Here is a 55,271-nt window from a genome sequence, read left to right on the forward strand (position 1 = left end):
GCGACGCCCGGCACGCACGCTCGCGGCGTTGCCGGAAGGTCCTGGTAGCTCCGCTACAAGGACCTTCCGGCGCCTTGCGATCGCACGCACCGGACGCCGCGAGCTGACCGGACTCCCCTTTTGTTCGCAGCTCTAACCCCCGGTGGGCGCACGGCGCAAGGATGCGCGGCCCGGTCGCACTGCGGCGTACGGACGCGCCGCCGGTCGGGCCGGGGACCGGGTCAGGGGCGCAGGAAGGGGCGGTTGAGGTGGGCGGGGGCCAGGAGGTCGCCGCGGGCGCGGGCGTCGTCGAGGAGCCTTCGGCGGGTGCGGCGGGCGGTGGCCTGGTCGCTCTCCAGCCCGTACGCGACGCTCGGCGCGACCAGTTGGACGGCGTGCACGAGGACGTCGCCGGTGATCACGACGCGTTCCCGGCCGCCCTCGACCAGCACGGACTGGTGTCCGGCGGTGTGTCCCGGTGTCGGTACGGCGGTCAGTGACGGGCCGCCCGGCCCGCCCTGCACTCTGACACGCCCGTCGATCCCGTGCAGCAGACCGGCCCGGCGCAGCGGCTCGATGACGTAGGCCAGGGCGCTGTCGCCGGCGGCCAGGGCCGTGATCTCCGTCCGCTGGACGACATGGCGGGCGTTCGGGAACACCGGGGCGCCGGTGGCGTCGACCGTCCAGCCGTAGTGGTCCTCGTGGAGGTGGGTCAGCACGACGGTGTCGACGTCGTCCCGCTCGATGCCGGCGTGCCCGAGGACCGCGGGCAGGTGGCCCGGCACCGGCGCCCAGGGCGACGCGGGGCTGCCGACCGGGCCGATGCCGGTGTCGACGAGGGTGACACGGCCACCGGGCCTGCGGACGGCGTAGCAGCGGAAGTCGAGTTCCCACGTGTCGTCCGGGCCGAAGGCGGCGGGGTCGAGCCGTTCCGCGCGGGCCCAGTCCGCCTCGGCCGCGTCGGGGAACCAGTGCTGCCGCCGGCCGGGGAAGGTCCCGTGGGCGTCCAGCAGCGCGAGCACCTCGTAGGGGCCCGTGCGGCGGGCGACGATGTGCGCGGTGCGCGTGGCAGGGCGGGGCCCGGCCGCGTGGGCGGAGCCGCCCGGGCCGGCCCATGCGGTGAGTGCGCCGACGCCCGCGGCGGCGCCGCCCCGCAGGAGCCGGCGGCGGCTCGTGGAGGGGTGCGTCGTCGGGGCGCCGTCCGGAACGCGGCGGTCGGTCATGGTCTCTCCCTCGTGGCGTCGGTGGGGGTCCTGTCCGCCATCGTGCGGGGGGCCGGGGCACGGGGGCTTGTACGTTCGTGTCCGGTTCGCAGGGGGGCGGGCAAGGGGCGGGGCCAGGGTCTGTCCGGCGGATCGAGCGGCAGTCGACTCACCGCGCCCGGTCGGTCCAGGCCGACGGGCGCCGGTGCGTGCAGTCGCCGGACGCAAGCGGGAGCCGACGCGGAGCGCCGGCGAGTGATGGTGACGACAACGCCACGGGCGGGCGGGCCGGCCCCCGCGCCCGGGGCGTGATCCGCCGGGCAGGGGCCTGGGGCGTGTTTCGGAAGTGCCACCTGCCCCGCGGCGTCCGGCACGCACGCTCGCCGCGTGGCCGGGATCATCCCCGTACGCCCGGTACGAGGACGCCCCCCCCGCCTTGCGATCGCACGCACCGGACGCCGCGGGGCCCGCCCTCCGGGCGGACGGCGCGGCCTTCGAAACACGCCTAGGATGCCCGCATGTCCGGGGACCGGCGGGTGTACCTGTGCGAGGACGACGTTCACCTCGCCGACGTGCGCTGCGGCAGTACGACGCGCGGCTGGTCGCCCCTGCGGCCCGCCCCCGTGTTCGGTCTGGTGCTGGTCCGGGACGGGGTGCTGCGCGGGCGGTCCGACGGTGTCGAGCACGTGCTGGACGCGGCCGGCGTGTTCGTCGAACGCCTCGGTTCGGAGCAGCAGTTCGCGCATCCCCTGGGCCCCGACACGTTCACCGAGATCGTCCTGTCCGAGCCCCGGGTCGCGGATCTGCTGGGCGGCGATCCCACGGTCCCGGAAGGCCTGGTCATGGTGACGCCGGAACTCGCCCTCGCGCACCGGCTGCTGCTCTCCCGCGCCCGCCGGGACGCCGACGGCTTCGAACTCGCCGAGCGCACGGCCGTGTTCGCGGCCGCGGTGTTCGCGCGGCTCGCGCCGGACCGCGTCGCCTCCGGCCGGCCCGCCTCCGCCGCCGCGCGCCGGCGTCTCGCCCACGACGCTCGTGCCGTGCTGGCAGCCCGGCCGACGGTCGGCCTGGAGGCGTTGAGCCGGATCGTGGGCGCGTCACCGCACCACCTGAGCCGGGTCTTCACGGCCGTCACCGGCAGCACGCTGTCGGCCCACCGCGACCGGTTGCGCCTGGCCCGCATCCTGGACCGGCTCGAGGAGGGCGAACGCGACCTGGCGGGACTGGCCCGGGAGCTGGGTTACACCGACCAGTCCCACATGACCCGCGCCGTCCGCCGCGCGGTGGGGATGCCTCCCGGCCGGCTGCGCACCCTGCTGACGTCCGGCGGAGCGTGACGCGGGGCCCGCCCTGCGTCGCGGACAGAGCCCGCGGTCGTGTGCACCGGGCGGCGGGACGTCCTGGCCGCCCCTGCGCTCGCCCGCACTGGTGCCCCGCCCTCCTCACCGGGGCGGAGAACCAGCACAACCATGCCCCCTCCGGCTTCCTCGGCCGGGCCGTCCGGGGCCCCCGCGAAGCCCCCGCCCGCCCGGCGGTCCCCGGCGGGCTGAGGAATCCTGGCAGGGAACAGTTCCACCGGGCGGCTCCACGGGCGCGCGGGGGGAGCGGCCGGAGAGATCGCGAAGGAGACCAGCGGATGACCGCCTGGACGAACCACGAACCGACCCGCGTCGGGCATGCCGGCGCACTGGCACGCTCATGAGCCGGATCCTGGTGACCGGTTCCACCGACGGACTGGGACGCGCCGCGGCCGAGGCGCTGCTGTCCGAGGGCCACGACGTGGTCGTGCACGCACGCAGCCGCGAGCGCGGGGCGGTGCTGGACACACTGGTGGACCGCGGGGCGCACCTGACGGTGGCCGACTTCACGCAGCGGGACGCGGTGCGGCGCGTCGCCGCCGAGCTGAACGACGCCGAGCCGCTGGACGCGGTCATCCACAACGCCGGCGTGTGGAGCGGACCGGCGGTCATGCCGGTCAACGTCGTCGCTCCCTACCTGCTCACGGCCCTGCTGCGCGCTCCGCGCCGGCTGGTGTACCTCAGCAGCAGTTCGCACTTCAGCGGGCGTCCGTCACTGGAACGGGTCGACTGGACCGGCGCGAGCGCGGGCTCGTACGCCGACAGCAAGCTGTTCGTCACGGTGCTCGCCGCGGCGGTGGCACGTCTGCGGCCCGCCGTGCCGAGCAATGCCGTGGATCCGGGCTGGGTGCCCACCAAGATGGGCGGACCGGGCGCGCCGGACGATCTGGAGCTGGGGCACCGGACCCAGCAGTGGCTGGCCGCCGGGAAGGATCCCGAGGCGCTGCGCACCAGCGGTGGGTACTGGTACCACCGCCGGCTGGTGCGGCCCCACCCCGCCGTCCACGACGAGGCGTTCCAGGACCGTCTCCTGCGGGCACTGGCCGACGAGACGGGCACCGTGTTCACCTGATCCTCTCGCGCCGTGCGGCGCCCGCGCCCGTACGCTGCACCCGCGCCGGCGACACCCTGCCCCCGTCGGTTCCGGCGGCCGCCCCCGCCCCCTCCGTGTGGGTGACCGCGCGGAGGCGGGCCGCGCGGGGCGGCCGGGCCCGGTGTCAGAGGCGGAACGCCGCGGACACCCGCTCGGTGAGATCGTCCTCCGTCATGGTGGTGTCCACGTCGATGGCGCGCAGCCGGAGCCGTGCCGTCTCCTCTTTGAGGCGTCCGGTGAACAGACGGTCGCGTTCGGCGAGGTTGCGGCCGGCTTTCGCGGGGTCGCTGGTCCTCCACACGAACCCCTCCCCCGGCACCGACCGGCTCCGGAGGGCCGATGCGCGGAAGCCGGGCGTGGGAAGCAGCCAGACGGCGTGCTCGGGGGCGGCCAGCAGGGGTGCGACGAGGTGCGGCAGCAGGCGGAATCCCTCGACGACGACGCACGGCTCCCCGGGCAGGCGCAGGAGGTCTTCGACGATCAGACCGAAGCCCTCGCCCCGGAACCAGTGGAACGTCTCGAGCATGACGCGCGGGGTCCGGTTCACCCATCGCTCGTCCATGTCCATGGCGATGAACCGGTGCAACCAGGGCGCCTCTTCGGGAGTGGTCCGCCCGGCGTGGTCCCGCATCACGTCGTCGGTCGCGTACAGACGCCAGCCGTGGCGGTCGGCGAGCCGCCGGGCGATCGTCGACTTGCCCGCACCGCTCCCGCCGCCGATCCAGAAGACGTTCCGCAGCCGGGCGGCGAGCCCGGCGGCGTCGGCGCCGACTTCGTACGGTCCTGACTGCATCGTCCTCCGATCCAGGGGGCGGCCGGGGCCCGGCCGCGGCCGTTTCAGACGGCGGCCTCGTCCGGGCGTCCGGGGCTGTTCTCGGCGAGCAGGCCGACGAGGGCGTCGGCGTGCGCGGCGCCGCTCTCCTCGACCACCTGGCGCACGCTCTGCGCCTCGCGTACGAGGGCGAAGCGGATCCGTCCTTCCGCGTCCGTACGGTAGCCGTGGACGGCCGGACGCGGCAGTGAGTTGTAGGCGAAGTGGGTCGAGAAGTAGTAGGCGCCGGTGTCGTACAGCGCCACGATGTCGCCGGGGTCGACGGCCGGGAGTTCGCGTCCCACGGCGGTGAGGTCACCGGCGAAGCAGCAGGGGCCGGCGATGTCGACGGTCTCCGTCGCCCCTTGCTTGGGGCGGCCGACGGCGTCGAACACACCGGCCCGCAGGGGCCAGGAGCCGGGCATGAACACGGTACGGGTGGCGACCTGGGCGCCCGCGTGGGTGACGGCGATGCGCCGCCCCCCGGCGGACTTGGTGTACTCGACGAGGGAGGCGATGGTGCCGTTCTTGGCGAGCAGCGAGCGGCCGAACTCGGTGACCAGGCTGTAGCGGCCGTCGAACAACTCCGGGACGGCGGCGCGCAGTTCGGTGACGTAGTCGGCGTAGGCGGGCCGGTCCTCGTCGCTGTCGAAGTCCACCGGCAGTCCGCCGCCGATGTCCAGTCCGGTGACCTGGCGGCGGCCGAGCGTGGCGTTGATGTGCTCGGCCAGGTCGTGGGCCGCGCGGACGCCCTGCGCGATGAGCGGCAGCGGGCAGCCCTGGGAGCCGACGTGGGCGTGGAGACGGGTCAGCCAGGGGCGTGCCGCGAAGGCTTCGACCACGGCCTGGACGGCTCCCTCGTCGCGCAGGGCGATGCCGAACTTGGACGTGGTGGTCGCGGTGCTCATCGCTCCGATGGCGCCTGCCCCCACCTGCGGGTTCACCCGCAGACCGATCGGTCCGGCGGGCGGGCGGCCGGCCAGCAGGGCGTCGACGCGGGCGAGTTCCTGGAAGTTGTCGAGGTTGACCGCGATGCCGTGGTCGAGCGCGAACCGCAGTTCGGCGACCGTCTTGGCCGGGCTGTCGAACACCAGCCGGTCGGTGGGGAAGCCGGCCTCCAGCGCCAGCTCCAGCTCGCCGGGGGACGCCACCTCACAGCCCATCCGGGCCCGGGCGAGCAGGCGCAGCACCGGCACCAGCGAACACGCCTTGGCGGCGAAGGTGTGCTGAACGGGGGCCGGGCCCCGGAAGGCGTCGAGCAGGCTGTCGACGGCGGCGAGGACACCGTCCACGTCCAGGAGGCCGATCAGGGGCGAGCGGGCGTCCAGCAGTCCCTGCCCGACAGCCGCGGCCAGGGCCGCCTCCCGGGTGGTGCGCCGCCGTCGGGCCGAAGCGGAAGTCACGTGGAGTCACACCTCACAGATCCGTGGTACGACGGGCCGCGGCCGCCCGCCGCACGTCCCGCCGGTTCACCGGGCGCGCTGCGGCCGCAAGGGACAGCTTGCGGTGCGGCGACCGGACGCGTCATCGTCCGCCGCGACCAGGAACGGCCTCGGTGTCGTCGTGTCTCACAAAGGAACGATCACCGAGTGCCGGGCGGGAGGCCGTGCGTCTCCGGCGCCGTCACCGTCCCTCCGCGACCGCTGCGGGAATCCGTCGGCCATCGCCGCGGGGGAACCCGGCCGCCCCGCAGGGGCCGGGGCGCCGGGGTCAGCCGCCGCGGCGGGCGAGGCGGAGTCCGAGGTCCGCCAGCAGCCGGCCCACCGGGTCGCTCACGTCGACGCCGAACAGGTCACGGGCGCGGCGCAGCCGGTAGCGCAGGGTGTTGGGGTGCACGTTCAGGCTGAGCGCGGCGGCACGGGCGTCGCCGAACTCGGCGAGGTACGCGGCGACCGAGGCGCCGTAGGCGGAACCGTGCGCCCGGTCGTGCGTGACCATTGCGTGCACCGGGCTCGGCATGTCCTGCCACAGGGGCTCGATCCTGTCGAGCACCTCGAGCAGGGCGGCCTCGGCGGCCACCTCCTGGTAGGCCGCGCAGGCCGGCGTCGGGGAACCGCCGGGCGCCCTGGCCGCCCGTTCGCGCAGGACCCGTACCACCAGCTCGGCGGAGGCGCGGGACGCGGCCACCCCCGACAGGTCCGCCGCCTGCCGTCCGGCCCCCGCGAAGACCATGCTGTGCGGCAGGGGGCGCACGCCGGCGGCCAGACGGCGCGCCGGGTTCACCTCGGTGCCGCCGGCGCTGGACACGAGGACGAACAGTCTGCCGTCCGAGCGGGTGGTCACACAGCCCGGCAGGTGCGCGGCCGCCTGGAGGGCGAGGGTGTCGAGCACCCGGTGGCCTGCGGCGTCCGCCTGCGGTGCGCCGGACGGCGCGGTCCGGGGGGACCGCCCGGTGCCCGCGGGGCCGGCCGGCGCCGGGCCGGCGGGGTCCCGGGTGTCGTGGACCTCGACGACGACGACCGTGTACGGCCCCTCGGGCGGCACGCCGAGTCCGCGCGCCGTCCGCTGCGCGCCGGGGCGGCCCTCCAGCAGGTCCCGCAGGGCCCGTTCACGGCGTCGGGCCTCCTCCCTCCCCGATGCCGCGTGGTGCACGAGGTGCGGCACGGCGGCGCGCGCGGCCGTTCTCAGCGCCGCGGCGGCGTCCTCGGCGAGCGGTCGGCCGTCGGCGGCGGCCCACAGGGACCCGAGCACCTCACCACCGTGCCGGACCGCGATGGCCAGCCGCTCGGCGCAGCGGTCGTCGGCGGGCAGGCGCACCACGTCGCCGCTGCTCCACAGCGCCTGGAAGAAACCCCGCTCACGGAGTTCCGCGACCCTCCAGCGGGGCACCTCCTGGCCGAGGATGGTCTGTGTGCGCAGCGGGTCCGCCCCGTGCTCCAGCCGCGAGTAGGCCAGCACCCGCGAGTGCGGATCCTCGATGGTGATGGCACCGCCGACCAGGTCGGCCACCGTGTTGGCGAGCCCCGCCAGGTCGCCCAGGCGCAGGCCCTCCCCCGGGGGCGGGGCGGTGGCGGCCCCGGCCACCAGGGCCGTGCGCAGCCGGCCGAGCAGCTCGGTCCAGCCGGTGTCCGGGGAGCGGAGCAGCAGGGCGGTACGGCCCTGGGCGACCGCCTCGGCCAGGGCCGTGCGGGGCCTGCGGGCGCCGGGGCGCAGCACCAGGGCGGCGGCCCCGGCCCGCTCGGCGGCGCGCAGGACGTCCACCGCTTCCGGGGAGTCGGCAGGTGTTCCCGGGGTGAGCAGGACGTGGCCGGGCGCCGTCCAGTCGTCGTCGCGCTCCTCGCCGACGTCGTGCACCGTCACCTCGGCGACCGGGACGTCGGTACCGAGCGGTGCGGCCACCACGTCGAGCAGCCCGGGTCCGGCCAGCGTGAGGAGGTGGGCCAGCGTCGGACCACCGGCGTGCGGGGTCGGCTCGCGATCCATCCCCCCATTATGTTGCGGCCGGGGGGACGGAGCGGCGGGCCGCCTGGCCGCGCGCGGCCGCCGGACTCGGCCGCCGCGTGCCGTCACCGCACTCGGCCGCCGCACCCCGCCGCCAGGCCCGGCCGCCGCGCACGGTCACCGGATCCGGCCCCGCGCCCCGCGCCCCGCGCCCCGCCGCCAGGCTCAGCCGTCGCGCACGGTCACCGCGCGCCGTCGCCCCGGCCGGGGGCTGGGGCGCCCGGCGGCCGGACGCGTCAGCGCAGGGCGCCGGCGTCCGTGTCGGGCGGGCCGCCCGGCGGGGGCACGTTCGGCTCGAACGGGGCACGGGAGCCCCTGTCCGCGGAGTCCGGAAGGCCGCTGGCCCAGGCCATCAGGGCGGGGTCCTCCAGGTCACGGACCCACAACGTGGACAGGTCGAGGGCGTCCGGGCTGGGGCGGGAACCGACCCCCACCACGCGCAGTCCGGCGCGTTTGGCCGCTCGGAGCCCGTTGACCGAGTCCTCCACCGCCAGCGCGTTCGCGCCGTTCGAACCCAGGCGCCGTACGGCCTCCGCATAGGTGTCCGGGTACGGCTTGGGCCGGATGGGTCCCTCGGGGACGACCACGTGCTGGAAGTGGTGGCGCAGGCCGACCGACTCCAGGCTGAACTCCACCAGGTCGGCCGGGCAGTTGCTGGCCACGGCGAGGGGAGCCCTGCGGCTCAGGACGGTGACGAGTTCCCGTGCGCCCGACATGGGCGCCGGGTCGCGTGCGACGAGGGAGCGGTAGGCGGCCAGGAGCTGTTCGGCCAGTTCCTGCGCGCAGTCCGGTCTGCCGATGAACTCGGCCATCAGGGCCCCGCACTCGATGTAGTGCAGGCCCTTGGTCCGCTCGGCGAACTCCGGTCCCGGCGCGTGGCCGAAGCCGCGCAGGACGACGCCGCGGGCGCGTTCCCAGTGCCGTTCGGAGTCGACGAGTGTGCCGTCGCAGTCGAAGACGACGGCCTCGGGTGCCCAGTCGGGGTCGAGCGTGTGGTGTTTCGTCATGTGCTTCGCCGTTCTTGGCGGGGGTGCCATCGGGATGGGTGGGGGGTGAGGCGCCCGTGCGGCCCGGGCCCGGCTGCCGCGGGGCTTCGCCGGACGAGGACGCGAAGCCGGGCTGGTCGCAGCCGGCCGGCGGCCGCGACGGGCGGGAGGACGGCGCGGTGGGAGAGCGCCGCCCTGTCTCCGCATCCGGAAACATAATGAACGTTACGCTCGACCGGCTCGCCGGCAGGAGTGTGCCGGTGCAATACGCACATGTGGGTGACGTCTCACGGGTAGCGGAGCACGCCCCTGGCCGTCACCGCCCCGTTCTGACGAAAGCGGAAGACGGCGACCCTGCCCCGGACGGTGCCCTGCACGGCGGCCGGCGGGGTGTGTTCGGTGAACTGCGAGGCGGTCATCCGCCCGCCGACCGGCCGGGTCAGGCGCCCGCCGCTGCGCAGGGCGACGGCCTGCCGAGCCGCCTCCAGCAGGGCCATCCCGGGGACGTGGTCCGTCTCGTGGTCGAACAGGAACGGGTGGTGGGTGTCGGCGGGGTCCACCACGAGGGCGCCGTCGTGCAGCGCGAGGAGGGCGTCCGCCTCCGACGCGGTGCCGAGCAGGGCCGGCTGGGGCCGCGGGCGGCCGGTGGCGGACCGTGGCGGGCCGGGGGGCGGAGACCGGCGGACGGCGGCGTACCGTTCGGCCGTCAGGAACCGCGCCCCGCCGTCCGCACGCGCGAACACCTGCCGCCCGGTGAGGAAGTCGGCGCGCAGGCGCATCCCGGACACCCGCCCGGAACCGGGGGTCTCGACCAGGTCGGTGACGGTGACCCGGCAGGTGATCTCCGTGGCGCCGTGGGGCGCGCGCGGTTCACGGGCCGGGTCGATCCGGTACGACACGTCGTCGATCAGGGATCTGTCGGTGGCGGCGACGCCGAAGTGGCGCCGGGGGACGTAGAGGCCGAGCTGGCGCAGGGTCTCGACGACCATCCACGGGCTGTGCCTGGCGTCGGGCCGGCGGGGGAAGGTCGGGTGCGAACGCGGCCACACCGCCGCGGCGCAGAAGGCACGGCGGCCGCAGGGCCGTACATCGGTCAGCAGCACCTCGGCCACCGAGACGCGGTGGACGAGTTCGCGGGGGACGGTACGGGACCAGCTGGACGGCGTCAGACACGTCTCACCGGCGCCGCAGTCCTGTGGCCCGTCCGAGACACGCGGCGCGCGCGAACTGCGCCCGGAGCCCATGACAGAATGCTAATAAGACGATTGCGCGGTGTGCACGTCGAGCCTTCCCGGCATTCCCGCGAATGGGCTATATTCCCCCTCGCGATCTCCCCCAAGGGCAAGGAACACGCGTGCACGAACGGGCGGAAGACACCCGCAGGGCGGTATTGCAGGCAGCCGCGCACCTGTTCTTCGAACGGGGATACGCGGCGACCAGTATCGCCGACATCAGCGAACGGTCCGCACGGACCAGCGGCGCCATCTATTTCCATTACGCCGGCAAGGAGAAACTGGCGCGTGCGGTGGTCGAGGCGCACTTCGCCACCTGGCCCGTCCTCATCGCCCGCAACGAGACCGCGGGCGCGCCCGCGCTGGAGAACCTCGTGCGCCTCAGCTTCGCGGTCGCACGGGCCTTCCGCGACGACGTCCTCGTGCGGGCCGGCGCGCGCCTGTGGGCCGAACGCCGGTCCATCGACGTGGAGATGCCCCCTCCCTTCGTCGGCTGGATCGCCACGGTGGAGCGCCTGCTCACCGACGCCCGTGCGGAAGGAACGCTCGCCCCCGGGGCCGACCCGGCCCGGGACGCCGCGACCCTGGTCTCCGCCTTCTTCGGCGTGCACACGGTGTCCGACGCGCTCGACGAGCGGCGCCTGATCGAGGACCGTCTGACCGCCCTGTGGCACCTGGTCCTTCCGGGCCTGCAGACCGACCCGGCCCCCGGCGCCCTGCTGGCCCGGGTCAGGGACGACTCCGCGTCCCTGCCGCGGTGAGGGACGGCCGAGCCTGGCGAGAATCCGGGGGTTCTCGGCATTTTCGCCGCTGTCGGCTGTCCGACGCCCTCCCTAGGCTTTTCCCATCAGCTGCCCGACCGCCGATGAGAAGGCCTTTCACATGTCTGACAAGAACAACACGGAAAAGCGCGACGGAGACAACGGCAGGGAATACGACGGGAACGGCGTCTCCCGGCGCACCGCGTTGGGGCGTGGCGTGGGGGCCGGGATCGGGTTCGCCACGATCGGTCTGACGTCCGCGTTCGCCACCGCGGTGTCCGCTGCGCCGGCCGCGGCGGCCTCGCGGCCGGCGTCGGCCGGCCGTGGCGCCCCGCAGGACGCCGGATCACTCCCCCGGACGGTGGCGGGCATCCGCATCCCGCGGAGCGAAGTCGCCCAGAAGGCGGCGGCGTTCGCGCAGAGCGCCTCCTCCCCGACCCTCTTCAACCACGTCATGCGGACGTATCTCTACGGCTGTGTCCTGTTCGACCAGCGCGGAGTCTCCTACGACCGTGAACTCGTCTTCGTCGCCGCGGTCCTCCACGACCTGGGACTGGTCGAGGCGTACCAGACCCCGTCCGAGCGCTTCGAGGTCGACGGCGCCGACGCCGCCCGGCGCTTTTTGCGGGAGCAGCGCATGCCGGCTGCGCGCGTGGAGGTCGTCTGGGACGCGATAGCCCTGCACACCAATGCGGGCATCGCGAAGCGCAAGAGGCCGGAGATCGCCATGGTCTCCGTCGGGTCCGGGCTCGACTTCGCCGGAAACGACCTGCAGAGGATCCCCTCCGGCACACTGGAGGAGATCCTCGACGCGTTCCCCAGGGAGGGCTTCAAGCAGAACGCGGTCGACACCATGCTGTCGCTGTGCCGCACCAAGCCCATGTCGGTCATGATGCACCCCTTCGCCGAGGTCGGCCGCCGCCACATCCCCGGCTTCCCGGTGCCCACGGTGGAGGACCTGGTGCTGGCCGCGCCCTTCGCGGAGTAGGGCCGCGCCCGGTCATCGAAGACGGCCGGGCCGAACCCCCTTGGCGGGTACGGCCGTTCGGCGGGCCGGGCGTCCTCGAAGCGGTCCGGGCGCGCCGAGGCACTCGGCTCGCGGGACGTTCAGGAGGGCCAGTGCGCCCGGCGCCCGTCCGGGTTCTTCGGTGCGCGAAGCCGAACTTCCCGTGCCCGCAGGGCATCTCACCACGCGTACGGGCCGTGCGCCGGGGGGAGGGGATGTTCCTATGGTACGTCGAATCCGGGTCTTGCTGTCGACGGTCCTGGTGCTGGTGGCGGGGTCGGGGGCGGTGTCCGCGCCGGCCGGTGCCGTCATCGGCGGGTCGAGGAGCGGCTACGGTCCGTGGGCGGTGCGCATGCTCGTCGACGGCGCGCCGGTGTGCACCGGGACGGCGATCGCACGGCAGTGGATCGTCAGCGCCTCGCACTGCTTCTTCGAGCAGGGGCAGCCGGTCGCCGACAGGCGGATCTCGTTCAGGGTGGGCAGCCTCGGCATGCGCAAGGGGACCACGGTCCGTCCGCTGCCCGGCAGGCGCGTGGGCAGTGCGCGCGCCGACATGATGCTGATCGAGGTTCCGCCGATGAAGGTCCGCACGGCACGCCTGGCCACGGCGGGGGTCCGCCGGGGGCAGGTGGTGCGGCAGTACGGGTGGGGAGCCACCTGCACCGGGGACGAGAACACCTGCCAGTCCCCCGTGCTCAAGCAGTCGGTCCTTCGGGTCGTACGGCCGGACGACCCGCGCTGCGACGGCTTCACCGCCCCGGGCGGTTCGGACTTCTGCGTGGAGAAGGTGTCCGGCATTCCCGCCGGGGGCGACTTTGGCGGCCCGGTGATGAGCGCCGGCCCCCGCGGCAGCGAAACCCTCCTCGGCGTCTTCGACGGCTCCGGCCGGCAGGAGATCGCCGAGGCCGGAGAGGTCTCGCGGCAACTGGCCTGGATCCGCTCGGTCACCAGGCGTCAGCGGCCGCCTTGTCGTCGGGCGCCGGGCGTCCTGAGCCGGGTGCGGTCCGGGCCGGTCTCCTCCACGGCCCGGCGGGCGTCACGGCCGGGTCTTGTGCGCGAACACCCACCGGTTGCCCTCCAGCGCGTCGTTCTGCTCGGGCAGCGGGCCGCGTCCGTGCCGGTGGGTGAACTCGAAGGGGGTGTGGACGGACGTGGACCAGCCCCTGCCCGCCAGATCACCCGCGGAGTCGGGCCGGGGGCCCTTGTCGAAGAGGCGGAGCAGGTCGATGCCGATCTGCTGCCGCGTCGCCGTGTAGAGCGGGCTGTCACGGTACTCCAGCAGGTCCTTCTCGAGTTTGACCTCGTACGCCAGGGCGCTGCCCGGGGTGCTCAGCCGGTCCACCATGTCGATGAGGTACGTCTCGGCGGCGCTCGGCAGGTAGAAGAGCAGTCCCTCGGCCAGCCAGACACTGGGTGCGGCCGTGTCGAAGCCCGCGTCGGTCAGCGCCGCGACCCAGCCGGCCCGCAGGTCGACCGGGACCGTCACGCGCGCCGCCTTCGGGGCGGCCGACACCTCCGCGAGCACCTTGTGCTTGAACTCCAGCACGCCTTCCCGGTCGATCTCGTAGATCACGCAGTCGGGCGGCCAGTCCAGCCGGAAGGCGCGCGTGTCCAGCCCCGCCCCGAACAGGACGACCTGGCGGGCACCGGCGCGGACGGAGTCGAGGAGGAAGTCGTCGAGGACTCTCGTGCGCAGACCGAAGTAGCGGGCGAAGCGCCCCCACAGCGGGTTCCCGTCCCCGTCCGGTACCTGGTGCATGCGCACCGGCCAGGCCGCGCACGCCGGTGCGGCGCGTACGAAGTGCTCGGCGTAGACGTCCCGTGCCAGGCTGTCGGGGCGGTGGGTCTCGATCGCCCGTGCCGCGGCGACCAGGAGGGCGGTCAGGCCCACCCCTGCGTCCACGCCGTCCTCGCCGGTGTTCTGCGGCGCCGTACCGACCATGTTTCCTCCGTTGACGAGAGTGGAGAGCCCGTCCGCTGCACTGGAGCCGTTCACCGGCTTCTTCGGTGCGGGATCAGGACGGGTTTGACCACGCGACCCGCCTCGCAGTCGCGTTCGGCCTCGTTGATGCCGGCGAGTGGGTAGGTGCGGATCAACTGGTCGAAGGGGAACCGCCCGGCCTGCCACAGCCCGGTCAGGCGGGGGATCAGCAGCCCCGGCACCGCGTCCCCCTCGCAGATGTGGAAGATGCCGCGTCCCCGGTCCAGTGTCCCCGGTTCCAGCGGCAGCGCGGTGTGCAGCCGCGCCACCAGGCCGAGGCGGCCGGTGGGGCGCAGCGCCCGGAGGGCGTCGTTGATCAGGGCGGCACAGGCCGTGGTGTCCAGTGCGTACTGCGCGCCGCCGTCGGTCAGCCGCCGGATGCGATCGGGCAGCCCGGCCGAATCGGAGGACAGCGGGATCGCGCCGAACCGCTCGGCCAGGGCGAGCCGTTCGGGGTGCCGGTCGACGGCCACGGTGAACGCGCCGGCGGCGGTGGCGGCCATCACCGAGGCCAGGCCCACCGCTCCCGCGCCGTAGACGGCGAGGGTGTCACCGGGGCCGATGCCGAAGACGTTCAGCACCGCTCCCGCGCCGGTGAGGAAGCCGCAGCCGAGCGGTCCGAGCAGTTCGACGGGCAGGGCGGGGTCGACCCGGACGGCGTTGCGGGCCGGGACCAGGGCGTACTCGGCGAACGAGGACTGGCCGAACCAGCGGGGGGCCAGTGCTCCCCCGGCCCCGTCGGTGAATCGGGGCGGGTCCTGCTCGCGTCCGCCGAAGAGGTTGAGGGAGGCGAAGGAGTCGCAGTAGGCGGGGGCGGCGGCCCGGCAGTTGCGGCAGTGTCCGCAGGAGTCGAAACTCAGCACGACGTGGTCGCCGACGCTCAGTGCGCTGTCGGGTCCGCCCGTCCGCACCACGATCCCGGCGCCCTCGTGGCCGAGGACCGCCGGCAGCGGGCTGCGGCCGGCCGAGTGCCGGACGGCGAGATCGGTGCGGCACATTCCGCAGCCCGCGATCTCGACCAGGACCTCGTCGTCCGCCGGGCCTTCCCGCAGGACCACTTCCTCGACCTCGAACGGGCTCTCGTACGACCGCAGTACGGCCGCGTCGAATCTCATGGTCACGCCTCCCGCGGGCGGTGCACGACGAACGGCCGGAGGTTCCCGTAGAGCCCCCACGGTCCGCCCGCGATGCCGACGCCGCTGTCCTTGGCGCCCGCGAAGGGCTGGGCGAGGGAGAGTTCGGCGTGGTGGTTGATCCATGCCGTCCCGCACTCCAGACGGCCGGCCACGGCCTCGGCCCGGTCGAGGTCGGTGCCCCACACCGAGCCGCCCAGCCCGAAACCGGTGCCGTTGGCCGCCTCGACGGCCTCGTCGAGGCTCCGGTAGGGCAGCACCGGCAGCACCGGACCGAACTGCTCCTCCGTCACCACGGGGCTGGTGGGCGGCACGTCGGCGAGGATCGTCGGAGCGAAGAAGTAGCCCGGCCGCTCGGGCCGGTGGCCGCCCGCCACGGCGCGGGCGCCGTCCGCCAGCGCCTTGCCCGTGTAGGCCTCCACCCGGGCCAGCTGGGGGGCGTTGTTGACCGGACCCAGCTGTGTGTCCGGGTCGAGGCCCGGGCCGACGGTGACCGACCTCGCGCGCTGGGCGAGGGCCTCCACCACCTCGGAGTAGAGCCGGGCGGGGGCGTAGACGCGCTTGACGGCCATGCAGACCTGTCCGCAGTTGCGGAACGCGGCCCAGAACAGCTTGTCGGCGATCCGCTCCACGTCGACGTCCTCCAGGAGGAGCGCGGCGTCGTTGCCGCCCAGTTCCAGGGTGACCCGGGCGAGCGAGGCCGCGGCGCCCCCGGCGACGGCCCGGCCGGTGGGGACCGAGCCGGTGAAGGTGACGTGGCGGATTCCCGGGTGGGACGCGAGCCGGGCGCCGAGGGGTTCGCGGCCGGTGACGATGGTCAGTACGTCCTTCGGCAGGGCCTCGGCGAGGACGGAGCCCAGCAGCCGGGTGGCGAGGGGCGTGAACGGAGAGGGCTTGAGCACCATGGTGTTCCCCGCGGCGAGCGCGGGCGCGAACTTGGCCGCCGCGAGCTGGAGGGGGAAGTTCCACGGCACGATGGCGGCGACGGGCCCGAGCGGCCGCCAGCGGATCTCGCTGCGCACCGGCCGGCCGTCGTCGATGAGCTGGGGTTCCGGTGCCGTCTCGGCGAAGTAGCGCAGGCGGGCCGCGGTGCGGGCGATCTCCGCGGACGACTCGGCCAGGGGCTTGCCCTGTTCCCGGGTGAGCAGCCGGGCCAGTCCGGCACCGGCCGCCTCCACGGCGTCGGCCGCCGCGCGCAACGCGGTGGCGCGGGCGGCGGGCTCGTCCCGCCAGCCGAGCCAGGCCCGGTGCGCCCGTTCGACGACGGCGTCCAGCTCCTGCGGCCGCTGGTCGGGAGCCTCGTCGAAGGCCTCGCCCGTGGCCGGGTCGACGACGGCGAAGCACCCGTGCGGGACACCGGGCGCGGGACGGCGCTCAGAGGTCGGCATACCGGGTCAGTTCGCCGGGGTGACGGCGGCCTCGTGCTCCCGGGCCTGCCGGTCCATCTCCGCCCGGAAGGCGGCCACCAGGTGGGGCTGGATCCTCCCGGCGGTGCGGTCGCCGCCTTCGCAGACCGCCCCGCGCACCCCGACGATGTCGGTGCCGATCCGGGTCAGCGGGCCGAGGTCCGCCTGCTTGACGCTGCCCGCGAGGGCGGCGAGCAGACCGGACGCGTGGGCCAGCCGGACGAACTCGGCGCAGACGTCCGGCGGGACGTGGTCGAACAGCCGCGTGCCGTCCTTGATCGCGGTGTCGAGCATCGCCGCGTCGGCGCCGGAGCGGCGGGCGATGTCGGGCAGGGCGAGCGGGTTGACGCAGCCGATCCGGTGGGCGTCCGCGTAGCCCGAGGCGACGACGAGCGCCTCCGGCCGGTGGTCCTTCACCGCCCGGACGACCCCGCGCATGACCTCGACTGCCTGGTCGGGCGTCGTGCAGCCGTAGAGCCCGACCTTGATGTACGTGGCTCCCGAGACGACGGCGCCGAGCGCGGCCTGGGCCACCGTGCCGGGCTTGTACGGGACGTCTCCCACGGTCGCGGACACCGGCTTGTCCGCGGGGACGGCGTCGCGGATCTCCCTGATGACCCACGGGAAGTTGGCGCCCAGCGAGCCCTCGTCGGGCTTTTTGACGTCGACGATGTCGAGGTGCTCCGCCGCCTTCGCGCAGTCGAGGGCCTCCTCGACACTGTCCGGGGAGATGAGAAGCAACAACGTGGACTCCTTCCACCGCGGGTCCGCCCGGCCGGGGCTCAGATGTGCGGCTCGTCCGGTCCCGTGCGGTGTGCTCATCATTTCCCGCGTCCGTGGGCACCGGTAGGGCGCGCGGAGTCCTCTCGGGGCGCCCCCCGGCGCTCCCCGTGCGCCGTGCGCACCGGCGGGAACCGGCCACGGGCCGGTACTGCCACCTGCCGCGGCCCGCGCCGGAGCGGTCCCGGCGCTCCTGCCCGCCGGGCCGGTCCGGGCGCTCCTGCCCGCCGGCCCGCAAGGAGTCACCGGCCGCCGGCCCGCAAGGAGTCACCGGCCGCCGGCCCGCGAAGGGTCACCGGCCGGGAAGAAGTCACCGGCCTCGAACGGCGCGCCGCCCCGCTGCGGCCGGGTCACCGTCCGGACCGTCGAGGCCGCGGCGGGCGGAGAAGTCCAGCGGGGGCACCGGCAGGGGCGGCACCGCCCGCGGGTCGTCGCGGTGGGAGGGGTGTGGTCAGAGGGGCTTGAGCCGGGTGTGCAGGAGGCAGAACTCGTTGCCTTCCGGGTCGGCCAGGACGTGCCAGTTCTCGGTGCCGCTCTGGCCGACGTCGGCGGGCCTGGCGCCCAGGGCGAGCAACCGCTCCAGCTCGGCGTCCTGGTCGCGGTCGGTGGCGTTGACGTCGATGTGCAGCGGGAGCTTCCCGGGCCGCGGGGCGCCACCGGGGCTGAGGACGAGGGTGGGCTGCGGGCCGCCGAAGCCGGCGCCGGGCGGCCCGATCTCGATGCTCCCGTCCTCCTCACGGCCGAGTTCGACGTAACCGAGGACCTCGCTCCAGAACGCGGCGAGCCGCTCGGGGTCGGCGCAGTCGAGAACCAGTTCACTGATGCGGCATGCCATGCCCGCCAGCGTACTCGGCCGCCGGAGGCGAACACGGCCTTGTTCCCAGGGCGTTGGACGCCGCCCGACCCTCCGCGGGGTGGGGGCTGCGACGAGCGACGCCGGCAGCCCCCCATCGTGCCGGTCAGCGGTCGAGGACGGCCAGGGCGACAGCGCCCGGGGTACTTGGCGGGTCCCGCCCGGCATCAAGCACTGGACCTCAACTCACCCTGGCTCGCGCCTGGTTGACCGACCCCGTCCCCTCATCACCTCCGAGCACCCGACGTTCCCCGCGCCCCGGCGGTCGGCCGACCCCTTCGTGACATCGATCACAACGCATTCCGCTACTAGGCCCCAGCGATAGTAGTGGACGCTCTGGTGACATGGGGGACTTGTCCGGCTTGGGGCGGGTGTTCGGTGCAGTCACCAGGCGCGCTGACCACCGCTCAGCCTTCCTCCTTCTCCTTCCGTCGGTGAGGGGCTCCTGACGCCGGGCCAGGCGCGCGCACCGGGCCGGACGACGTGATCAGCATGTTCCCCTTCGGCTCCGCAAGGACCGTGTCGATCTACGAGCCGGGGTAGTAGCCGAGACCTTTGCGTCGCCGCTCACCGTCACCCCAAGATGACGACCCGAAGACATCGCCGCAGTTCAGGGGCGGACTCCCGAAGAGCCGCCCGGTCGAAGGCGCTCGGCGACCACCGAGTGAGGTCACGCATGGGCAAGCATCGCAAGCATCAGCAGTACCGGCGAATAGCCATCGCCGCCGTCGCCGCCGGAGCCGTCGGCGTCCCGTCCGCCGCACTGGCCTGCGGCTGGCCGGGCAGCGGAACACACCCGTCGCGGCACGTCGCGAACAGGACGGCCGAGGTCCAGTGGAACCCCAGCGCGTGGGACGACTCCGGGAGCGGTACGCGGGGCGGCGGGACGACTCCTGCGGCGACGCCGACCGCGACCGCCCCCAAGGACGGTGACTCCGGGCACACCGCGACCCCGTCCGGCCCCAGGAGCGCCAGGGACACCGCTTCACCGCATCCGCGGAAGACAGCGGTACGGTCCGGCAAGCCCCTCTCCCTCGGCACTCCGCACAGGAACACCGCGTCGGCGGTCCCGACCGCGGCCTCGCCGGCCCCCACCGCGGCCTCCGCCGCCCCCACGGCCTCCTCGGCCGCCCCGTCGCCCGCCACCACGTCCGCGACCACGCCCACCGCTGCTCCCCCGGCCGCCTCGGCCGCCCCGCAGACCGGTACGTCGGCGCCCACCGCTGTCGCCGCCCAGGTCCTGGAACTCGTCAACGCCGAGCGGGCGAAGGCCGGTTGCTCGGCGCTGACCGCGGACCCGACGCTGGCCGCGGCCGCCCAGGCGCACAGCGAGGACATGGCGGCGCACCAGAACATGTCGCACACCGGCTCCGACGGCTCCGCCCCCGGCGACCGCCTCACCGCCGCGGGCTACGCCTGGAGCACGTACGGCGAGAACGTCGCCTACGGGTACTCCACCCCGGAACAGGTGATGGCGGCCTGGATGGCGAGCCCCGGCCACAAGGCCAACATCCTCAACTGTTCGTTCAAGGAGATCGGTGTCGGCCTGGCCCAGCCCGGCGCGTACTGGACGCAGGACTTCGCGACCAGCCGCTGAACGACGCCCGTTCGCCGGCCTCGCGGGCCGGGGAGGGCCGGGCCGGGCGACCGCCGCGGCCCGGCCGGCCGGGCGCCCCGCCCCCGGCGGTCAGGCGCTGCACTCGGCGCGCACGGCGTCGACCGCGTGATGCGCGTCCGTCGCGCCCGAGGAGTTCCAGTCCTTGCCCCGGTCGTGCAGCTTCCCCGCGAAGACACCGTCGGTGATTTGCACCGCCGGTGACGCCACCCACTGCCCCCGGTGGCCGACCTGGTCGACGCTGAACCCGGTCAGTGTCGGCACACGCTTCCCGCCCCCGCCTCCCACCGGGGCCGCGGCACCGCCGTGGTCGTGGCGGTCACCGCCGTGGCCGCGAACCTCCTGACCGCCCTCGCCGGGTTCACGTTCGCCCGGGGCCGCCGCAGGGGCCGGCGCCCGGGAACGCGCTGAGGCTCCGGCCGCGTCGGGCGCGCACCACCCGGCCACCACCCGCCGGGTCGGGAGGGCGGCGGGGCGATGGGCCCCCCCGGGGCGGCAGGCCGGTGGGGCGATGGACCCCGGGGGCGGCAGGCCGGTGGGGCGGGCGCCTACCGTGGATGCGACGTCCGTCAGAAGCCGGCCCCCGCGCGCCACCGGTCGGGGCGGGTGATGCCGTCCATGAGCAGGTCGAGCAGCCGCTCGGCCTGTACGCGCTGGTGGACGTCCCCGGCCGCGAGGGTGACACCGGCCAGGGCCATGAGGATGTCGGAGGCGGCCACGTCCTCGCGGACCGCTCCCCGGCCGACTGCGGCGAGGCGGAACTCCTCGACGGCGTCCGTCAGTTGCGCGCGCGTCTGCGAACCCAGCTGTTCGTCGTCCCGCAGGAGTGTCTTGAGCGTGTCCGCCATGCCGTGCTTGGCGGCCAGGTAGTCCAACACCTCCGACATCCATGCCCGCAGGGCCCGGTCGGCCGGCAGGTCGCGCAGGAGCGGCGAGGTCCGGGCGCACAGCCGGGCCGTCTCGTAGCGGTAGGTGGCGTCGACGAGCCGCTCACGGGTCGGGAAGCGCCGGTAGAGGGTGCCGATCCCCACACCCGCGTCCTTGGCGATCTGCTTCAGGGTCGCGGCGGCGCCGTCCCGCGCGAACGCCAGGGCCGCGGCGGCGAGCAACTTGTCCTCGTTGGCCCGCGCGTCGGCCCGGACGGGACGGCCGGACGGATCAGGCATGCGGTTCTTCCTCTCGGGTTGCTTTCCGGAGCCGACTCCGCTTACGGTGACGACCAAGCGGAGTCGGCTCCGCTTGTGTCGACGGTAGCAGACCGCCGCCGTCGGCCCGTCGCACCCCCGCGACCACGGAAAGGGGCACCCACGTCATGCGGTACCGCACGCTGGGCAGTACAGGAGTCCAGGTCAGCTCGCTCTGCCTGGGCGCGATGATGTTCGGGAAGTGGGGGAACCCCGATCACGACGACTCGGTCGGCATCATCCGCACGGCGCTCGACGCGGGCGTCAACATCATCGACACCGCCGACGTGTACGGGGACGGCGAGTCCGAGGTCATCGTCGGGAAGGCGATCGCCGGACGGCGCGACGAGGTCGTCCTGGCGACCAAGGTGTCCAGTCCGATGGGCCCCGGTCCGGGCAGGCGCGGCGCCTCGCGGCGCTGGATCACGCAGGCCTGCGAGGAGAGTCTGCGCCGGCTGGGCACCGATCACATCGACCTGTACCAGGTGCACCGGCCCGATCCGGCGACCGACGTCGACGAGACCCTGGGCGCGCTCTCCGATCTCGTCCGCGCGGGCAAGATCCGCTACGCGGGGTCCTCGACGTTCGCGCCCTCGGCGATCGTCCAGGCGCAGTGGACCGCCGAGCGGCGCGGACGCGAACGCTTCGTGTGCGAACAGCCGCCGTACTCCCTCCTGGCCCGGGGTGTGGAGGCGGAGGTGCTGCCCACCTGCGAGACGTACCGGATGGGCGTGCTGGCCTGGAGTCCGCTGGCCGGGGGGTGGCTGTCCGGCCGCTGGCGCCGCGACGCGGCCGGCCCGTCCAGCCACCGCACCCGGACCATGCCCTTCCGCACCACGCTCTCCCACTACGACCTGGACGTGCCGGGCAACCAGGCCAAGCTGGACGCCGCCACCGAACTCGCCCGTACGGCCGAGGAGGCGGGCCTGACGCTGATCCAGCTGGCGCTGGCGTTCGTCACCACGCACCCGGCGGTCACCGCGGCGGTCATCGGGCCCCGTACCGCCGCGCACCTGCGGGACCATCTCAGCGCGGCGGACATCGTCCTGGACCCCGCCGTACTCGACCGCGTCGACCGCATCGTGGCTCCTGGCACCGACCTCAACCCCGAGGACACGGGCTACCACGCGGCCGTCCTGGCCGACCCGGCACGCCGCCGCCGCGCCGCCGCCCGGTGAGCCACGCGGGTCCGCCCGCTTCGTCCCGCCTCCCGCCGGGTCCGGCACGGCCCCGCACGGACGGCAGGTCAGGCGCCGTAGCCGTAGCCCGTCCAGTTCTCCAGCACGTGCTCTTGCAGTCCGCGGGGGTACGACGTGCGGAAAGAGGCGGTGGCGCCGCGGAGGTTCTCCGGCAGCGGGCGGTCCGTGACCGACTTGCCGCCCTGGGCGGCGCGGACCTCCTCGGGGGGTGAGGTGGCGGACCACCGGGATGCCGGGGGCCCGCGGAAAGGCGGGTGGCCCGTGTCCGGATGGCCGACGACGGCGAGCGTCCAAGACGACCTGGCCGGTCTCGGTGACGTCGATGCCGTCGTCGACGACGGTCACCTCGGCACCGGGCCTCCGGTGTGCGAGGCGAACAGCACGTCGGTGATCGGACGGAGCAACACGGGCCGGACCAGGGCGAGTTCCGCGCGCCAGGGGCGGTCGACGGGGACGGCGAGCCAGCAGGTCGTGGTCGCGGTCACGCGAGGTCGCGCATCCGGCGGACCGGGCTCGCCAGCAGGACCACCGGGCTGACCGTGCAGAGCACGGCCATGAGCGCGAGGGAGGCGCGGTTGCCCCACAGGGCGGCGGCGCCTCCCGCGGTCAGGGCGCCGAAGGGGACCGCGCCCCAGGAGATGAAGCGGACCGTGGCCATCACGCGCGGCAGCAGCTCAGGGGGTGTGGCGGTCTGCCGGTAGGTCCGGGTCACGATGCTCGTCACCACCACGGACCCGGCGAAGCCGGCGTTGCCCAGGGCGAAGAGACCGAGTGCCGCCGAGTGTCCGGCCAGCGGCCAGCAGCGCCGCGAAGCACGGTGCGGCCACCGCGGCCCGGCGCAGCGCCCGGCCGCTGCCGAGGCGTGCCACGATCCGGGGCGTCAGGGCCGCGCCCACCAGGGTGCCCAGGCCCTCGGTCGCGATGAGCGCACCGACCAGGGCGGGCGGGGCGTCCAGCGTGCCGGCCAGGAAGACCGGGGTGAGCGCCATCAGGCCGCCGCAGACGAAGTTGACGGCGGTCGCGTCCGCCGCGCAGGGGCCGATGACGGGGTGCCGGACGACGTAGCGCCAGCCCTCGCGGATCATCTCGCCGACGCCCCGGCGCGGTCCCTCCTGGGCGGGGTGCGCGACCTGCGGCAGGGTGGCCATGAGGGCCGCCGACAGCAGGTAGCTGACCGCGTCGACCAGTCAGCACGCAGCGCCCCGACCAGCTGGCCGCCTTCGCGGAGCACGAGCGGATCGCCTTCCCGCTGCTGTCCGACGCCGATCTGCAACTGGCCGCGGCGCTGCGGCTGCCCACCTTCCGCGCGGCGGGCGTGGACCGCCTCAAGCGGCTCACCCTCGTCCTCGACGCGTCCCGCACGGTGCGCGGCGTGCTGCACCCGCTCGAGGACCCGGCGGGTTCCGTCGAGGACGCCCTGGCGCTGGTCGACTCGCGGACGGGGGCATGAGGGCCCGGAAACTCGCGTGCGTACGGGATTTCCCCGGTGCCAGGATGGCGGCGGGAAGCGAGGTCTCGTGGACGAGTCGGGGCGGTTCGGTCGGGCGGCGGTCGCATGGGCGGCCGGCGGGGCGGGGGCGGACGCGGCAGCCGCGGCTGCGCGGGAGCTGGCTCCCGGCGTGCGGACGGTCGTGCTCGTCGAGGGCAGCAGTGACCGGTCGGCGCTCGACGCGCTGGCCGCGCGCCACGGCCGTGATCTGGGCGCGGAGGGCGTCGCGGTGGTTCCGCTCGGGGGCGCCACCAACATCGGGCGCTTCCTGGACGTGTGCGGTCCTCCGGGGCTCGGCCTGCCACTGGCCGGCCTCTGCGACATCGGCGAGGAGCGGCACTTCCGGCGCCATCTGGAGCGGGTGGGGCTCGCCCCCGCACCCTCGCGCGCCGGGCTGGAGGCGCTCGGCTTCCACGTGTGCGTCGCCGACCTGGAGGACGAGCTGATCCGCGCTCTCGGGGCCGAGGGGGCGCAGCGGGTGATCGAGGCGCAGGGCGAGACACGGCCCTTCCGTACCTTCCGGGGGCAGCCCGCGCAGCGGGACCGGCCCGTGGAGCACCAGCTGCGGCGGTTCATGGGCACGCACAGCGGCCGCAAGGCCCGCTACGCGCGTGCCCTGGTCGAGCACCTGCCCCCGGGGCGCGTGCCCCGGCCCCTGGAACGCCTCCTCACCCAGCTCTGAACCCGGCCACGGCCACGCTCTCGGTCTCAGCGGCAGGTGACCCCGGCTCCACCGTCCGTGCCGGGCCACGCCGACGCGCCCCCGTCCCCGGGACCCCGGGAGAAGGCGTGTCCCCGTCCCCCGGCCCCGGAGAAGGCACACCCCCGGCCGCCCGGCCCCACGAGAAACGGTCAGGCCCCGGGAAGCGGTCAGGGCCGGGCAGGCGATCAGGGCTTCCAGGGACCCATGCGGTCCAGGCGGCGCAGTTGCCCGCGGGCGGCGGGTACGTCGAGGCCCCGGCCGCGTTCGGTGAGCCGGCCCGCGACGGCGGTGCGGTGCTCGACGGGTTTGTGGTCGTCGTACTTGAACTTGGCCCGCACCTCGCCGACCTCCAGGCGCAGGCCGCGGATTGCGGGGAGCAGGCGGCCGTAGGGTGCGCGGCCCGCCTCGACGGGTGCGTGGTCCCCCTCGGGCTGGAAGTGCGCCATCTGCCGGCGCAGCAGCGCGGCCTTGGCCTCGGGGTCGTCGACGATGCGGGCTCGGCAGGTGAACTGGACGGCGGCGTAGTAGCTGGTGGGGACGCCCTCGGTGGGCGGTGTGCCGGGCTTGGCCCGCCAGGGGCCGGGAACGAAGGCGTAGTCACCGATGACGGTGAAGGTGACCTCCGGATCGTGCTCGATCGCCGCCCAGACCGGGTTCGGCCGGGCGAGGTGGATCAGCAGATGGTCCCCGTCGGTGGTGAAGTGGGTCGGGACGACGACGGGCGGCCGGCCGGGCGGGCCGTTGACGGCGAGCTGGCCGAAGTCGTGGCCGTCGGCGATCCAGGTCTGCCACTCGGCGTCGTCCAGGGCGGCGTCCCAGGGCTGGATGAACATGCGGTTCTCCTCGGCGTGGATGCGGTCGCGGCCGGTGCGCGGTCGGGGGTGGGGTGGTTCAGGTGAGGGCGAGGAGGCTCACAGCCACGGCGGCCGTCCCCAGGCCGACGAGCTGGCCGCGGTGGATGCGTTCGGCGAGGACGCCGCGCGCGAGCAGGACCGTGCCCGCCGGGTACAGAGCGGTGATCACGGCGACGACGGTGAGGTCCCCGCTGCGGACCGCGAGCAGGAACAGCAGGTTCGCCACCGAGTCCAGCACGCCCGCGGCCGCCGAGATCGCGTAGGCGGGCTTCTCCGGCCCCAGCCTGCGGCGCAGCATCCCGGCCGCGGTCAGGGTGACGGCCGAGGAGACAGCCCTGCCGATGACCAGCGGGGCCACACCGCTGCCGGACGGCGCCTGGTGCAGGCAGACCAGCTGGAGGGCGATGGCGGCACCCGCCCCGAACGCCAGCAGCAGCGCCGTCCGCGCGGGCCGTGCGGCGCCCGCGCCGTGTCCGGCGCTGACCAGCACGACCGCGGCGAGTGCGAGCGGCAGCCCCACCAGTGCGGCGACGGAGAGGTGTTCACCCTGGAGCAGTCCCACGGCGACGGGCAGCACGGCCGAGACCAGCGCGGTGACGGGCGAGAGCACGTTCATCGGGCCGATGGCCAGGGTCTTGTAGAGCAGGGCGAACGCGGCGGCCGAGGCGACGCCGGACGCGGCCCCCCAGCCGAGGGCGCCGGGCTCGAAGGAGGCGCCGAGGCCGGGCCACAGCAGCAGTTCGACCGTGAGGCTGGCGGGGGCGGCGACCATGACGGTCCGCAGGACGTGGGCCTTGCGGGCACCGAGGCCGCCGAGGAAGTCGGCGCAGCCGTAGGCGAGGGAGCTGCCCAGGGCCAGCAGCAGTGCCATCACGGTTACCTCCTTTACTGTCGATGGAACGACCAAACCGTACAACAAACCGACCGTTCCGTGTCAACTGAACGACCGCGCGGTACATTGCATTGATCAACCGACTGAGGAGAGGACCGGATGGCGGAGACCGAGGCGGCGCTGCGGACGCTCGCTCACAACGTCCGTGCGGCCCGTACGCGCGCGGGGCTGTCCCTGGACGAGCTGGGCCGGCGCGCACAGGTCAGCAAGGGCGCTCTGGTGGCACTGGAGAAGGCGCAGGGGAACCCGAACTTCGCCACGCTGGTGAGGCTGGCCGACACCATGGGCGTCTCCGTCTCGGCCCTGCTGGAGGGCCGGGCCGAGGGCCGCGTCCGCGTCGTGGCCGCCGACGCGCTCACGCCGCTGTGGAACGGACCGCACGGTGGCGAGGCACGGCTCATGCTGACCACCTCGGGGCCCGCCCCGGTCGAGGTCTGGCGCTGGCGGCTGGAGCCGGGCGAGGAGTACCCCAGCCACCCGCACCAGGCCGGTGTCGTGGAGACCGTCAGCGTCACCTCCGGCCGGATGACACTGGTCGTCGACGGCACCGAGCACACCGTGGAAGCAGGCCAGACCGCCACCTTCGACGGCGACACGTCCCACACCTACCGCGGTGCGGGCACCGGGACCTGCCGTCTGATCATGACAGTGCACCTGCCGCCGGGCCCCGGCGCCGCGGCCTGACGCCCGCCACCGGGAGGAGGGCGCAGGGGCTCGGGCGGCCGGCCCGGACCCCGGGCGGGAAGCGGTGCCGGCGAGCGGCGAGCCCAACGTGCTCCCGGTCAGGAAGCAGTACCGGCGGACGGCGGCCCGTCGTACCCCCGGGCCGGAAACGGCGTCAGCCGCTCTTGTCGGCCTGGGGGCGGTGGTGGAGCAGTTCGATGCCCGCACGGAGCCCGGCGGCCTCGACGGCCGGGCACGCGGACGACGACGGCCGGGCAGAGGGACCGGTCCGGCCGTTCACGCCGGCGGTGGCCGCACCGTCCGCCGGGGCCCGCCGCCCCGGCCGTCCGCCGGTGCGCGCCCCGCCCGTCTCAGCGGGCGACGCGGTCGCTCGGCGGCTCGCTCAGCCGGTCGCCGTCCACCCGGGTCCCGGCCTGCTTGACCTGGCGGAAGACCGGGCTGATCTCCAGCGCCTCGACGCCGGGGAGGGTTCCGACGCGGTCGCTGGTGAACTCGAAGAGGGCGTCGAGGTCGTGGCAGTGGACGGCGGCCTGGAGGTTGTGCGGTCCGGACAGCGCCGCGGCGAACGCCACCTCGGGCATCCGCGCCATCGCCCGTCCGACGTCCTTGATCCTGGCCGGGTGGACCCGCATCCACAGGTTCGCCCGGGCCCGGAAGCCCAGCGCCTGCGGCGCGATCTCCACGTCGATGTAGGCCACTTGGGCGTCGAGCAGTGCCTGCAGACGCCGGGACGCGCGGCCCGGGGTGAGACCGGCCGCGGCCGCGAGGTCGACGAGGGTGGCCCGTCCGTCGGCGGCGAGGGCAGCGAGCAGTTCCTCGTCCTCGGCGCTCGGCCGCGCGGACCGCTCACGCACCACCGGCTGTTCGGTGAACGGTGTGCCGCCGCCCCCGAGGGCCGCCTCCTCCTGCGGGGTCAGCGTCCCGGCGAGCGCGGCCCAGTAGTGCCCCCGCCCGCCGATGAACTGACGCAGGACCACCGAGGCCTGCAGGTCGAGCACGGCGGCGGTACGCGGGAGCCGGCGGCCGAGGAGATCGTCGCGCTGCTCCCGCGACCGCGAGCGCACCGCGCAGGTGATCTCGGATCCGGCGGCACCCAGGGCGACCCAGCCGATGTCGTCGCGCCGCGCGAGCGCTTCGGCGATGGCGGCGGCGCTGCCGGGCCGGCAGCGCAGGCGCACCATCCACCGGCTCTGCCCGAGCGCTCCCGGGTCGACCACCCCGACGACCCGGACCACCCCGGCGCGCCGCATGCGGCGGTAGCGGCGGGCGACGGTCGGCTCGGACAGCCCCAGGACCGTCGCGACGGTCGCGAACGGAACACGGGGATCGACCTGGAGCGCGCGAAGGATTCGCACGTCATCCGGCTCCAGAGTGACGGAATCCGCGATGCCCGGGTGCGTCATGGCGGCAAGACTACAGACCGCGCCGTTTCCGGGCGGTCACGCGCCGCGCGTGGCCGAGGCTTGCAGCCGTACGACGGACAGCGGCACGACGCGACGGTCGTGACGCCCTCAGCGGTGTGCAGGAGTGTCATGAGAGTCATCGCCATCGAAGAACACTGGACCACCCCCGAACTCGACCGGGCGCTGCGCGAGCGGCCCGTAGGAGCGCGGGACGAGAGCGTGGCGCTGAACGACCGGGGGGACGTCCCGGCGCGTCTGCTCGACATCGGCGCCGGACGGGTGGAGGCGATGGACGCGGCCGGCGTCGACGTCCAGGTCCTCGCGCTCGCCCCTCCGGGCACCCACGGTCTCCCCGTCGGCGAGGCGGTGGCGCTGAGCGGCGCCGCCAACGACCGCGCCGGCGAGGCCGTCCGGCGCCACCCGGACCGGCTGAGGGCGATGACGACCCTGCCGATGTCGGACCCGGACGCGGCGCTGGCGGAGCTGCGGCGCACCGCGGACCTGCCCGGCCACGTGGGGATCATGTCCTACGGGCGCTGCGGCGACCGCCCGTTGGACGACCCGGCCTACGACGAGGTGCTCGCCACCGCCGCCGAGCTGCGCCGGCCGGTCTTCCTCCACCCGCAGATCCCCCCGGACGCCGTCCGCGAGGCGTCGTACGGCGGCTTCGCCCCGGACCTGAGCCTGGGCCTCGCCACCTTCGGCTGGGGGTGGCACGTCGAGGCCGGACTGGCGGCGCTCCGGCTCGTCCTGCGCGGCACCTTCGACCGTCACCCGGACCTGCAGGTGGTCCTGGGGCACTGGGGCGAACTGCTCCTGTTCTGGCTCGACCGGGCCGACCGGCTCTCCGGGCTCGCGCCCGGTCTGCGGCAGCGGGTCGCCGAGTACTTCACGACGAACATCCACATCGCGACCAGCGGCATGCTGAGCCCGCGGCTGCTGCGCCACGCACTGGAGCACACGAGCACGGACCGCGTCCTGCTGTCCGGGGACTACCCGTTCCACCGGATCGACGCCGCCGCGGTCTCCGGCTTCCTGGCCGCGCTGCCCCCGGAGGACCAAGCCAAGATCGCCCACACCAACGCCGAGAAGCTCTACGGCCTCGCACCGGCTCCCTCGGTGTCCGGCGCCCACGCACAGGTTCACTCGGTGTCCGGCGTCCAGCAGGCGGGCACGCGGCGCGGGTGACGTGGGCGCCGCCCGCAGGGGGGCGGGCGACGGGCGGCCCCGGCGGGTGGCCGTGCGGCCCGGCCCCCACACCCCGACCCGTTCCGGCCCGCCCGGGCGGACGGCCTGAGAAGGCCGGCCTTACGCGGACACCAGGGAGTCGTCCTGCGGGCGAGCGCCGGGAAGCTGGTGGCGGGCCGCGATGAGGGCCGCGTCGATGTCCCGGGTCCCGGTGGACACGCACAGCGTGTAGGCGATGTCCTCCATCCGCCGGCGCACCTCCGGGCTGCCGTCCTCGGCGTGCAGGATCCGCAGCGTGTCGTACTGCTCGATCAGGTTCCGGAGCACGGTGGGGTGTGCCATGAGCATCGGGAGTCTCCCTCGTCGCGGTGGTCCACAGGGGTGATACGACGACCCGTGTGCCCCGGCCCTCGGGCCCCCATTCCCCTCCGTCTCCCCCGTGTTCGGCGGCCGTCCTCCGCCCTCACCGGACCGTGCCGGGGACGGGAGGGCATCACCCCGCACCCTCCGTGACCGGCGAGCCCGCGTCCTCCGCGGGACCGGCGGACCCGGCGCACACCTGCCGTTAGCATGTTCGAACTCGCGACGATCGCCCCGATCGCCCGTTCTTCACCGGAGAAGCGTACCGAGCAGCACGATGAGCGAGACCTTTGACCACCGTCTACCAAATGGGCCAAACAATTGAAGAACACATCGACACGAATATCCCCACGGACGGACGCTGACCCCGCGTCCGCGGCGTGGCGTCAGCCCCGGGTGCTGCTGGGGGCCGCGGCGGGCGTGGTGGTCCTCGGGTTCCTCGTGGCACTGGAGTTCGCCGCGCGCCACTACGGCCTGCCGGGCCCCCTCACCAACCAGGCACGGGAGGTGATCTTCGCTCCCAGTTCCGGCCCGCTGCTGTACGCCGGCCTGGCGCTGCTCATGGTGGTGCTCACCTGGCGTCAACGGCTCATCGCGGCCGGCGCGGCGATCGGTGTCGACCTCGTCTTCCTCCTGGTGCGGTGGCTGGCCGGAGCCCAGTTGAGCTTCGGCAACGGCGCCCTGTGGGTGGTGCTCGGCTGCGCGGTCCTCGCCGTCACCCGCCGTTCGGGCCAGGAGCGCGCGCTGCTCCTGAAGGGCGTGGGATTGGCGCTGCTGCTCGTCGCCGGCCACAAGACCGGCGACACCTGGCTGCTGATCACGTCGAAGACCCGCCCGCAGGTGCTCGACCAGTACGTGGCGACCGCCGACCACGCGCTGGGCAACCCGTCGTGGCTGGTGGGGCGGCTCGTCGAGGCCAGCGGGCCGGTCGGCTCCCACGGTCTCCACCTCGTGTACGGCCAGCTCCCCCTCGCGGCGGCCCTCGTGGGGCTGTACCAGCTGCGTCATGTGGCCGCCGAGCGCCGCTTCCCGGCCCATCACCTGGTGCGGACCTTCCTGGTCATCGGCCTGCTGGGGCCGGCCGTCTACATGATCTTCCCGGTCGTCGGCCCGGTCTTCGCCTACGGCGCCGACGGGGGTCACTGGGCGACGGCCGATCTGTGGCCCCACACCATGCCGCCGATCGGCGTCCCGCACGCGATCCCGTTCGACGAGATCACCCCCCGCAACTGCATGCCCAGTCTGCACACGGCCTGGGCGATGACGCTCTTCATCCATTCCCGCAAGGGCTCGCGGGCGATGCGCTTCGCGGGCGCGTTCTGGCTGGTCGCCACCCTCACCGCGACGCTGGGCTTCGGCTACCACTACGGCTCGGACCTCGTCGCCGGGGTGGTGTTCGCGCTCACGGTCGAGGCGGCGATGCGCGCGTTCGCACGCGGCTGGGACCGCTCGGGTGTCCGGTTCGTCGTCTACGGCGCCACGGTCTTCACCGCGCTCCTGGTGGCGTACCGCTGGCTGCCGCGGCAGATGGCCGATCTCCCGTGGCTGTTCGGCCCGCTCCTCATCGTGGCAATGGGGTCGGTGATCTTCTTCTACGTGCGGACCACCAGGCGGTGGGACGCGCAGCCGGTGCCGGCTCCGCTGCCGGGACCGCGCTCGGCCCAGCACGACTCCCCTGACTCCCAGGCCGCCGAACCGCAGCCCGAACCGGCCTGAACCGGAGCGTTCCGGACCGTGAAACGGAGCCGGTTCGCCCTGGGCGGGCCGATGCCGTACAGTTCACGGTGTCGACGCGGGGTGGAGCAGCTCGGTAGCTCGCTGGGCTCATAACCCAGAGGTCGCAGGTTCAAATCCTGTCCCCGCTACGAGAAAGTGAAGGCCCGGTTTCCGCCGGGCCTTCACTGTTTTTCTGCGCGCCTTTGCTACTCGCCGTTCTTCTGCTCGCCGTTCTTCTGCTCGCCGTTCTTCTGCTCGCCGTTCTTCTGCTCGCCGCCAGGCTTTCCGCCGCCCAGCGCCTTCCGCACCTGTGCGTCGCTCAGCCCGACCGCCCGGGTGATCACACGCGGGTCGACGCCGTGGGCGTGGGCGCCGCGCATGGCCCAGTTGCGCAGGGCGACGTCCAGCCGCTTGCGTCGGCCGGCCAGCATGTTCTGTATCAGCCGGGCAAGGCCCAGAAGGATCTGGCCCTGCCATTCGTCGAGGCGGTTCTGCGGACCTGGGGCGGTGGGTGCGGCCAAGTGGAATCCCTTCCATCGACAAGCGGACATGTCGACGGTGACGGCACCCGTGACCGGGCGGCAAGAACGCGGACCGGCCGTGATCGGCGCGTCCAGAGGTGAGCGGGAAGCCGGGGAGCGGCACATGAGGCGGCGCGGGTGACGCGTGCCCCGGACGTGCTGGCCGGGACACGACGCCTCCGGACCGGGACACGAACGCGTCCCAGCCGTCCCGGCCCGAAAACCTGGCAGCCGCCCGGACTGGAGCCAGGTCCGCGAACCGGACGGGCGCCAGATCCGGAACCCCGTCCTGAGCCCGACAGGAGCTACGTCTGCTGTTCGGACAGGCGTCGGTCCGGCCGCCCCAGGGCGATGGCCCGCCCGCCGCCGGCGCGCCCCTCCCCTTGACGACGCGGCCGACCCCGGCGAGATCTTCAGGACCGCACTCAAGGCGGAGCCGCACCCGCCGGCGGCTGCGCCGACGGAGCGGCTGTACGGGGGAAATGAAGCGGACCGCAGCGTGCCTTGTGATCGTCCCACGCCTGCCGTCGCCATCCTGACCACGGCAACTCAGGATTCGGCGCCAGGACGACGAAAGGTCGGTCTAGTGAGGCTCAAGAAGCGGTTTGCCACGATCGGTGTCGCTGCGGCGGCAGCAGTGCTTTTCAGCAGCGGGGGCGCCCAGGCGCAGGGTGACGGAGGACTCCTCTCGCTCCTGGGCGCCAGGTCGCTCCTCGACGCCTGTTCCCCGCTGGAACAGGTCGGACTGGGGGAAAGCTGCACCGCCGCGCGAGAAAACAACAACAACAATAACAACAACAACGGAGGCGTGAACAACAACAATAACAACAACGGCACCGGCGAGGTGAACAACAACAATAACAACAACGTCGGCACCACCCCTGGCCAGGGTGGCGGACTCCTCTCGATCCTGGGTACCACGTCAATCATTCAGGTCTGCTACCCGATGGGGCAGGTCGGCCAAGGAAACACCTTCACCGGAACGCAGAACATCAACTGCAATCAGAACGCGGGGTCGTGAATCCGGCGGTGCCGCAGGCGTGCAAGTCCGGCCGGGTGATCCCACCCGGCCGGACTGCTGAAGTTCAGCCGTTGTTGTTGTTATTGTTGTTGTTCGCACCCCCGCCGTTGTTGTTGTTATTGTTGTTGTTGTTCGCACCCCCGCCGTTGTTGTTGTTATTGTTGTTGTTCCCACCCCTGCCGTTGTTGTTGTTATTGTTGTTGTTGTTCGCGCCTCCTCCATTGTTGTTGTTATTGTTGTTGTTATTCCCTCCGCCGCCGTTGTTGTTATTGTTGTTGTTGTTGTTCGCACCCCTGCCGTTGTTGTTGTTATTGTTGTTGTTGTTCCCACCCCTGCCGTTGTTGTTGTTATTGTTGTTGTTCCCACCCCTGCCGTTGTTGTTGTTATTGTTGTTGTTCTGCCTGTTGCCCTTACCGTGTCCGTGGTGGCCGTTGTCGTACGGCACCGTCGCGTGGGTGCCCGCGGGCTCCGGGGAGGCGAAGGCGGCGGAGGGCGCCAGCGCGCCACCAGCGGCCAGGGCAGCCGATGCGGTCAGCAGCGCCGCACGCTTTGCGATGTGCTTGATCATGACGATTCTTTCCGATGAGGGGGGATCCCTGCCGATAGGCGGACAGTCCGAAAGGCGACGGCAACCGGAGGCGCCTTTCATTGCCGGGCTGAATTCGTTGCCGCAGGCATTTCGAAGGCGGGGTGGGTCGGCATGCTCTGCACGGGCCGGTTTCGAGCCGCGAACCGGGAGACCCGGGTTCTGGAACTCTCTGGACAGCGTTCCACGCCGCAGCCGGGGGCGCATCGGGCGATCCCCCCATGTTCCACCCCGGCATCCCCCACCTTTCATCCCGGCATCCCGGGACGCCACCCCACCGGTCGGCCTTGCCTGATCCGTCTGGATCTTTTGCGCGGCATCGGCCGCGGAGGGAAACTGGCTGGTGATGGACCTGCTGGAGCGAGAGGCTGTGCTCCAGGACCTCACCGGTCACCTGCACGAGGCCGTAAGCGGTCCTGGGGGCGTTGCCCTTGTGCGCGGCGAAGCCGGCATCGGCAAGACCACCGTCGTGCGCCGTCTGGCCCAGGTGGCGGATCCCCACATCCGGGTCCTGGTCGGAGCCTGCGATCCGCTGGCCACCCCCCGCGCCCTGGGTCCCGTGATGGACTTCGCCCCCCGCCTGGGCCGGGCCGTGCGCACAGCACTGACCCGTGCGCTGGCCGGCACCTGCCGCGCCGACGAGGTCTTCGACCGTCTCCTCGCCGACCTGAGCGTCTGCCCCAGTCTGCTGGTCGTGGAGGACGTCCACTGGGCCGACGAAGCGACGATGGACCTGCTGCGCTACCTGGCCCGGCGCCTGCCGGAGGTTCCCGCGCTGGTGGTGGCCACCTACCGCGACGACGAGATCGGGCGCACCCACGACCTCACCGCGCTCCTCGGCACCCTCGCCCGCTATCCGTGGGTGCACCGCCACGACCTGGCCCCGCTGAGCCGCCGGGCCGTGGCCCGGCTCGCCGCGGGACACGCCATCGACGCCGAGGAGCTGTACCAGGTCTCCGCGGGCAATCCGTTCATCGTCGCCGAGATCCTCGCCGCCCCGGCAGAGGCGATCCCGGCGACGGTGCGGGAGGCCGTCGCCGGACGCCTGGCGGGCCTGTCGCCCGCGACGCGCACGGTGGTCGACGTGCTGGCCGTCCTGGGCTCCCGGGTCTCGCTGCCGCTGCTGACCGGCATCCTGCCGGACGCGGAGAGGGCGCTGGAGGAGGCCGCCGCCTGCGGGGTCGTCCGCACCGACGGTCAGGTGAGCGAGTTCCGCCATGAACTGACCCGGCGGGCGGTGCTGGAGGCCGTCCCCGCCGCCCGCCGGCTGCGCGTGCACCGGGACGTACTGGCGGCCATGCGCTCAGGTCCCGTCGCCGTGGACGACCTGGCGCTGCTGGCCGATCACGCCGAGGCCGCAAGGGATCCGGCGGCCGTGCTGGAGTACGCCCCCGCGGCGGCCGCCCGCGCCGCCGCGTTGGGCGCGCACCGCGAGGCGGCCGCCCAGTACGCCCGTTCCCTGCGCCACGCCGACCGTCTGCCGCCAGGCCGGCGGGCGGCCCTCCTTGAGGGCCATTCGCGGGCGTGTCTGCTGTCCAGCAGGCTGGACGACGGGATCGCTTCCCGCCGTGCGGCGGTGCGGCTGCGTCATGAGCTGGGCGACCGGCTGCGCGAGGGCGACGACCTGCGCTGGCTGTCGTCCTGGCTGTGGCCGGCCGGGCGCACCGCCGAGGCCGGGCGGACCGGCCTGGACGCGGTGCGGGTGCTCGAACGGCTGCGGCCCGGCCGGGAGCTGGCCGGTGCCTACCTGAACCTGTGCCAGCTGGCCTGCTACGAGCACGCCCCGGTGCCGGTGGCGGCCGCGTACGCCGAGAAGGCGATCGCGCTCGGTGAACGCTTCGGCGACGCGGGCGTGGTCGTCCAGGCGCGTTTCCACGCCGCGGCGGCTCGCCTGCTGTGCCAGGAGGACGGCTGGGAGGACTGCGAGCAGGCGGTGGCGAGCGCCCTCGCACAGGACCTGCCGGTGGACGCGGCCCTCTTGACGGTCATCATGGCCTGGTTCAGCGCACTGCGGCGCGACGCCGCCCGGACCACCGCGGCCGTGGGCCGGGCGGAGGCCTACTGTCTCGACCGTGACCTGTTGACGTACCTGCTGTGGACGCAGGCCTGGGACAGCTGGGGCCTGCTGAACCGCGGCCGGTGGCCCCAGGCCGCCGGCGCCGCGCAGAAGGTACTGCGCCACCCCGGTTCACCGCCGGCCGTCCGGGCCCTGGCGCTGACCGTGCTGGGGCTGGTGCGGGCCCGCCAGGGCAAGGGACAGGCGTGGCCCCTGCTGGAGCAGGCGGCGGGCCTGGTCGATCCTGACTGCCTGCTGGACACGGGCCTGGGCTGGGAGGCCCGGGTCGAGGCGGCCTGGCTCGCCGGTGATCAGGAGCGGGTGCAGGCCGAGGCGCGACGCGGGCTGGCCGCGCTGGAGGAGCGCAGCCATCCGTGGCTGTCCGGGCCGCTGGCCTGCTGGATCCGTCGCGCCGGGGGGACTCCCCCGCGAGTTCCGGCGGCCCAGCCGTACGCGCTGGAACTGGCCGGCGACTGGGCGGGCGCCGCGGAACGCTGGGAGCGGCTCGGCTGTCCGCACGACGCCGCGCTGGCGCGTCTGTCCGGGGACGCGGGCGCGCTGCACCAGGCCCTGGACGCCTTCGAGTGCCTCGGGGCGCGGCCGGCCGTCGCGTACACCCGCGCCCTGATGCGGGCCCGAGGCGTCCGCCCGGTACGGCGGGGCCCCCGGGCGGCCACACGCGCCAATCCGTACGGGCTGACCAACCGGGAGCTGGACGTACTGAAGCTGCTGAACGAGGGCCTGTCGGACGCCGAGATCGCCGCCCGCCTCTACATCACGCCCAAGACGGCCGGGCACCACGTGGGCGCGGTACTGAACAAACTCGGCGTCCACACCCGCCACGAGGCCGCCCGCAAACTTCATCACTCCGAGCACCGGTAGACGCGCGGTCCGGAGCACGCCGCCTCGCCCGCCAGGGGCCCGGAGGGCGCCGCCCCGCCGGTCAGGTCCGGCGGGCGTGGTCCGCCAGCCGGTCGGCGAGCGCGGCCACGAGGTCGCGCAGTTCGCCGGGGCGTTCGATGACGAACGGCCGGTCGAGCGAGGCCAGCAGGCCGGGCAGCCAGTCGAGCCGCTCGACCCGCATCGCGACGCGGTACCACCGGGCGGCGGAGGTGGCGGCGTCCGGCCCGGGGGCGCCGGGCCCCGAGGCCGAATCCGCTCCGGAGCCCGAGGACAGCCCTGAGCCCGCGTCCGGCACGGCGTCCGGGTCCGGCTCCGGAAGGGGGTCCGGCCCGGAGGCCGAGTCCGGCACCGGGCCCGGTTCCTGCGTCAGGCCCGCGTCCGGCGCGGCGTCCAGCTCCTCCAGGGTGGCGAGGGCGGCGGGGAACCGGTCACGGATCTGCTCCGGCGTCCCGTGGATCCGCAGCGTCACCTCGTGCCGGTACCCGGCGGTGGCGAACCCGGTCAGGACGCGCTGGGCCGGGTCGGGACCGCCCGGGGCCTCGAACGAGCCGGGCAGCACCCGCGCGTCGGTGATGCCGTCGAGCCGGAAGGTGCGGTCCTCGCCGATGTCCGGGTCGGCGCCGGTGACGTACCACCGTCCCGAGTGGGCCACGAGCCCGTACGGGTGGAGCGTGCGGTCGCTGCGCCTGCCCTTGCGGTCGGTGTACTTGACCGAGACGGGCCGGCCGTGGCGCACCGCGTCGGCGAGGGTCAGCAGGACTGAGGGGTCGGGTACCGCGAACTCGCCGGGCGGCGCCGTGAAGGCGAGGGACTCCAGCACCGTGCCGAGCCGGCGGGCGACGCGCTCGGGCAGTACCCGCCGGATCTTGGCCGCCGCCGTCTCAGCCGCGGTGACCGCCGTCGCCACCGGTCCCGAGCGGCGTGCGACAGCGAGGCCGAGCAGCACGGCGAGCGCCTCGTCGTCGCTCAGCATGAGCGGGGGCAGCCGGTGGCCGGGGGCGAGCCGGTAGCCGCCGTAGCGCCCGCGCACCGCCTCGACCGGCACATCGAGATCGACCAGGTGGTCCACGTACCGGCGCACGGTGCGCGGGTCGACGCCGAGGCGGTCGGCGAGTTCGGCCATGGTCCGGATGCCGCCCGACTGCAGCAGTTCCAGAAGAGTGAGGACGCGGCCGGTGGGTCGGGACATGAGACGAGTCTAGGGAGAATACTGGACCGTTTCTGTCCTCTATTTGTCCTACCTTCGACGACACAACGGAAACCCCGCCGGCGGGACGTCCCGTCACCGGGACCGCCGCTCGGCGGGGCCGCTCGTCAGCACAGTCACCGGTGGACGGATCCACCGGTCGGGCAAGGGAGAACACCATGGACTTCGTCTCGGTCCGCGTCATCACCGGCGATGTGGCACGCCTGGTCGGCTTCTACGAGAAGGCGACCGGCACGACGGCGGTCTGGGCCACCGAGGACTTCGCCGAGGTCCGCACCCCCGGCGCGACCCTCGCCATCGCCAGTACCCGCACCGTCCCGCTCTTCGCGCCGGACTCCGCCCGCCCGGCGGACAACCACAGCGTGATCATCGAGTTCCTGGTCGACGACGTCGACCGGGTCCACGGGAACCTCGACGGCCTCCTCGACGACGTGGTCGCCGGACCCACCACCATGCCGTGGGGGAACCGGTCCCTGCTGTTCCGCGATCCGGACGGCAACCTCGTCAACTTCTTCACGCCGGTCACCCCCGCCGCCGTCGAGAAGTTCGGACGCAGGCAGCGGGCGTAGCGGCGTCAGAGCCACCCCGCCGCCGGCCAGACGGTCACAGCGGCGGTGAGCAGCAGTGTGATGTTCAGGGCGATGCGGCGGTCGCCGCGGCTCAGGTGCACCCTGGTCGCACCGATCTGGAGGACCACGAATCCGACGGCGGCGACCGTCGCGAGCCACGGAGCGACACCGGTCAGCGGGGGCAGGAGCAGCCCGAACGCGCCGAGCACCTCAATCACTCCGAGGGCCCTGACCACGGGCATCGGCATGCTGTCCACCCACGCCATCATCGGCCGGAGCCGCTCGCGGCTCCGGGTCGCTTTCAGTGCGCCCCCGTAGAGGTAGAAGAGCGCGAGCAGGCCGGCAAGGATCCAATATGCGGCGTTCATCGTCCCGTTCATCGCTGCCGTCGGTTGCGGGTGGGCTCAGGGGTGTGGAAGGCGGGGCCTCTTCAGCGATGTCCGTCGTGCGGGCCGGCACCGGCGGCCGGGCGGTGGGGCTCCGGCGGCTGCCGGTCGAAGTCGACGGCGGGCTCGGTGGCGTAACGGCTCATCGTCCGGATGCTCGCCTGCGGGGTCGGTGCGGCACCGTCGGCGAGCATGTCCCGCAGGTCCCGGAAGTACTGCACGTACAGGTCCGGGGTGAAGGTGCTGAGCATGACGGCAGGCCGGCCGGTGGTGTTGGCGAAGGTGTGCGGGGCTCCGGGCGGCACCATCACGAGGGTGCCCGCGGTGGCGTCGTAGTGCTTCTCCCCGACGGTGAACCGCACCGTGCCGGAGATGACGTAGAACCCCTCGTCGTGCTGGGCGTGGCGGTGCTGCGGGGGGCCGGGCGTATGGGGCGCGAGGACGGACTCGGCGATGCCGAGGCGGTGCCCGGTACCGCTGCCGTCCTCGAGGATCCGCAGGCGGGTGGTGCCGAGCAGGATCGTCTCGCCGTCCTCCGGTCCGACCACCGACACGGCGGGACCGGCACCGGACGGAACGGCGGTCGGTTCGGCGGCCATGCCGTCGGCGAGTTCGGCGGTCAGGTCGTCGGCGGCCGGTCGGGCGGTCATGTCGCCGGTGGCGGGTTCGTCGTTCATGTCTCGATTCCACTGCCGGGGCGCCGCACCTGTCCAAGACCCGTTCCGGGACCTCGATACCGTCCGGGTATCGTCGCACCATGGAGCTACGCACGCTGCGCTATTTCGTGGCGGTCGCCGAGGAACTCCACTTCGGGCGGGCCGCCGCCCGGCTGCACATGAGCCAGCCTCCGCTGAGCCGGGCGATCAGACGTCTGGAGGCCGAGGTGGGCGCCCCCTTGTTCGTCCGGTCGTCCGCCGGTGTCTCGCTCACCGCGGTCGGGGCGGTCCTGCTGGAGGAGGCGCGGGCCCTGCTGGACCGGGCCGACCGGGCCCGCGTCCGCGTGGCCGCCGCCGCGGGCGCCGCCACCGTCACCATCGGCATCCTCGGGGACAGCGGCGACCCGGCGGCGGCGCGGCTGGCCGACGCCTATCGCCGGCGGCACCCGCACGTCGAGGTCCGCGTGCGGGACACCGATCTGACCGACCCCACCTGCGGTCTGCGCGCCGGGCTGGTCGACGTCGCCCTGACCCGCGGGCCGTTCGACGAAACCGGCCTGGAGGTGCGGGCGTTGCGCGCCGATCCGGTGGGCGCGCTGCTGCGCGCCGATGATCCGCTGGCCGGCCGTGGCAGCCTGGACCCGGCCGAACTGGCCGGCCGCCGCTGGTTCCGGTTCCCGGAGGGCACCGATCCGCTCTGGCAGGAGTACTGGAGCGGAGGCGGGCGCCGCGGAGGTCCGGTGGTGCGGACCGTCCACGAGTGCCGGCAGGCGGTCCTGTGGAACGGCACGGTGGGCATGACCCTCGTGGACCACGAGGTGCCGGAGGGGCTGAGGGTCGTGCCGCTGACCGGGACGCCGCCGAATCCCGCGGTGGTCGCGTGGAACGAGGGGGACACCAACCCGTTGATCCGGTCGTTCGTACGGCTCGCGGCGGCCGCCTACCGGCGCTGAGCGACGCACCGCGAGGGCCGGCCGGCCCGGCGGGCGTCTACGACGGCTGCCGGGCCCCGCCGGTACGGGCTTCGGCCGCGGTCCTCAGATCGGTCAGCCACGCTTCGAGACCCTGCCGGAGGATGGCGGTCGCCTCGGGAACATGGGCGTCGACCTGAAGACCGGTGTGGGTCTCCTCGGTCCGTACCCGGACACCGCCCGGCACCTTGGTGAAGTTCCACACGTGGACGCCGTCGATGCGCAGGCCCTCACCGACCGCGGGGCCGGTCCAGCGGACGCAGGAGCCGTACCTGAGCTGCCGGACGGTCGAGGTGATGTCGAGCGTGGTGGCGCCCGTGGCGGGGCCAGGGGGCACCGGGGTGGTCCACCGGAACGCCGAGCCCGGGCGGAGGGGGCCACGGCCGAGGCGTTCCGCGCTCGTCACGGAAGCCTGCCAGGCAGGCCACCGTTCCACGTCGGCCTGGAGCTTCCAGACGGTGCGCAGCGGTGCGTGGATCACGGTCTCGGTCCGGTGGCGGACGCGCGCGTCCCGGTCGACGCCCTGCCCTCGGCAGGTGAGGGACGCGGCGTGCTGCAGCGGGACGGCACCGGCGGGCGCGACGGCGGCGCCGAGGACACCGGTGACGAGCGGGACGGTGAGCAGGACGGCACGGGCAGCGCTGCGGCGGTCACAGGACTTACGGGGCTTACCGGGCATGGGGACCCTCCCTTGGACGGGACAACGCGGACGCGAGCTAGACGCTCATGCATTGGTTAGAAGTTATAACCGCATGTCGAGTGAGAGGTCAACAGCCTTGGTGATAACCTCTAACGAAACCTTGAGAGCGTAGCCGCGCACGGAGCGGCAGCCGGGTTCGCTGCCGCCCCCGGACGCAGGCCCGGTCGGCGGCGGGCCCGCGCCCAGGAGAGGAGGCGGGAGGCACGCCATGGGGAAGCCGGACCCGCAGAACCCGCGCGAGCGCTACCGCGTGCAGGTCCGCGCGGAGATCAAGGAGCACGCCTGGGAGCAGATCGCCACGGCGGGGGTGTCCGCCCTCTCCCTCAACGCGATCGCCAAGCGGATGGGCATGAGCGGCCCCGCCCTCTACCGTTACTTCGCCAACCGCGACGACCTGATCACCGAACTCGTCCGGGACGCCTACCGCAGTCTCGCCGGTGCGCTCGGCGCGGCCGGCGCCGCCGGGGCCGGTCTCGCCGCGCTGGCACACACGCTGCGCGACTGGGCCCTGGAGGACCCCCAGCGGTACCTCCTCATCTACGGCACCCCCGTCCCCGGCTACCACGCCCCCGAGGACATCACCGAGATCGCCGACCGGATCATGACCCTCCTGCTCGACGCCTGCACGGCACGGGATGCCGAGGGCCGGGAGACTGCGTTCGACACCCACCTGCGGGACCACCGGGAATGGGCCGGCGGCCACACCGCTCCCCCCGCGGTCCTCCACCGGGCCCTGGTCTTCTGGACCCGGCTGCACGGCGTGCTGTCCCTGGAACTCGCGGGCCACTTCACCGGCATGGGCTTCGACCCCGCCCTGCTCTTCGCCGCCGAACTGGAGGAGCTGTCGGCCCCCCTCGACCGGACGCGGACCTGACCCGGGAGGGACCGCCCTCGGTGTCGGACGGCATCCCGCTCACCTCCTTCGCCGTCGACGACGTGCACGCCGAGTTCGACCGGCTGCGCGGTCTGGGGGTGCGCTTCGTCCAGGAGCCGGTGGAGACGGGCCCGGTCGTCACAGCCGTGCTCGACGACACGTGCGGCAACCTGATCCAGATCGCCCAGTACGAGTGAGTCCGGCGGCCGGCCGGGGCGTACGGGCGGGCCGGTCCGGCGCGGTGAGCACGGCGAGGCAGCAGACGACGGCGGCGATCCCGGCCCAGCCCGGCAGGGGCAGGCGCTCGCCCACGACGAGGACGGCCAGGACGGCGGCGACCGCGGGCTCCAGCAGTGAGAGCGTGGTCGCGGTGCTCGCCGGGACATGCGCAAGGCCCCGGCCGAACAGCACGTACCCGGCGAACATGGGCACCAGCGCCAGGTAGGCCCCGACCGCCGCGTGGGACCACGAGTCGAGGAGCGGAGCGCCGGTGGCCGCCAGGACGGGCAGAAGCAGCAGTCCGCCCAGACCGAAGACGGTGCCCATGGCCGCACCGGCGGGGACACCGCCGCTGATCAGCCGGTGGGCCGCCCAGGAGTACAGGGCGTAGGTGAGGCCGGCCACCAGCCCCAGTCCCACGCCGAGCACGGTCGACGCCGCGGAGGGGGCGCCGGGGCCCGAGGGGGACCGCGTCGCCTCGGCGGCGCACAGCAGGGCCGTACCCGACAGGCCCAGGGCGGCGCCGGCCGTCCAGCGGCGGGTCAGCCTGCGCCCGTCCACGACCCGTTCGACGACGGCCGAGGCGAGCGGGGCGGAACCGATCGACACGACCGTGCCGGCCGCGACCCCCGCCAGGCGCATCGAGGTGTAGAAGGCCAGCGGATAGGCTCCGACCGCCAGGGCGCCGAGCAGGACGACACCGCCGCGGGCCCGCAGCCGCGGTGCCTGCCTGGCGATGCGGGGCGCGGCCACGAGCGCCTGGAGCAGGCCGCCCAGCCCCATGGCGACCGCCCCGATCGCGAGGGGTCCCACGCCCGGGGCGAAGGTCGCGGCCGTCCCGGTGGTCCCCCACAGCACCGACGCCATCAGCACGCACACCGACCCCGTGGCCGCCGGGGCGGCCCGGGTCACAGCCGGTCCACCAGGTGCGCCGCCATCGCCCGTGCGTGCTCCAGACGCGTGCCGCCGCCCTCGAGTCCGGCGCGTGCCATCGCGCCCTCCAGCAGGAACGCCAGGTGCTCCGCCGTCGCGCGGGCCTCCTTCGGCCGTCCGGGCAGCAGGTGGCCGACGTGCCCGGCGAGCAGGGCCTCCACCTCCTCCTTGTGCCGGCGCACGACGGCCCGTCCCTCGTCCCCGGCGGGCAGCTCGGCCGCCGCGTTCAGCAGCCCGCAGCCGCGGAAGCCGTGCTCGTAGCCGAACGCCGCGTGATCGGCGTAGGCGTCGAAGACGGCCAGCACGCCGTCGCGGGCGCCCTCGGCCTGTTCCAGCCGCCGGCGGTACAGCCCGAGCCACTCCTCGTGCCGGGCATCGAGGTAGGCCCTGACCAGGTCCGCCTTGGAGGAGAAGTTGTTGTAGAGGCTCATCTTCGCCACGCCCGCCTCGGCGGTGATCGTGTCGATGCCGGTCGCGGTCACGCCGTCCGCGTAGAAGCGGCGCGAGGCGGCGGCGAGCAGCCGCTCGCGCGCGGCACCCCGCCGCCTGGCGGGCCGCCGGGCCGCGGCGCCGGTTTCGTTCATCACAGGTCCTCTCGCTAGGTAGGTCAGTCTACCTAGTGAGAGCGCTCGGCGGCACGGAGTGGTCTACGGCAGGGCCGCCTCCCACTCCGCCTCCGTCAGCGGCGGTCCCGTCAGGTGCCTCTTCCTGGGCCCGAACAGCATGGGGAGGAGCATGTCGGGAGCGAACAGGCGGACGGCCGGTTTCTCCAGGCTCATGACGTCCAGCAGGGCGCTCAGGGCGCGGGGGTTGCGGGCTCCCGTGGCCACCGCCCGGTCGACGTACCGCGCCAGAAGCCGTTGCGCGAGGCCCGGCGGGGTGTCGGTGGCGTCCGGGTAGAAGGCGTCCTGTCCGACCGCGAGGTTCCAGGCGGCCGAGACGGGGCGGGTGGCGGCACGCTGGAGGCGACGTGCGCCGCCGGGGACCGGGAAGCCGGTCGCGCGCAGCAGGTCGCGGACGGCGGCGGCGCTCTGGGCCGCCACGGTCAGTCCGTGGCCGTACACGGGGTTGTAGCCGGCGACGGCGTCACCGACGACCAGGAATCCGTCGGGCCAGCTCCGCATCTTCTCGTAGTGGCGGCGCCGGTTGGCCGTGCCGCGGGTCACGGTGACGCCGCCGACGGCTTCGGCGTGCTCGATCAGTCGGGCGATGACGGGGTCCCCCAGGCGCCGGGCGAACCCCACGAAGGCGTCCGGGTCGCCGGTCGGTTCCCCGCCGCGGGTCCCGGCGAGGGTGACGATCCAGCGGCCGTCCTCGACGGGCAGGACGATGCCGCCCCGGCCCGGTGCCTTCGCCGGGTTGGCCTGCACGTTGACGAGGGGGAAGGGGGTGCCGGCGGTGGTGCCGGGGGCCCGGTAGAGACGGGTGGCGTAGGTGATGCCGGCGTCGACCCTGCGCTCGGTGACGGGCGGGAGTCCGAGGGCTTCGAGCCACTGCGGGGCACGGGAGCCGCGCCCCGAGGCGTCGACGACGAGGTCGGCGGTCAGGGTGCGCTCGCCGGACGCGTCCCGGACCCGGAGACCGGTGACACGGCGGGCGTCGCCCGTCGGCCCGAGGGCGGTCATGGCCTGCCGGAGCGTGATCCGCGGGTGGGCGAGCACGCGGTCGCGCAGGGCGGCGTCGAGCAGGTCCCGGGAACAGACCAGATTGCGGTGGTGCGGGGCGAGGAAGCGGCGGAACCAGACCTCGTTGGGGGCGCGCGAGACCATGTCGCCCATGATGCGGACGAGCCGGCCGCCCCTGGCGACGACGTCGTCGACGACACCGGGCAGCAGGTCGTCGACGGTGCGCACCCCACCGCTCCACACCAGGTGCGCGTGCCGGGCCTGGGGCACACCGCGGCGGGGCGCGACGCCGGCGGGGAGGCTGTCCCGCTCGACGATCGTGACCTCGGCGAACTCGGTCAGCGCCGCCGCGGCGAACAGGCCCGCGGCGCTCGCACCGACCACCAGGGCCGTGGGCAGGCAATCGGGTGTCCGGTCGGACATGGCGTCGAGGCTCCCCGGTCCGGGCACGGCCGCCGGCGCGGCCGCATCGCGGCGCGATGTGACTTCCATCCTGCACTGACAAACCGTCAAGATGCGATGCCCGAACAGTTGTTATCGGGTCCGTCTCCGCCGGTCGACCGCCGGCGGACCTCGCCCGGAGGGTCAGTCCTAGTCCGACTCGTACTCCGACGCGGAATTCGCGGGGTCGTGGTGGAAGTCCCCTTGGGCCATGTCGCCCTTGATCACCCCGTCGGCCAGTTCGGCGCCGATCGCGCGTGCCCTGTCGCTCATCTCCGCGACCACGGCGGGCTCCCTCTGCATCCATTCGGGCATGCCCCAGTTGGGGAAGAACTGCCCGTGGGCCCCGGCGGCGACCACCCGGTAACCGAGTGGCTCGCCGATGTGCTTGTTGACCGCCTCGAACGCCCACTCGCAGGCGAGGCAGGCCAGTTTGACGCCGCCCATGTGCACCGTCTGGGGCGCGTCCGGGTCCCCGGGGTTCCTCTTCCAGGCGGCGACCTGCTCGCCCAGGAGCGTCATCTCCCCGTGCTGGGCGGGCTTCTTGTCCTTCCTGTCGACGGCGAACCAGGTGAGGGGCCTGTGCAACGCCGCCCGGATCGCGGACAGTTCGACCGACTCGGTGTGGGCCTCTTCGTACGAGCCGGAGTCCAGGGCACGGAGTTTGCTGCGGTCCTGCCGCTCCCGCTGCCGCTCCCCCGCACTCGAACCCCAACCGTGGTGACCGGCCCTGGGTGCGCTGCCGTCGGCGAACTTCCTGACCTCGGCGTCGATCTTCTGACGCTGCTCTTCGGTGACCAGCCGCTTGCCGGTGTTGCCCGCGATGCCCAGAGTGCCGTCGGGCAGCAGGTTGACGGCCAGGTGAGGGGTGAACTTTCCCTTGGCCTTCGGCTGCGTGGCGATGATGACCCGCTCGGCGGTACGGGCGACCCGGTCCAGCATCCGCAGGGCGACGTCCCGGTCGGACTCGGCGGTCTCCTCCGTCTGGTGGAACGTGGTGGCCCTCTGGACGGCCGGGGCGGCCGGAGCCTGCTGCTCCCGGCCCGGGGCACCGGCCCCGTGCGCCTCCGCCCGCGGGACCGTGGGGAGCGCGGTGGCCAGGGCGCGGTGGGCGTTGGCCTCCGCCTCGCGCTCGAAGCGGTCACCGGGGTCGCTGACGCGCAGGCCGTCGCCGCGGTCGGTGCCGGCGACCGGTCCGCTGCGCTGCTGGACGACATGCGTCAGCTCGTGCGCGAGGGTGTGCCGGTCGGCGCCGCCCTCGCCGACGACCACGTGACTGCCCGACGTGTACGCGCGGGCACCGATCTCGGCGGCCGAGCGCCGGGCGGCCTGGTCGGTGTGCATGCGCACGTCCGAGAAGTCCGCGCCGAGCCGGGCCTCCATCTCCGCCCGCAGCACCGGCTCCAGGGGGGCACCGGGGGTGCGCAGCACGTCGTGCACGGCGGAGCGCTGCACCGGAGCCGTATCCGCCTCCGCCGTCCCGTGCCCGCAGCCCGGGCCGTGGCTGTGGCGCTCGACGTCGAGCATCCGCGCCACGGCCGTGTTGCCCGCCGTGCGTTGGAGCTCGAGGAGGGAAGCGGCCGTCGGGGCGGCGGAAACCGGCGGGCGGTTCCTCGCGGGCTTGGCCCCCGTCTCTCGTTCCGAGTTCTCCTGCGGGCGCGCGCGCATGACGGTCAGTCCACTCCTCCGGTAGCTCTCCCCCCATGGGACGGGGGCACGGTCGCCGGAGGCAAGGACCTTTCGGGCAAGGCAGGGGGCAGGATGTCACACACGGGGCACGGCGACCGGGGGGCGGGAAGCGGAAAGCGGGAGGCCCGGCACCGCGCGGAGGCGGTGCCGGGCCTCCCGTTCGAAGAGCGGGCGTCCGCGGTCAGGGTCTTTCGTTCGGCTCACGCCGGACTCGCGGGGTCCGGCGTGAGCCGGGCGGCCCGCCTAGTCCGTGCCGGACTCCATCGCGGCCCGGTCCAGCATCGCGTCGTCGGAGCCCTCGCCGCGGGAGGCGATGGCCTCGGCGCCACCCTCCGGCATGCTGCCGATCAGGCCGGTGGCGGCGGCCTGCGCGGCACCGACGGCGGGCGTACCGGCGCCGATGAGGCCGATCGCGGCGTACTGCTCCAGCTTGGCGCGGGAGTCGGCGATGTCCAGGTTGCGCATGGTGAGCTGGCCGATCCGGTCGACCGGGCCGAAGGCGGAGTCCTCGGTGCGCTCCATGGACAGCTTGTCGGGGTGGTAGCTGAAGGCGGGGCCGGTGGTGTCGAGGATGGAGTAGTCCTCGCCGCGCCGCAGCCGCAGGGTCACCTCGCCGGTGACGGCCGCGCCGACCCAGCGCTGGAGCGACTCGCGGACCATCAGGGCCTGCGGGTCGAGCCAGCGGCCCTCGTACATCAGCCGGCCCAGGCGCCGTCCCTCGATGTGGTACTGGGCGAGGGTGTCCTCGTTGTGGATGGCGTTGACCAGACGCTCGTACGCGGCGTGCAGCAGCGCCATGCCGGGGGCCTCGTAGATGCCGCGGCTCTTGGCCTCGATGATGCGGTTCTCGATCTGGTCGGACATGCCCATGCCGTGCCGGCCGCCGATGGCGTTGGCCTCCATCACGAGGTCGACGGCGGAGGCGAACTCCTTGCCGTCGATCGTGACCGGGCGGCCCTGCTCGAAGCCGATCGTCACGTCCTCGGCGGCGATCTCCACCTCGGGGTCCCAGAACCGTACCCCCATGATGGGCTCCACGGTCTCCACGCCGGTGTCCAGGTGCTCCAGCGTCTTGGCCTCGTGGGTGGCGCCCCAGATGTTGGCGTCGGTGGAGTACGCCTTCTCCGTGCTGTCGCGGTAGGGGAGGTCGTGGGCGAGCAGCCACTCCGACATCTCCTTGCGGCCGCCCAGCTCGGTGACGAAGTCCGCGTCCAGCCAGGGCTTGTAGATCCGCAACTGCGGGTTGGCGAGCAGGCCGTAGCGGTAGAACCGCTCGATGTCGTTGCCCTTGAAGGTCGACCCGTCGCCCCAGATCTGGACGTCGTCCTCCAGCATCGCCCGGACCAGCAGCGTGCCCGTGACGGCGCGGCCGAGCGGCGTGGTGTTGAAGTAGGAGCGGCCGCCGGAGCGGATGTGGAACGCCCCGCAGGTGAGCGCGGCCAGGCCCTCCTCGACCAGCGCGGCACGGCAGTCGACCAGGCGCGCGATCTCGGCGCCGTAGGTCTTGGCACGGCCGGGCACCGAGGCGATGTCGGGCTCGTCGTACTGGCCGATGTCGGCGGTGTACGTGCACGGGATGGCGCCCTTGTCGCGCATCCACGCGACCGCGACGGAGGTGTCGAGGCCGCCCGAGAAGGCGATGCCGACACGCTCGCCGGCCGGAAGGGAGGTGAGGACCTTAGACATAGGAAGAGTATGCACCCTCACGCATGACCATGCAAAGCGCTTCTCGTCACCGTCCGCCGGGCTGTTTCCGGGCCGTCGCTTCCGAGGTCTTGACGTCACGCGGGACACGTTATTGGATGTGCGACCAATAACTGGTTGGCCACGCGCCCAATAAGGAGCGCGGTCCGCGGACCCGAGAGGCCCCGATGACGACGACGAACCCCACCTCCGCCCCCGGCCCCCTGGAGGGACAGGGCACCGAGCGTGCCGGGCACATGGAGACACGGGGCATCGACCAGGTGCCCGCGGAGGAACGCGGTGGGCGGCCACGCCAGTTGTTCGCGGTCTGGGCGGCCCCGAACGTCAGCTATCTGAGCTTCGTGGTGGGTGCCACCCTGATCCTGATGGGGCTCACGCTCCCGCAGGCCTTCGGCGTGATCCTCACCGGGAACCTGCTGTGGATCTGTACCGGCATCGTCGCGGCGAGCGGGCCGGCGGCCGGCACGAGCGGGTCGGTCATCTCGCGCGCCCTGTACGGCGTTCTGGGCAACAAGGCCGTGCTCGTGCTGACCGGGTGGCTCATCGCCGCGGCGTACCTGGCCCTGAACTGGTCGGCCGCCTCCGTGGCGGGCATCGGCCTGGCGGGCCGGGCCGGGCTGCCGGACAGCTCTTCCGTCGACGCGGCCGTCATCTGCCTCATCGCCGGCGGCACCCTGCTGATCGCCGTCTTCGGACACGCGACGATCGTCCGCCTGTACACGGCGCTCAGCGTGGCGCTGACCGTCGTCTTCGTCGTCGTCACCGGGTACGTGCTCGCGCACGCCGACTGGTCCTACGCCCCTTCCGCCCCGCTCGGCGGCACCGCGCTCGCCGCCGCCCTGGGCGCCGGTCTCACGATCATCGCGTCCACGCCCCTGTCGTACAGCAACAGCCCCGACCTCGCCCGCTACCTGCCGCCCGACAGCAGCCCGGTGGCCATCGCCGGGTGGACCGCCTTCGGCGCCTACCTGCCGAGCGTGGTGTTCACCGGCGTCGGGGCGCTCGCCGCGACCAGTCTCGACATGAGCGACCCGGAGGGCGCGCTGGAGAGCATCCTGCCGGGGTGGTTCATCCCCGTCTTCGTCGTCGCGGTCGTCGTCAGCACGATGACGAACAACGGCATGACGGCCTACAGCGCGAGCCTGTCCATCCAGTCGGTCGGCGTCCGCCTCGCCCGGATCCCCGCGGTCCTGATCATCGGCGTCCTCGGCACCGCCATGACGCTGTACGCGATCCTCGTCTTCGACTTCCTGACCAGCGTCAACACCATGCTCCAGCTCGTGGTGACGGTGACCGGTCCGGCGATGGCGGTGGCCGTGACGGACCTCGTCATGCGCCGCAACCGCTACAACGGCGCCCAGTTGCTCGAAGAGGAGCGCGGCGGCCCGTTCTGGTACCGGCGCGGCGTCCACTGGGCCGGCGTCCTCGCGCTCCTCGTCGGCGGCGTCGTGTCCGCGCTGTGGGTGAACACCGCCTTCTGGACAGGCCCGCTGGCCGGCGCCCTGGCCGACGTGGACCTGTCGATCCCGTCCGGCATGATCACCGCCGCGGCCGTGTACTGGGGCACGGCCCGCGCCCTGGGGAGCATCCCGCCCGCCTGACCGACGCCTCACCTTCTCAGGGGCCCCCGTGCACCGCGGCACGGCCCACCGGCGCCGTGCTCGCCACCGTGGTCGGCGCCGCCGTGCGGTTCCCCCGACACCGCGGCCGCCGCGGACCGCACCCGCACCAGCGCCCGCACCCGCACCTCGAAAGGCAGAACGCTCGTGACCACGACGCCGATCCCCCGCCCCGCGCACCGCCGCCACGTCGAGGCGGTCGCCGCCGACCCGTACGAGCGCGGTACCGTCCGCGGCGGGCAGCTGCGTGCCACCCTTCCCGCCGCGATCGAGGTGTACGACCGCCTCTTCGCCCTCGGCGGCGTCACCGAGGCCGCCGTACGCGCCGACGCCGAGCGCGCCCTGGAGGCGATCGGGGCCTTCCGGCCGGCGGCGCGCGCCGAGATCGGGGGCGTCGCCCAAGGAGCCGGAGTCGAGCCGTGGCGGGTCGCCGCGCTCAACGCGCGCACCGAGATCCTGGCCCGCAGCACCTCGGTGCCGCCCGGCGAGTGCACCACGATCGTGCGCCGCGTCGCGGGGCGGGCGGGCACGCCCCCGCGTACGTTCGGTGCGCAGACCTGGGACTGGCACGTCGAACTGAGCGAGCTGTGGCACACGGTGGAGGTACGCGGCGGCCGGCACGGCGTCGTCGGGCTCACCGAGGACGGCATCCTCGGCAAGATCGGCGTCAACAGCGCGGGACTCGCGCTGCACTTCAACATCCTCGGGCACGTCCGCGACGGCGTCGGCGGTGTCCCGGTGCACGTGCTCGCGGCGGTCGTCCTGGAGGAGGCGGGCAGCGTCGCGGAGGCCGTCGAGATCGTGCGCGGCGCGCCGGTCGCGTCGTCGGGGTCGTTCGCGCTCTTCGACGAGGCGGACGCCGTCCTGCTCGACCTGAGCCCCGTCGGCGTGTTCGCCGTGGCACCCGAGGACGGCACGTTCCTGCGCACCAACCACTTCCTCACGCCGCGGCCCGCCGCCGGTGAGAAGACGTGGCTCTACCAGCCCGACTCGGGCGAGCGCCGCGACTTCGTCCGCGCGCGTCTCGCCCGCCGGGGGGCGCCGGCCACGCCCGACGGCCTCACCGCTGTCCTCGTCACCGGCGACGGCGAGCCGCCGGTGACCTGCCTGCCCGATCCGGACAAGCCGCTGGGTCAGCGCTGGGCGAGCCTCGCGACGGTCGCCCTGGAACCGGCGACGCGCACCGCCCGGATCCTCGACGGCACGCCCGCCGACATCGGCTCACGCGACTGGCGGGTGCTCGTGGCGGGCTGATCCACCGCGGGGCGGTCCGCGGCTCGCCGGGCGCCGGATGACGCCGTGACAACCCTGTGACGGGTGCTTATGGCCTGCGTCACAGCCGGCGGCTGCCGGGCCTGATCGACTGGGCGCATGCGCCGCGCCTTCCTCTCCCTTCCCGCTGCTCTCACCGGTGTTGTGCTGCTCGGGGCGTGCGGTCCCCTGGAAGCCGGGGCGCCGGGCGCCGGCCGGGCCCAGCGCCAGGGGCCCGCCTGCCGCGACGCCGTCGCCCCTTCCGGCGCCCCGGTGTCGTCCGCCTCGCCCGCCTCGCCCGCGGAGTCCACCGGCGCCGAAGGGGACGGCGTCAGGGCCGTCGTGGTGGACGGCTGTCCCGCCTTCGAAGTCACCAACGAGGCCGCGCGGTCCTTCACTTACACGGTCACCTACCAGGTGCTGACGACCGGCGGCGTGGCGCGGGCGGGCACGGAGAGGACCGTGGCGACCGTCGGCCCCGGCCGCACCGTGCGACGTACCGTCGACCCGGGCGCGTCGGCCACCGGGGCGGACGGAGGTGCCCGCCTGAAGATCGTCAAGGTCCGCAGCGTTCCCGCCGCGGAGGCGCCGGCCGAGACGGGTCCCTGTCCGTCCTCGGGGGTGCGGGTGTACGCCGACGACGGTGACGCCGCCATGGGGCTGCGGGTCGTCGGGCTGCATCTGGCGAACTGCGGCACGCGCGCCTACCGCCTCGACGGATATCCCTCGGTGCGGCTCCTGGACGAGCGGCACACGGCGGTCGCCGGCGTGCGGGTCCTGCACGGCGGCGCGTCGATCGCCACCGGGACCGGAGCCGACGCCCTGCCCCGTCCTTCGGTACTGGAGCCGGGCGAGAGCGCGCGCGCCACCCTGGTCTGGCGCAACACCACCGGCCTGGGCAGCGAGCCCGTCGACGCGCCCTACGTGCGGGTGGTGGCGAAGCCCGGTGCCCCCGCGGTGACGGTGACGCCCGAACTGGACCTGGGCACCACGGGGAAGCTGGGCGTCGGCGCCTGGCAGAAGGACGAGGCGTCCCGCGCCCCGAGGTGAGGGCAGGGGCACCCGGCTCGCGGCACCGTCCGCCGTCGTCCTCCGCCTCCGCCCACCGGGGCGAGCGCCCCGCACGTACCCGCGCACGCCCCGAGCGGAGCCCGCTCCCCCGCCCTCCGCCTGCCGAGGCGAGGCCGTGTCCCCGCGCCCCTTGCGCGGAGCGCCCCCCGCGTACCGCCACCGACGCGGGGACACCCTCCCGGCGCGCCACCCAGGGCAGGTCCGGCGCGCCACCCAGGGCAGGTCCGGCGTGCCACACGGGGCAGGTGAGGCAGTGGCGGGGCGCGCGGCGCGGTGATCGCGCGCCGCCCCGCACCGAGTCGGTGTTTGCGCATCTCCGGCGCGAGCGCGCCCTCTTCACGCCGTACCGGGGGCCCCGCCCGCCTGTTTGGCTGGTTCCTGCGCACGGCCGTCCCGCTGACCGTCTCGTTCACCACCGGCCCTCGCGCACACCTCTCGTCACCTTACGGAGGGAATGTGTCAGTACCGGACAGCGTCACCGGTCCCGCCACCGGGGAAGCCCCGACCGATCCACCCGCGGACAGCGCGCTCACCAGTCTCGGGACGCGCGCCGCACGCCAACTGGCGACCACCACCAAGACCGAACCCCAGATGCAGGCCATCACGTCCCGGTGGCTGCTGAGAATGCTGCCGTGGGTGGACGTCAAGGGCGGCACCTACCGGGTCAACCGCCGTCTGCAACTGCGGGTCGGCCGCGGCCGCGTGCAGTTCGAGCACAACGGCGCGGACGACGTCCGGGTGATCCCCCGGACCCTCACGGAACTCCCCGCCCTGCGCGGTTACGCCGACCACGGCGTCCTGGAGGAGATCGCCGGGCGCTTCCGGGTACGGGAGGTCGGGGCGGGGCAGGTGCTGTTCGAGGCGGGCCGCCCCGTCACGGAGGCGTACCTCGTCGTGCACGGCCGCTTCACCCGCTTCGCCGCCGGCGACTACGGCGAGGAGCAGGTCATCGGTGTCGTCACCGACGGCGACCAGATGGGGGACGAGGCGCTCGGCCGGTCCGACCCGCGCTGGCCGGTCTCCGTGCGGGCGGAGACGGCGGGCGTGCTGCTGGTGCTGCCCCGGGAGGAGCTGCGGCAGGTCATCGACCGGGTGCCCTCTCTCGCCGCGCACCTGGCCGCGTACACGGAGCGCCGGCGGCTGCCGGCGAACCGCAAGGGCGAGGCGGACGTGCCGGTGCAGGCCGGCCACACCGGAGAACCCACGCTCACGGGCGGTTTCGTCGACTACGACCTCGCGCCGCGCGAGTACGAGCTGTCCCTGACCCAGACCGTGCTGCGGGTGCACAGCCGGGTCGCCGACCTCTACAACGATCCGATGGACCAGACCCGTCAGCAGCTCAGGCTCACCGTGGAGGAGATCCGCGAGCGCCAGGAGTGGGAGCTGGTCAACAACCGGGAGTTCGGGCTGCTGCACAACACCGACCACGGGCAGCGCATCAGCACGTTCACCGGCCCGCCGACCCCGGACGACATGGACGAGCTGCTCTCCATGCGCCGCAAGACCCGGATGTTCATCGCCCACCCCAAGGCGATCGCCGCGTTCTTCCGGCAGTGCAACAGGCGAGGTCTGGTGCCGGGTTCGGCGGAGGTGGACGGCCATCAGGTGCCCGCCTGGCGCGGGGTGCCGATCTTCCCGTGCGGCAAGATCCCGATCAGCCCCACGCACACCACCAGCATCCTCGCGCTGCGCACCGGCGAGGCCGACCAGGGAGTCGTCGGGCTCTACCAGACCGGTATCCCCGAGGAGTTCCAGCCCGGCCTGAACGTCCGCTTCATGGGCATCGACAAGGCCGCCATCGTCAACTACCTCGTCACCGCCTACTACTCGCTGGCCGTGCTCGTGCCCGACGCGGCCGGAGTCCTGGAGAACGTCGAGATCGGCAGGACCGCCGACTGACCGGGTGGAGCACATCATCATGAGCACGTCCGCGCGCGCCGCCGCGTTCCCGCTGCCCGGCCCGCCCAACCCCGCCCGCGCCCTGCGGTCCCGTGCGACGGGCGCCGTCCCCGGGCTCAGACACCGTCCCGCCGCGCCCGCCGACCCGGAGAAGGCCGCGGAGATCGACCGCAGGCTGGAGGCCTGGGCCCGTGGGCTGGACCTGTTCCCGCCGCGGTGGACGGGCGACTTCGCCCAGTTCCAGTTCGGCCGGGCCGTGACCCTGCAGCATCCCGGCGCGGCCGACCTGGAGCGGCTCACCGCCGCCGGGAAGCTGCTGCTGGCCGAGAACATCGTCGACAGCTGCTACTGCGAGGAGGACGAGGGCCGGGGCGGGGCACGGCGCGGTCTCGGCGGCCGGCTCGTCATCGCCCAGTCCGCCCTCGACCCCTTCCACGGCACCCCCGCGCTGGAGGAGGAGTGGCGCCACGGGGTGCAGGCCGACGGGCCGCTGCGCTCCTACCACTGGGCCCTGAAGGACTACGCGGCCTTCGCCACCCCCAGTCAGAGCGACCGGCTCGTGCACGACATCGCCCGGCTGCACCTGGGCTACCTCGCCGAGGCCTCCTGGGCCGAGACGCGCCACCGGCCGCGGGTCTGGGAGTACCTGGTCATGCGGCAGTTCAACAACTTCCGGCCCTGCCTTTCCGTCGTCGACGCCGTCGACGGCTACGAACTGCCCGAGGCGGTCTACGCCCGCCCCGAGATCCAGCGGATCACGGCCCTCGCCTGCAACGCCACGACCATCGTCAACGACCTGTACTCCTTCACCAAGGAGCTGGCGAGCGATCCCGAACACCTGAACCTGCCGCAGGTGGTCGCCGCCAACGACCGGTGCGGTCTGAAGGCCGCGTACCTCACGAGCGTCGGCATCCACAACGAGGTCATGGACGCGTTCGAGCGGGAGTCCGCCGCGGTGTCGGCCCTCTCGCCCCTGGTAGAGCGGTACGCCCGGGGCCTGTCCGACTGGGTGGCGGGCAACCACGAGTGGCACGCCACCAACAGCCACCGCTACCACCTGC

Annotated in this window: 50 protein-coding genes, 1 tRNA gene and 4 pseudogenes (1 of these 55 running past the window's edge); 24 read left to right on the top strand and 31 right to left on the bottom strand. The window is 73.9% G+C overall.

Features of this window, described 5'->3' with window-relative positions:
* Window positions 1–221: 221 nt before the first annotated feature.
* Window positions 222–1,202 (bottom strand): MBL fold metallo-hydrolase, encoded by a 981-nt coding sequence (locus tag ABZ719_RS24340; RefSeq protein WP_366727296.1) that lies wholly within the window; start codon window positions 1,200–1,202, stop codon window positions 222–224.
* Between the two features lie 497 nt (window positions 1,203–1,699).
* Here ABZ719_RS24340 and ABZ719_RS24345 point away from each other — a divergent pair, with 497 nt between their 5' ends.
* A complete protein-coding gene (locus ABZ719_RS24345; RefSeq protein WP_366727297.1) occupies window positions 1,700–2,518 on the top strand; it encodes an AraC family transcriptional regulator in 819 nt (272 codons plus the stop codon).
* A 361-nt stretch (window positions 2,519–2,879) separates the two neighbouring features.
* Window positions 2,880–3,611, top strand: a complete 732-nt coding sequence (locus ABZ719_RS24350; RefSeq protein ID WP_366727298.1) for an SDR family NAD(P)-dependent oxidoreductase — start codon at window positions 2,880–2,882, stop codon at window positions 3,609–3,611.
* A 145-nt stretch (window positions 3,612–3,756) separates the two neighbouring features.
* Here the strand turns inward: ABZ719_RS24350 and ABZ719_RS24355 are convergent, their stop codons facing one another.
* The 5 genes from ABZ719_RS24355 to ABZ719_RS24375 all read right to left on the bottom strand — a co-directional run bounded on the left by ABZ719_RS24355 (window position 3,757) and on the right by ABZ719_RS24375 (window position 10,114).
* Window positions 3,757–4,425 carry a hypothetical protein gene (locus ABZ719_RS24355; protein ID WP_366727299.1) on the bottom strand — a complete coding sequence of 223 codons (669 nt, stop codon included), beginning with the start codon at window positions 4,423–4,425 and terminating at the stop codon, window positions 3,757–3,759.
* A gap of 44 nt (window positions 4,426–4,469) precedes the next feature.
* Complete coding sequence (locus ABZ719_RS24360; protein WP_366727300.1) at window positions 4,470–5,846, bottom strand: diaminopimelate decarboxylase; 1,377 nt, start codon at window positions 5,844–5,846, stop codon at window positions 4,470–4,472.
* A gap of 307 nt (window positions 5,847–6,153) precedes the next feature.
* Window positions 6,154–7,866, bottom strand: a complete 1,713-nt coding sequence (locus tag ABZ719_RS24365; RefSeq protein WP_366727301.1) for a helix-turn-helix domain-containing protein — start codon at window positions 7,864–7,866, stop codon at window positions 6,154–6,156.
* Window positions 7,867–8,120: 254 nt separating this feature from the next.
* Entirely contained in the window at window positions 8,121–8,891 is a 771-nt protein-coding gene (locus ABZ719_RS24370; RefSeq protein WP_366727302.1) for an HAD family phosphatase, read from the bottom strand.
* Between the two features lie 266 nt (window positions 8,892–9,157).
* Window positions 9,158–10,114, bottom strand: a complete 957-nt coding sequence (locus ABZ719_RS24375; protein WP_366727303.1) for a ScbA/BarX family gamma-butyrolactone biosynthesis protein — start codon at window positions 10,112–10,114, stop codon at window positions 9,158–9,160.
* A gap of 110 nt (window positions 10,115–10,224) precedes the next feature.
* Between ABZ719_RS24375 and ABZ719_RS24380 the strand changes: the two genes are divergently transcribed.
* From ABZ719_RS24380 to ABZ719_RS24390, 3 genes and pseudogenes are all read left to right on the top strand, one after another.
* Window positions 10,225–10,863, top strand: coding sequence for a ScbR family autoregulator-binding transcription factor (locus ABZ719_RS24380; RefSeq protein WP_366727304.1), 639 nt, complete (start codon window positions 10,225–10,227; stop codon window positions 10,861–10,863).
* Between the two features lie 121 nt (window positions 10,864–10,984).
* Window positions 10,985–11,851, top strand: a complete 867-nt coding sequence (locus ABZ719_RS24385; protein ID WP_366727305.1) for an HD domain-containing protein — start codon at window positions 10,985–10,987, stop codon at window positions 11,849–11,851.
* Between the two features lie 241 nt (window positions 11,852–12,092).
* A pseudogene (locus ABZ719_RS24390) lies at window positions 12,093–12,815 on the top strand (trypsin-like serine protease); the annotation flags it as partial.
* Window positions 12,816–12,905: 90 nt separating this feature from the next.
* Here ABZ719_RS24390 and ABZ719_RS24395 read toward each other — a convergent pair.
* The 5 genes from ABZ719_RS24395 to ABZ719_RS24415 form a co-directional block, all read right to left on the bottom strand.
* Window positions 12,906–13,811, bottom strand: coding sequence for a class I SAM-dependent methyltransferase (locus ABZ719_RS24395; protein WP_366727306.1), 906 nt, complete (start codon window positions 13,809–13,811; stop codon window positions 12,906–12,908).
* Between the two features lie 50 nt (window positions 13,812–13,861).
* The gene (locus ABZ719_RS24400) at window positions 13,862–14,965 is read right to left on the bottom strand and encodes an NAD(P)-dependent alcohol dehydrogenase (protein WP_366727307.1); all 1,104 of its coding nucleotides are present in this window, start codon (window positions 14,963–14,965) and stop codon (window positions 13,862–13,864) included.
* 2 nt (window positions 14,966–14,967) lie between these two features.
* Window positions 14,968–16,371: an aldehyde dehydrogenase family protein gene (locus tag ABZ719_RS24405; RefSeq protein ID WP_366727308.1), complete on the bottom strand. Its 1,404-nt coding sequence runs from the start codon at window positions 16,369–16,371 to the stop codon at window positions 14,968–14,970.
* A 6-nt stretch (window positions 16,372–16,377) separates the two neighbouring features.
* On the bottom strand, window positions 16,378–17,133 hold the full coding sequence (locus ABZ719_RS24410) for a (5-formylfuran-3-yl)methyl phosphate synthase (protein ID WP_366727309.1): 756 nt from the start codon (window positions 17,131–17,133) through the stop codon (window positions 16,378–16,380).
* A 487-nt stretch (window positions 17,134–17,620) separates the two neighbouring features.
* Window positions 17,621–18,004, bottom strand: a complete 384-nt coding sequence (locus ABZ719_RS24415; RefSeq protein WP_366727310.1) for a VOC family protein — start codon at window positions 18,002–18,004, stop codon at window positions 17,621–17,623.
* Between the two features lie 694 nt (window positions 18,005–18,698).
* Here ABZ719_RS24415 and ABZ719_RS24420 point away from each other — a divergent pair.
* Entirely contained in the window at window positions 18,699–19,619 is a 921-nt protein-coding gene (locus ABZ719_RS24420) for a CAP domain-containing protein (RefSeq protein ID WP_366727311.1), read from the top strand.
* Between the two features lie 90 nt (window positions 19,620–19,709).
* Here the strand turns inward: ABZ719_RS24420 and ABZ719_RS24425 are convergent, their stop codons facing one another.
* Window positions 19,710–19,901 carry a hypothetical protein gene (locus ABZ719_RS24425; RefSeq protein ID WP_366727312.1) on the bottom strand — a complete coding sequence of 64 codons (192 nt, stop codon included), beginning with the start codon at window positions 19,899–19,901 and terminating at the stop codon, window positions 19,710–19,712.
* 305 nt (window positions 19,902–20,206) lie between these two features.
* Entirely contained in the window at window positions 20,207–20,803 is a 597-nt protein-coding gene (locus ABZ719_RS24430) for a helix-turn-helix domain-containing protein (RefSeq protein WP_366727313.1), read from the bottom strand.
* 146 nt (window positions 20,804–20,949) lie between these two features.
* On the opposite strand from ABZ719_RS24430, the gene ABZ719_RS24435 reads away from it, so the two are divergent.
* On the top strand, window positions 20,950–21,999 hold the full coding sequence (locus tag ABZ719_RS24435; RefSeq protein WP_366727314.1) for an aldo/keto reductase: 1,050 nt from the start codon (window positions 20,950–20,952) through the stop codon (window positions 21,997–21,999).
* A gap of 362 nt (window positions 22,000–22,361) precedes the next feature.
* Here the strand turns inward: ABZ719_RS24435 and ABZ719_RS24440 are convergent, their stop codons facing one another.
* From ABZ719_RS24440 to ABZ719_RS24450, 3 genes are read right to left on the bottom strand one after another with little or no spacing between them, the layout of a single operon-like run.
* Window positions 22,362–22,505, bottom strand: a complete 144-nt coding sequence (locus tag ABZ719_RS24440) for a hypothetical protein (protein ID WP_366727315.1) — start codon at window positions 22,503–22,505, stop codon at window positions 22,362–22,364.
* Window positions 22,502–22,732 (bottom strand): hypothetical protein, encoded by a 231-nt coding sequence (locus ABZ719_RS24445; protein WP_366727316.1) that lies wholly within the window; start codon window positions 22,730–22,732, stop codon window positions 22,502–22,504. Before ABZ719_RS24445 ends, ABZ719_RS24440 begins: the two co-directional genes overlap by 4 nt.
* Window positions 22,695–23,168: an MFS transporter gene (locus tag ABZ719_RS24450; RefSeq protein WP_366727317.1), complete on the bottom strand. Its 474-nt coding sequence runs from the start codon at window positions 23,166–23,168 to the stop codon at window positions 22,695–22,697. The genes ABZ719_RS24445 and ABZ719_RS24450 overlap by 38 nt, the downstream gene beginning before the upstream one ends.
* A gap of 38 nt (window positions 23,169–23,206) precedes the next feature.
* Here ABZ719_RS24450 and ABZ719_RS24455 point away from each other — a divergent pair.
* A pseudogene (locus ABZ719_RS24455) lies at window positions 23,207–23,470 on the top strand (HxlR family transcriptional regulator); the annotation flags it as partial.
* 67 nt (window positions 23,471–23,537) lie between these two features.
* Complete coding sequence (locus ABZ719_RS24460; RefSeq protein WP_366727318.1) at window positions 23,538–24,191, top strand: ATP-dependent endonuclease; 654 nt, start codon at window positions 23,538–23,540, stop codon at window positions 24,189–24,191.
* A gap of 206 nt (window positions 24,192–24,397) precedes the next feature.
* Here ABZ719_RS24460 and ABZ719_RS24465 read toward each other — a convergent pair whose 3' ends face one another.
* Both ABZ719_RS24465 and ABZ719_RS24470 read right to left on the bottom strand, forming a co-directional pair.
* On the bottom strand, window positions 24,398–25,045 hold the full coding sequence (locus ABZ719_RS24465; RefSeq protein WP_366727319.1) for an FMN-binding negative transcriptional regulator: 648 nt from the start codon (window positions 25,043–25,045) through the stop codon (window positions 24,398–24,400).
* Between the two features lie 58 nt (window positions 25,046–25,103).
* Window positions 25,104–25,940 carry a DMT family transporter gene (locus tag ABZ719_RS24470; protein ID WP_366727320.1) on the bottom strand — a complete coding sequence of 279 codons (837 nt, stop codon included), beginning with the start codon at window positions 25,938–25,940 and terminating at the stop codon, window positions 25,104–25,106.
* 117 nt (window positions 25,941–26,057) lie between these two features.
* Between ABZ719_RS24470 and ABZ719_RS24475 the strand changes: the two genes are divergently transcribed.
* On the top strand, window positions 26,058–26,642 hold the full coding sequence (locus ABZ719_RS24475; protein WP_366727321.1) for an XRE family transcriptional regulator: 585 nt from the start codon (window positions 26,058–26,060) through the stop codon (window positions 26,640–26,642).
* Between the two features lie 350 nt (window positions 26,643–26,992).
* Here the strand turns inward: ABZ719_RS24475 and ABZ719_RS24480 are convergent, their stop codons facing one another.
* Window positions 26,993–27,997 (bottom strand): AsnC family transcriptional regulator, encoded by a 1,005-nt coding sequence (locus ABZ719_RS24480; RefSeq protein ID WP_366727322.1) that lies wholly within the window; start codon window positions 27,995–27,997, stop codon window positions 26,993–26,995.
* 177 nt (window positions 27,998–28,174) lie between these two features.
* Here ABZ719_RS24480 and ABZ719_RS24485 point away from each other — a divergent pair, with 177 nt between their 5' ends.
* Window positions 28,175–29,233 (top strand): amidohydrolase family protein, encoded by a 1,059-nt coding sequence (locus ABZ719_RS24485; RefSeq protein ID WP_366727323.1) that lies wholly within the window; start codon window positions 28,175–28,177, stop codon window positions 29,231–29,233.
* Window positions 29,234–29,353: 120 nt separating this feature from the next.
* On the opposite strand, the gene ABZ719_RS24490 is transcribed toward ABZ719_RS24485, so the two are convergent.
* Window positions 29,354–29,581: a DUF5133 domain-containing protein gene (locus ABZ719_RS24490; protein WP_366727324.1), complete on the bottom strand. Its 228-nt coding sequence runs from the start codon at window positions 29,579–29,581 to the stop codon at window positions 29,354–29,356.
* Between the two features lie 411 nt (window positions 29,582–29,992).
* Between ABZ719_RS24490 and ABZ719_RS24495 the strand changes: the two genes are divergently transcribed.
* Both ABZ719_RS24495 and ABZ719_RS24500 read left to right on the top strand, forming a co-directional pair.
* A complete protein-coding gene (locus ABZ719_RS24495; protein WP_366727369.1) occupies window positions 29,993–31,309 on the top strand; it encodes a phosphatase PAP2 family protein in 1,317 nt (438 codons plus the stop codon).
* Between the two features lie 75 nt (window positions 31,310–31,384).
* A tRNA-Met gene (locus tag ABZ719_RS24500) sits at window positions 31,385–31,458 on the top strand.
* Between the two features lie 57 nt (window positions 31,459–31,515).
* On the opposite strand, the gene ABZ719_RS24505 is transcribed toward ABZ719_RS24500, so the two are convergent.
* Window positions 31,516–31,830: a hypothetical protein gene (locus ABZ719_RS24505; RefSeq protein WP_366727325.1), complete on the bottom strand. Its 315-nt coding sequence runs from the start codon at window positions 31,828–31,830 to the stop codon at window positions 31,516–31,518.
* Window positions 31,831–32,416: 586 nt separating this feature from the next.
* Between ABZ719_RS24505 and ABZ719_RS24510 the strand changes: the two genes are divergently transcribed.
* Complete coding sequence (locus ABZ719_RS24510) at window positions 32,417–32,851, top strand: hypothetical protein (protein ID WP_366727326.1); 435 nt, start codon at window positions 32,417–32,419, stop codon at window positions 32,849–32,851.
* A gap of 64 nt (window positions 32,852–32,915) precedes the next feature.
* Here ABZ719_RS24510 and ABZ719_RS24515 read toward each other — a convergent pair whose 3' ends face one another.
* Window positions 32,916–33,419, bottom strand: coding sequence for a hypothetical protein (locus ABZ719_RS24515; protein WP_366727327.1), 504 nt, complete (start codon window positions 33,417–33,419; stop codon window positions 32,916–32,918).
* 364 nt (window positions 33,420–33,783) lie between these two features.
* On the opposite strand from ABZ719_RS24515, the gene ABZ719_RS24520 reads away from it, so the two are divergent.
* Window positions 33,784–36,375: an AAA family ATPase gene (locus ABZ719_RS24520; protein ID WP_366727328.1), complete on the top strand. Its 2,592-nt coding sequence runs from the start codon at window positions 33,784–33,786 to the stop codon at window positions 36,373–36,375.
* A 61-nt stretch (window positions 36,376–36,436) separates the two neighbouring features.
* Here ABZ719_RS24520 and ABZ719_RS24525 read toward each other — a convergent pair whose 3' ends face one another.
* Window positions 36,437–37,585 carry a YafY family protein gene (locus ABZ719_RS24525; RefSeq protein WP_366727329.1) on the bottom strand — a complete coding sequence of 383 codons (1,149 nt, stop codon included), beginning with the start codon at window positions 37,583–37,585 and terminating at the stop codon, window positions 36,437–36,439.
* Window positions 37,586–37,761: 176 nt separating this feature from the next.
* On the opposite strand from ABZ719_RS24525, the gene ABZ719_RS24530 reads away from it, so the two are divergent.
* The gene (locus ABZ719_RS24530) at window positions 37,762–38,172 is read left to right on the top strand and encodes a VOC family protein (protein ID WP_366727330.1); all 411 of its coding nucleotides are present in this window, start codon (window positions 37,762–37,764) and stop codon (window positions 38,170–38,172) included.
* A gap of 5 nt (window positions 38,173–38,177) precedes the next feature.
* Here the strand turns inward: ABZ719_RS24530 and ABZ719_RS24535 are convergent, their stop codons facing one another.
* Entirely contained in the window at window positions 38,178–38,540 is a 363-nt protein-coding gene (locus ABZ719_RS24535; RefSeq protein ID WP_366727331.1) for a DoxX family protein, read from the bottom strand.
* Window positions 38,541–38,602: 62 nt separating this feature from the next.
* Window positions 38,603–39,157 carry a cupin domain-containing protein gene (locus tag ABZ719_RS24540; RefSeq protein ID WP_366727370.1) on the bottom strand — a complete coding sequence of 185 codons (555 nt, stop codon included), beginning with the start codon at window positions 39,155–39,157 and terminating at the stop codon, window positions 38,603–38,605.
* 158 nt (window positions 39,158–39,315) lie between these two features.
* On the opposite strand from ABZ719_RS24540, the gene ABZ719_RS24545 reads away from it, so the two are divergent.
* Window positions 39,316–40,167 (top strand): LysR family transcriptional regulator, encoded by an 852-nt coding sequence (locus ABZ719_RS24545; RefSeq protein WP_366727332.1) that lies wholly within the window; start codon window positions 39,316–39,318, stop codon window positions 40,165–40,167.
* 37 nt (window positions 40,168–40,204) lie between these two features.
* Here ABZ719_RS24545 and ABZ719_RS24550 read toward each other — a convergent pair whose 3' ends face one another.
* Entirely contained in the window at window positions 40,205–40,864 is a 660-nt protein-coding gene (locus ABZ719_RS24550; RefSeq protein ID WP_366727333.1) for an SRPBCC family protein, read from the bottom strand.
* A gap of 229 nt (window positions 40,865–41,093) precedes the next feature.
* Here ABZ719_RS24550 and ABZ719_RS24555 point away from each other — a divergent pair, with 229 nt between their 5' ends.
* Entirely contained in the window at window positions 41,094–41,759 is a 666-nt protein-coding gene (locus ABZ719_RS24555) for a TetR/AcrR family transcriptional regulator (protein ID WP_366727334.1), read from the top strand.
* Between the two features lie 23 nt (window positions 41,760–41,782).
* Window positions 41,783–41,956: pseudogene (locus ABZ719_RS24560) on the top strand (VOC family protein); the annotation flags it as partial.
* On the opposite strand, the gene ABZ719_RS24565 reads toward ABZ719_RS24560, so the two are convergent.
* The 5 genes and pseudogenes from ABZ719_RS24565 to argG all read right to left on the bottom strand — a co-directional run bounded on the left by ABZ719_RS24565 (window position 41,898) and on the right by argG (window position 48,352).
* Window positions 41,898–42,890: an EamA family transporter gene (locus tag ABZ719_RS24565; protein WP_366727335.1), complete on the bottom strand. Its 993-nt coding sequence runs from the start codon at window positions 42,888–42,890 to the stop codon at window positions 41,898–41,900. The pseudogene ABZ719_RS24560 and the gene ABZ719_RS24565 sit on opposite strands and share 59 nt — an antisense overlap.
* Window positions 42,887–43,495 carry a TetR/AcrR family transcriptional regulator gene (locus ABZ719_RS24570; protein ID WP_366727336.1) on the bottom strand — a complete coding sequence of 203 codons (609 nt, stop codon included), beginning with the start codon at window positions 43,493–43,495 and terminating at the stop codon, window positions 42,887–42,889. The genes ABZ719_RS24565 and ABZ719_RS24570 overlap by 4 nt, the downstream gene beginning before the upstream one ends.
* Window positions 43,496–43,558: 63 nt before the next feature.
* Window positions 43,559–44,959, bottom strand: a complete 1,401-nt coding sequence (locus ABZ719_RS24575; RefSeq protein WP_366727337.1) for an FAD-dependent monooxygenase — start codon at window positions 44,957–44,959, stop codon at window positions 43,559–43,561.
* Between the two features lie 1,128 nt (window positions 44,960–46,087).
* Window positions 46,088–46,645 (bottom strand): annotated as a pseudogene (locus ABZ719_RS24580) (DUF4157 domain-containing protein); the annotation flags it as partial.
* Window positions 46,646–46,909: 264 nt separating this feature from the next.
* A complete protein-coding gene (gene argG, locus ABZ719_RS24585) occupies window positions 46,910–48,352 on the bottom strand; it encodes an argininosuccinate synthase (RefSeq protein ID WP_366727338.1) in 1,443 nt (480 codons plus the stop codon).
* A 185-nt stretch (window positions 48,353–48,537) separates the two neighbouring features.
* Between argG and ABZ719_RS24590 the strand changes: the two genes are divergently transcribed.
* From ABZ719_RS24590 to ABZ719_RS24610, 5 genes are all read left to right on the top strand, one after another.
* On the top strand, window positions 48,538–49,971 hold the full coding sequence (locus tag ABZ719_RS24590) for a cytosine permease (protein ID WP_366727339.1): 1,434 nt from the start codon (window positions 48,538–48,540) through the stop codon (window positions 49,969–49,971).
* Between the two features lie 165 nt (window positions 49,972–50,136).
* Window positions 50,137–51,243, top strand: coding sequence for a C45 family peptidase (locus ABZ719_RS24595; protein WP_366727340.1), 1,107 nt, complete (start codon window positions 50,137–50,139; stop codon window positions 51,241–51,243).
* A gap of 117 nt (window positions 51,244–51,360) precedes the next feature.
* Complete coding sequence (locus ABZ719_RS24600; protein WP_366727341.1) at window positions 51,361–52,290, top strand: DUF4232 domain-containing protein; 930 nt, start codon at window positions 51,361–51,363, stop codon at window positions 52,288–52,290.
* A gap of 477 nt (window positions 52,291–52,767) precedes the next feature.
* The gene (locus ABZ719_RS24605; RefSeq protein ID WP_366727342.1) at window positions 52,768–54,210 is read left to right on the top strand and encodes a family 2B encapsulin nanocompartment shell protein; all 1,443 of its coding nucleotides are present in this window, start codon (window positions 52,768–52,770) and stop codon (window positions 54,208–54,210) included.
* 19 nt (window positions 54,211–54,229) lie between these two features.
* Window positions 54,230–55,271 carry the 5' portion of a family 2 encapsulin nanocompartment cargo protein terpene cyclase gene (locus ABZ719_RS24610; protein WP_366727343.1) on the top strand. 14 nt of this gene lie beyond the right edge of the window, so the window shows 1,042 of its 1,056 coding nt (coding positions 1–1,042); its start codon is at window positions 54,230–54,232; its stop codon lies off the right edge, out of view.

The sequence above is a fragment of the Streptomyces sp. NPDC006743 genome (assembly GCF_040703815.1).
Taxonomy (GTDB): domain Bacteria; phylum Actinomycetota; class Actinomycetes; order Streptomycetales; family Streptomycetaceae; genus Streptomyces.

Excerpts from the sequence above, each read along its gene's own strand:
- ABZ719_RS24340 (WP_366727296.1), bottom strand. The coding sequence starts at position 1,202 with ATGACCGACCGCCGCGTTCCGGACGGCGCCCCGACGACGCACCCCTCC.
- ABZ719_RS24345 (WP_366727297.1), top strand. The coding sequence starts at position 1,700 with ATGTCCGGGGACCGGCGGGTGTACCTGTGCGAGGACGACGTTCACCTC.
- ABZ719_RS24350 (WP_366727298.1), top strand. The coding sequence starts at position 2,880 with ATGAGCCGGATCCTGGTGACCGGTTCCACCGACGGACTGGGACGCGCC.
- ABZ719_RS24355 (WP_366727299.1), bottom strand. The coding sequence starts at position 4,425 with ATGCAGTCAGGACCGTACGAAGTCGGCGCCGACGCCGCCGGGCTCGCC.
- ABZ719_RS24365 (WP_366727301.1), bottom strand. The coding sequence starts at position 7,866 with ATGGATCGCGAGCCGACCCCGCACGCCGGTGGTCCGACGCTGGCCCAC.
- ABZ719_RS24370 (WP_366727302.1), bottom strand. The coding sequence starts at position 8,891 with ATGACGAAACACCACACGCTCGACCCCGACTGGGCACCCGAGGCCGTC.
- ABZ719_RS24375 (WP_366727303.1), bottom strand. The coding sequence starts at position 10,114 with ATGGGCTCCGGGCGCAGTTCGCGCGCGCCGCGTGTCTCGGACGGGCCA.
- ABZ719_RS24385 (WP_366727305.1), top strand. The coding sequence starts at position 10,985 with ATGTCTGACAAGAACAACACGGAAAAGCGCGACGGAGACAACGGCAGG.
- ABZ719_RS24395 (WP_366727306.1), bottom strand. The coding sequence starts at position 13,811 with ATGGTCGGTACGGCGCCGCAGAACACCGGCGAGGACGGCGTGGACGCA.
- ABZ719_RS24400 (WP_366727307.1), bottom strand. The coding sequence starts at position 14,965 with ATGAGATTCGACGCGGCCGTACTGCGGTCGTACGAGAGCCCGTTCGAG.
- ABZ719_RS24405 (WP_366727308.1), bottom strand. The coding sequence starts at position 16,371 with ATGCCGACCTCTGAGCGCCGTCCCGCGCCCGGTGTCCCGCACGGGTGC.
- ABZ719_RS24415 (WP_366727310.1), bottom strand. The coding sequence starts at position 18,004 with ATGGCATGCCGCATCAGTGAACTGGTTCTCGACTGCGCCGACCCCGAG.
- ABZ719_RS24420 (WP_366727311.1), top strand. The coding sequence starts at position 18,699 with ATGGGCAAGCATCGCAAGCATCAGCAGTACCGGCGAATAGCCATCGCC.
- ABZ719_RS24430 (WP_366727313.1), bottom strand. The coding sequence starts at position 20,803 with ATGCCTGATCCGTCCGGCCGTCCCGTCCGGGCCGACGCGCGGGCCAAC.
- ABZ719_RS24435 (WP_366727314.1), top strand. The coding sequence starts at position 20,950 with ATGCGGTACCGCACGCTGGGCAGTACAGGAGTCCAGGTCAGCTCGCTC.
- ABZ719_RS24450 (WP_366727317.1), bottom strand. The coding sequence starts at position 23,168 with ATGGCCACCCTGCCGCAGGTCGCGCACCCCGCCCAGGAGGGACCGCGC.
- ABZ719_RS24465 (WP_366727319.1), bottom strand. The coding sequence starts at position 25,045 with ATGTTCATCCAGCCCTGGGACGCCGCCCTGGACGACGCCGAGTGGCAG.
- ABZ719_RS24475 (WP_366727321.1), top strand. The coding sequence starts at position 26,058 with ATGGCGGAGACCGAGGCGGCGCTGCGGACGCTCGCTCACAACGTCCGT.
- ABZ719_RS24485 (WP_366727323.1), top strand. The coding sequence starts at position 28,175 with ATGAGAGTCATCGCCATCGAAGAACACTGGACCACCCCCGAACTCGAC.
- ABZ719_RS24490 (WP_366727324.1), bottom strand. The coding sequence starts at position 29,581 with ATGCTCATGGCACACCCCACCGTGCTCCGGAACCTGATCGAGCAGTAC.
- ABZ719_RS24515 (WP_366727327.1), bottom strand. The coding sequence starts at position 33,419 with ATGATCAAGCACATCGCAAAGCGTGCGGCGCTGCTGACCGCATCGGCT.
- ABZ719_RS24520 (WP_366727328.1), top strand. The coding sequence starts at position 33,784 with ATGGACCTGCTGGAGCGAGAGGCTGTGCTCCAGGACCTCACCGGTCAC.
- ABZ719_RS24525 (WP_366727329.1), bottom strand. The coding sequence starts at position 37,585 with ATGTCCCGACCCACCGGCCGCGTCCTCACTCTTCTGGAACTGCTGCAG.
- ABZ719_RS24530 (WP_366727330.1), top strand. The coding sequence starts at position 37,762 with ATGGACTTCGTCTCGGTCCGCGTCATCACCGGCGATGTGGCACGCCTG.
- ABZ719_RS24535 (WP_366727331.1), bottom strand. The coding sequence starts at position 38,540 with ATGAACGCCGCATATTGGATCCTTGCCGGCCTGCTCGCGCTCTTCTAC.
- ABZ719_RS24540 (WP_366727370.1), bottom strand. The coding sequence starts at position 39,157 with ATGGCCGCCGAACCGACCGCCGTTCCGTCCGGTGCCGGTCCCGCCGTG.
- ABZ719_RS24545 (WP_366727332.1), top strand. The coding sequence starts at position 39,316 with ATGGAGCTACGCACGCTGCGCTATTTCGTGGCGGTCGCCGAGGAACTC.
- ABZ719_RS24550 (WP_366727333.1), bottom strand. The coding sequence starts at position 40,864 with ATGCCCGGTAAGCCCCGTAAGTCCTGTGACCGCCGCAGCGCTGCCCGT.
- ABZ719_RS24555 (WP_366727334.1), top strand. The coding sequence starts at position 41,094 with ATGGGGAAGCCGGACCCGCAGAACCCGCGCGAGCGCTACCGCGTGCAG.
- ABZ719_RS24570 (WP_366727336.1), bottom strand. The coding sequence starts at position 43,495 with ATGAACGAAACCGGCGCCGCGGCCCGGCGGCCCGCCAGGCGGCGGGGT.
- ABZ719_RS24575 (WP_366727337.1), bottom strand. The coding sequence starts at position 44,959 with ATGTCCGACCGGACACCCGATTGCCTGCCCACGGCCCTGGTGGTCGGT.
- argG (WP_366727338.1), bottom strand. The coding sequence starts at position 48,352 with ATGTCTAAGGTCCTCACCTCCCTTCCGGCCGGCGAGCGTGTCGGCATC.
- ABZ719_RS24590 (WP_366727339.1), top strand. The coding sequence starts at position 48,538 with ATGACGACGACGAACCCCACCTCCGCCCCCGGCCCCCTGGAGGGACAG.
- ABZ719_RS24600 (WP_366727341.1), top strand. The coding sequence starts at position 51,361 with ATGCGCCGCGCCTTCCTCTCCCTTCCCGCTGCTCTCACCGGTGTTGTG.